The sequence below is a fragment of the Kitasatospora saccharophila genome, assembly GCF_039529925.1.
In the GTDB taxonomy this organism is placed as follows: domain Bacteria; phylum Actinomycetota; class Actinomycetes; order Streptomycetales; family Streptomycetaceae; genus Kitasatospora; species Kitasatospora saccharophila.
Map to the genome: position 1 here is coordinate 1 of NZ_BAAANS010000018.1, position 57671 is coordinate 57671.

General features: G+C 74.3%; 46 protein-coding genes. 12 read left to right on the top strand and 34 right to left on the bottom strand.

Annotation, left to right across the window (positions count from 1 at the left end; genetic code table 11):
* Nucleotides 1-249: 249 nt before the first annotated feature.
* The 3 genes from ABD345_RS15100 to ABD345_RS15110 all read right to left on the bottom strand — a co-directional run bounded on the left by ABD345_RS15100 (nucleotide 250) and on the right by ABD345_RS15110 (nucleotide 2255).
* A complete protein-coding gene (locus ABD345_RS15100) occupies nucleotides 250-1047 on the bottom strand; it encodes a DUF3710 domain-containing protein (RefSeq protein WP_344552586.1) in 798 nt (265 codons plus the stop codon).
* Nucleotides 1048-1206: 159 nt separating this feature from the next.
* Nucleotides 1207-1674: a dUTP diphosphatase gene (gene dut, locus ABD345_RS15105; RefSeq protein ID WP_344552587.1), complete on the bottom strand. Its 468-nt coding sequence runs from the start codon at nucleotides 1672-1674 to the stop codon at nucleotides 1207-1209.
* Nucleotides 1671-2255, bottom strand: coding sequence for a PaaI family thioesterase (locus ABD345_RS15110; RefSeq protein WP_344552588.1), 585 nt, complete (start codon nucleotides 2253-2255; stop codon nucleotides 1671-1673). Before ABD345_RS15110 ends, dut begins: the two co-directional genes overlap by 4 nt.
* Nucleotides 2256-2363: 108 nt before the next feature.
* Here ABD345_RS15110 and ABD345_RS15115 point away from each other — a divergent pair, with 108 nt between their 5' ends.
* Nucleotides 2364-2828 (top strand): DUF3093 domain-containing protein, encoded by a 465-nt coding sequence (locus ABD345_RS15115; protein ID WP_380274802.1) that lies wholly within the window; start codon nucleotides 2364-2366, stop codon nucleotides 2826-2828.
* A gap of 271 nt (nucleotides 2829-3099) precedes the next feature.
* Here the strand turns inward: ABD345_RS15115 and ABD345_RS15120 are convergent, their stop codons facing one another.
* The 4 genes from ABD345_RS15120 to ABD345_RS15135 form a co-directional block, all read right to left on the bottom strand.
* Nucleotides 3100-3399 carry a DUF4193 domain-containing protein gene (locus ABD345_RS15120; protein WP_014138508.1) on the bottom strand — a complete coding sequence of 100 codons (300 nt, stop codon included), beginning with the start codon at nucleotides 3397-3399 and terminating at the stop codon, nucleotides 3100-3102.
* A 559-nt stretch (nucleotides 3400-3958) separates the two neighbouring features.
* Complete coding sequence (locus ABD345_RS15125) at nucleotides 3959-4936, bottom strand: acyl-ACP desaturase (protein WP_344552590.1); 978 nt, start codon at nucleotides 4934-4936, stop codon at nucleotides 3959-3961.
* Nucleotides 4937-5138: 202 nt separating this feature from the next.
* On the bottom strand, nucleotides 5139-6440 hold the full coding sequence (locus ABD345_RS15130; protein ID WP_344552591.1) for a sensor histidine kinase: 1302 nt from the start codon (nucleotides 6438-6440) through the stop codon (nucleotides 5139-5141).
* 43 nt (nucleotides 6441-6483) lie between these two features.
* Nucleotides 6484-7137, bottom strand: a complete 654-nt coding sequence (locus ABD345_RS15135) for a response regulator transcription factor (RefSeq protein WP_030458051.1) — start codon at nucleotides 7135-7137, stop codon at nucleotides 6484-6486.
* A gap of 473 nt (nucleotides 7138-7610) precedes the next feature.
* Here ABD345_RS15135 and ABD345_RS15140 point away from each other — a divergent pair, with 473 nt between their 5' ends.
* Complete coding sequence (locus ABD345_RS15140) at nucleotides 7611-7796, top strand: hypothetical protein (RefSeq protein WP_030458050.1); 186 nt, start codon at nucleotides 7611-7613, stop codon at nucleotides 7794-7796.
* A gap of 103 nt (nucleotides 7797-7899) precedes the next feature.
* Here ABD345_RS15140 and ABD345_RS15145 read toward each other — a convergent pair whose 3' ends face one another.
* Complete coding sequence (locus ABD345_RS15145) at nucleotides 7900-8700, bottom strand: inositol monophosphatase family protein (RefSeq protein ID WP_344552592.1); 801 nt, start codon at nucleotides 8698-8700, stop codon at nucleotides 7900-7902.
* The gene (locus tag ABD345_RS15150; protein WP_344552594.1) at nucleotides 8697-9863 is read right to left on the bottom strand and encodes a ferrochelatase; all 1167 of its coding nucleotides are present in this window, start codon (nucleotides 9861-9863) and stop codon (nucleotides 8697-8699) included. The genes ABD345_RS15145 and ABD345_RS15150 overlap by 4 nt, the downstream gene beginning before the upstream one ends.
* A gap of 237 nt (nucleotides 9864-10100) precedes the next feature.
* On the opposite strand from ABD345_RS15150, the gene ABD345_RS15155 reads away from it, so the two are divergent.
* Both ABD345_RS15155 and ABD345_RS15160 read left to right on the top strand, forming a co-directional pair.
* A complete protein-coding gene (locus ABD345_RS15155; protein ID WP_344552595.1) occupies nucleotides 10101-11345 on the top strand; it encodes an MFS transporter in 1245 nt (414 codons plus the stop codon).
* Nucleotides 11346-11692: 347 nt separating this feature from the next.
* Nucleotides 11693-12994 (top strand): D-arabinono-1,4-lactone oxidase, encoded by a 1302-nt coding sequence (locus ABD345_RS15160; RefSeq protein WP_344552596.1) that lies wholly within the window; start codon nucleotides 11693-11695, stop codon nucleotides 12992-12994.
* Between the two features lie 24 nt (nucleotides 12995-13018).
* Here the strand turns inward: ABD345_RS15160 and ABD345_RS15165 are convergent, their stop codons facing one another.
* Nucleotides 13019-13825 carry a hypothetical protein gene (locus ABD345_RS15165; protein WP_344552597.1) on the bottom strand — a complete coding sequence of 269 codons (807 nt, stop codon included), beginning with the start codon at nucleotides 13823-13825 and terminating at the stop codon, nucleotides 13019-13021.
* A 438-nt stretch (nucleotides 13826-14263) separates the two neighbouring features.
* Here ABD345_RS15165 and sepH point away from each other — a divergent pair, with 438 nt between their 5' ends.
* Nucleotides 14264-15349, top strand: a complete 1086-nt coding sequence (gene sepH, locus ABD345_RS15170) for a septation protein SepH (protein ID WP_344552598.1) — start codon at nucleotides 14264-14266, stop codon at nucleotides 15347-15349.
* 238 nt (nucleotides 15350-15587) lie between these two features.
* On the opposite strand, the gene ABD345_RS15175 is transcribed toward sepH, so the two are convergent.
* The 5 genes from ABD345_RS15175 to ABD345_RS15195 all read right to left on the bottom strand — a co-directional run bounded on the left by ABD345_RS15175 (nucleotide 15588) and on the right by ABD345_RS15195 (nucleotide 21831).
* Entirely contained in the window at nucleotides 15588-16421 is an 834-nt protein-coding gene (locus ABD345_RS15175) for a sulfurtransferase (protein WP_344552599.1), read from the bottom strand.
* A gap of 85 nt (nucleotides 16422-16506) precedes the next feature.
* The gene (locus ABD345_RS15180; protein ID WP_344552601.1) at nucleotides 16507-17154 is read right to left on the bottom strand and encodes a thymidine kinase; all 648 of its coding nucleotides are present in this window, start codon (nucleotides 17152-17154) and stop codon (nucleotides 16507-16509) included.
* Between the two features lie 43 nt (nucleotides 17155-17197).
* Entirely contained in the window at nucleotides 17198-18355 is a 1158-nt protein-coding gene (locus ABD345_RS15185) for an alkaline phosphatase family protein (protein WP_344552602.1), read from the bottom strand.
* A gap of 5 nt (nucleotides 18356-18360) precedes the next feature.
* A complete protein-coding gene (locus ABD345_RS15190) occupies nucleotides 18361-18945 on the bottom strand; it encodes a DUF5998 family protein (protein WP_014138494.1) in 585 nt (194 codons plus the stop codon).
* Between the two features lie 111 nt (nucleotides 18946-19056).
* Nucleotides 19057-21831 (bottom strand): bifunctional acetate--CoA ligase family protein/GNAT family N-acetyltransferase, encoded by a 2775-nt coding sequence (locus ABD345_RS15195; protein WP_344552604.1) that lies wholly within the window; start codon nucleotides 21829-21831, stop codon nucleotides 19057-19059.
* Between the two features lie 163 nt (nucleotides 21832-21994).
* Here ABD345_RS15195 and ABD345_RS15200 point away from each other — a divergent pair, with 163 nt between their 5' ends.
* A complete protein-coding gene (locus ABD345_RS15200; protein WP_344552605.1) occupies nucleotides 21995-22273 on the top strand; it encodes an HPr family phosphocarrier protein in 279 nt (92 codons plus the stop codon).
* A gap of 198 nt (nucleotides 22274-22471) precedes the next feature.
* Here ABD345_RS15200 and ABD345_RS15205 read toward each other — a convergent pair whose 3' ends face one another.
* Nucleotides 22472-23683: an MFS transporter gene (locus tag ABD345_RS15205; protein WP_344552606.1), complete on the bottom strand. Its 1212-nt coding sequence runs from the start codon at nucleotides 23681-23683 to the stop codon at nucleotides 22472-22474.
* Nucleotides 23684-23763: 80 nt separating this feature from the next.
* Here ABD345_RS15205 and ABD345_RS15210 point away from each other — a divergent pair, with 80 nt between their 5' ends.
* On the top strand, nucleotides 23764-24390 hold the full coding sequence (locus ABD345_RS15210) for a TetR/AcrR family transcriptional regulator (RefSeq protein WP_344552607.1): 627 nt from the start codon (nucleotides 23764-23766) through the stop codon (nucleotides 24388-24390).
* A 7-nt stretch (nucleotides 24391-24397) separates the two neighbouring features.
* Here ABD345_RS15210 and ABD345_RS15215 read toward each other — a convergent pair whose 3' ends face one another.
* The 3 genes from ABD345_RS15215 to ABD345_RS15225 form a co-directional block, all read right to left on the bottom strand.
* Entirely contained in the window at nucleotides 24398-25591 is a 1194-nt protein-coding gene (locus tag ABD345_RS15215; protein WP_344552608.1) for an RtcB family protein, read from the bottom strand.
* Nucleotides 25592-25962: 371 nt separating this feature from the next.
* Nucleotides 25963-27327, bottom strand: a complete 1365-nt coding sequence (locus tag ABD345_RS15220; protein WP_344552697.1) for a M16 family metallopeptidase — start codon at nucleotides 27325-27327, stop codon at nucleotides 25963-25965.
* Nucleotides 27328-27344: 17 nt separating this feature from the next.
* On the bottom strand, nucleotides 27345-28679 hold the full coding sequence (locus ABD345_RS15225) for a M16 family metallopeptidase (protein WP_344552610.1): 1335 nt from the start codon (nucleotides 28677-28679) through the stop codon (nucleotides 27345-27347).
* 237 nt (nucleotides 28680-28916) lie between these two features.
* On the opposite strand from ABD345_RS15225, the gene ABD345_RS15230 reads away from it, so the two are divergent.
* Nucleotides 28917-31367 carry a DNA gyrase/topoisomerase IV subunit A gene (locus ABD345_RS15230; RefSeq protein WP_344552612.1) on the top strand — a complete coding sequence of 817 codons (2451 nt, stop codon included), beginning with the start codon at nucleotides 28917-28919 and terminating at the stop codon, nucleotides 31365-31367.
* Nucleotides 31368-31440: 73 nt separating this feature from the next.
* Here the strand turns inward: ABD345_RS15230 and ABD345_RS15235 are convergent, their stop codons facing one another.
* Entirely contained in the window at nucleotides 31441-32220 is a 780-nt protein-coding gene (locus ABD345_RS15235) for a hypothetical protein (protein ID WP_344552613.1), read from the bottom strand.
* 169 nt (nucleotides 32221-32389) lie between these two features.
* On the opposite strand from ABD345_RS15235, the gene ABD345_RS15240 reads away from it, so the two are divergent.
* Nucleotides 32390-33295 (top strand): ferredoxin family protein, encoded by a 906-nt coding sequence (locus ABD345_RS15240; protein ID WP_344552614.1) that lies wholly within the window; start codon nucleotides 32390-32392, stop codon nucleotides 33293-33295.
* Nucleotides 33296-33387: 92 nt separating this feature from the next.
* Here the strand turns inward: ABD345_RS15240 and ABD345_RS15245 are convergent, their stop codons facing one another.
* The 6 genes from ABD345_RS15245 to ABD345_RS15270 all read right to left on the bottom strand — a co-directional run bounded on the left by ABD345_RS15245 (nucleotide 33388) and on the right by ABD345_RS15270 (nucleotide 40168).
* Entirely contained in the window at nucleotides 33388-34992 is a 1605-nt protein-coding gene (locus tag ABD345_RS15245; protein ID WP_344552615.1) for a solute symporter family protein, read from the bottom strand.
* Nucleotides 34989-35405 carry a DUF485 domain-containing protein gene (locus tag ABD345_RS15250; RefSeq protein WP_344552616.1) on the bottom strand — a complete coding sequence of 139 codons (417 nt, stop codon included), beginning with the start codon at nucleotides 35403-35405 and terminating at the stop codon, nucleotides 34989-34991. Before ABD345_RS15250 ends, ABD345_RS15245 begins: the two co-directional genes overlap by 4 nt.
* 113 nt (nucleotides 35406-35518) lie before the next feature.
* A complete protein-coding gene (locus tag ABD345_RS15255; RefSeq protein WP_344552617.1) occupies nucleotides 35519-36211 on the bottom strand; it encodes a response regulator transcription factor in 693 nt (230 codons plus the stop codon).
* Nucleotides 36208-37368 (bottom strand): sensor histidine kinase, encoded by a 1161-nt coding sequence (locus tag ABD345_RS15260; RefSeq protein ID WP_344552618.1) that lies wholly within the window; start codon nucleotides 37366-37368, stop codon nucleotides 36208-36210. Before ABD345_RS15260 ends, ABD345_RS15255 begins: the two co-directional genes overlap by 4 nt.
* A 69-nt stretch (nucleotides 37369-37437) precedes the next feature.
* On the bottom strand, nucleotides 37438-37917 hold the full coding sequence (locus tag ABD345_RS15265) for a DUF1453 domain-containing protein (protein ID WP_344552619.1): 480 nt from the start codon (nucleotides 37915-37917) through the stop codon (nucleotides 37438-37440).
* Nucleotides 37918-38056: 139 nt separating this feature from the next.
* Nucleotides 38057-40168 (bottom strand): DNA gyrase/topoisomerase IV subunit B, encoded by a 2112-nt coding sequence (locus ABD345_RS15270; RefSeq protein ID WP_344552620.1) that lies wholly within the window; start codon nucleotides 40166-40168, stop codon nucleotides 38057-38059.
* Between the two features lie 472 nt (nucleotides 40169-40640).
* Here ABD345_RS15270 and ABD345_RS15275 point away from each other — a divergent pair, with 472 nt between their 5' ends.
* On the top strand, nucleotides 40641-40871 hold the full coding sequence (locus tag ABD345_RS15275; RefSeq protein ID WP_014138480.1) for a DUF7455 domain-containing protein: 231 nt from the start codon (nucleotides 40641-40643) through the stop codon (nucleotides 40869-40871).
* Nucleotides 40872-40999: 128 nt separating this feature from the next.
* Here the strand turns inward: ABD345_RS15275 and ABD345_RS15280 are convergent, their stop codons facing one another.
* The 7 genes from ABD345_RS15280 to ABD345_RS15310 all read right to left on the bottom strand — a co-directional run bounded on the left by ABD345_RS15280 (nucleotide 41000) and on the right by ABD345_RS15310 (nucleotide 51100).
* On the bottom strand, nucleotides 41000-41854 hold the full coding sequence (locus tag ABD345_RS15280; protein ID WP_344552621.1) for a S1 family peptidase: 855 nt from the start codon (nucleotides 41852-41854) through the stop codon (nucleotides 41000-41002).
* 269 nt (nucleotides 41855-42123) lie between these two features.
* Entirely contained in the window at nucleotides 42124-43752 is a 1629-nt protein-coding gene (locus ABD345_RS15285; RefSeq protein ID WP_344552622.1) for an RNA polymerase sigma factor, read from the bottom strand.
* A gap of 470 nt (nucleotides 43753-44222) precedes the next feature.
* Nucleotides 44223-45095 (bottom strand): FadR/GntR family transcriptional regulator, encoded by an 873-nt coding sequence (locus tag ABD345_RS15290; RefSeq protein ID WP_344552623.1) that lies wholly within the window; start codon nucleotides 45093-45095, stop codon nucleotides 44223-44225.
* Nucleotides 45096-45313: 218 nt separating this feature from the next.
* Nucleotides 45314-46114 carry a hypothetical protein gene (locus ABD345_RS15295; protein WP_344552624.1) on the bottom strand — a complete coding sequence of 267 codons (801 nt, stop codon included), beginning with the start codon at nucleotides 46112-46114 and terminating at the stop codon, nucleotides 45314-45316.
* Nucleotides 46115-46125: 11 nt separating this feature from the next.
* Nucleotides 46126-47799, bottom strand: coding sequence for an ATP-binding cassette domain-containing protein (locus ABD345_RS15300; protein ID WP_344552626.1), 1674 nt, complete (start codon nucleotides 47797-47799; stop codon nucleotides 46126-46128).
* Nucleotides 47800-48067: 268 nt separating this feature from the next.
* Complete coding sequence (locus ABD345_RS15305) at nucleotides 48068-48826, bottom strand: NUDIX hydrolase (RefSeq protein WP_344552627.1); 759 nt, start codon at nucleotides 48824-48826, stop codon at nucleotides 48068-48070.
* Between the two features lie 87 nt (nucleotides 48827-48913).
* Nucleotides 48914-51100, bottom strand: a complete 2187-nt coding sequence (locus ABD345_RS15310; protein ID WP_344552629.1) for an amylo-alpha-1,6-glucosidase — start codon at nucleotides 51098-51100, stop codon at nucleotides 48914-48916.
* Between the two features lie 969 nt (nucleotides 51101-52069).
* On the opposite strand from ABD345_RS15310, the gene ABD345_RS15315 reads away from it, so the two are divergent.
* The gene (locus tag ABD345_RS15315) at nucleotides 52070-53383 is read left to right on the top strand and encodes an alpha/beta fold hydrolase (RefSeq protein WP_344552630.1); all 1314 of its coding nucleotides are present in this window, start codon (nucleotides 52070-52072) and stop codon (nucleotides 53381-53383) included.
* Nucleotides 53384-53420: 37 nt separating this feature from the next.
* Here the strand turns inward: ABD345_RS15315 and ABD345_RS15320 are convergent, their stop codons facing one another.
* Nucleotides 53421-54935 carry a DUF4192 domain-containing protein gene (locus ABD345_RS15320; protein ID WP_344552631.1) on the bottom strand — a complete coding sequence of 505 codons (1515 nt, stop codon included), beginning with the start codon at nucleotides 54933-54935 and terminating at the stop codon, nucleotides 53421-53423.
* A 205-nt stretch (nucleotides 54936-55140) separates the two neighbouring features.
* On the opposite strand from ABD345_RS15320, the gene ABD345_RS15325 reads away from it, so the two are divergent.
* The gene (locus ABD345_RS15325) at nucleotides 55141-57336 is read left to right on the top strand and encodes a RecQ family ATP-dependent DNA helicase (protein WP_344552632.1); all 2196 of its coding nucleotides are present in this window, start codon (nucleotides 55141-55143) and stop codon (nucleotides 57334-57336) included.
* Nucleotides 57337-57671: the final 335 nt, after the last annotated feature.

The window sequence follows — 57671 nt, forward strand, 5'->3', positions numbered from 1 at the left end:
TTGAGTTCTCAAGGAACGGATGCTTCCTTCGACCGGCCTTCCGACCGTATCTCCGGGCGCTTCGTTCTTTCGTGTTCCCAGCTTATCAGAGGTTTTCGCCACCGTTTCACCGGTGTTTCCTCGAACTCGCTTTCGTTCGCCCCTCTCGGTGCGACTCCGGAACTGTACGGGGAGCGGCGGCCGTAAAGCAAATCCACCCCCGCGCCGGGTGGCACGGGGGCGGAAGGGGACGCCTGGCGTCCGGAAAGGTCAGTGGACCTCGGTGATCTCGGGGCCGCGCGAGAAGGGGTCGATCGAACCGCCGGCGTACGGCGAGTCGGGCTCGGCGGGGGCGGCGGCGCCGTCCGCGACCATCTGGGCGTCCTCGGGGAGCTTGAGGACGATGGGGTCGCGGGGGGCCATGGGGGCCTCGCCGCGGACCACGACGGTCTGGCGGAAGACCTCCTCCAGGAGTCCGGCCAGCTCGGGCTGGACGGCGGCCTGACCGGAGATCACGCCGCGGAGGAACCAGCGGGGGCCGTCGCAGCCGACGAAGCGGACCAGCTGGACGCCCTGGGTGCCGTCCGGGAGCTGCACGGGGACCTGGGCGCGGAGGTGCCAGCCGAGCGGGCCCTCCTCCTCCTCGACGGCGCCGCCCTGGCCGGTGATGCCGTTGGCGATCTCCTCGCGGACCTCGCCCCAGATGCCCTCCGACTTGGGGGCGGCGAACGCCTGGAGCTGGATGGCGCTGTTGCCCAGGACCAGGGTGGCGGCGACGATCGCGTCACCGGCGACCTCGACCCGCAGTTCCATGCCCTCGACGCCGGGGATCAGCAGGCCCCCGAGGTCGACGCGGCCCTCTTCGGGCTTCTCCAGTTCGGAGATGTCCCACGGCCCGTCCGGGCGCGGGGCCGGCGGGAGGCCGACCCGGTCGGCCGGGTCCGGTTCGACGTCGTTCTCGCTCTCGCTCTCGACGGAACCCTCGACGTCATCGGCCGTCTCGTCGGCGCTGATGGCGTCCTCGGCGAGCTGCTCGACAGCGTCCTCGCTCTTGCGACGACGGAACACGGTCACTGTCCTTCCCGGTCCAAGACCGAATCCAAGACCGAACGCGAATATCTGCTACCTGCTACCCATCGGACCGGCCGAAAACCGCTGCAATCGCCGATCGCACCGCTTCCACCCGCTCGTCGTGCCGGCTCGGCGGAACCGAGACCGCGGCGCATGCTAGACCGCGGCGTGGCCTCCGGTCGACCCGAACCCGCCTTCGGCGCGGACCGAACCCGGGAGTTCACCCACCTCGTGGAAGCGCGCCTTCTCGACCTGCTGGATGACCAGCTGGGCGATCCGGTCGCCCCGCTTGAAGCTGACGGGCTCTCGGGGGTCCAGGTTGACGACGATCACCTTGATCTCACCACGGTACCCGGCATCGACCGTCCCCGGGGCGTTCACCAGTGCAACTCCGCAGCGGACCGCGAGCCCGGAGCGGGGGTGCACGAACGCCGCGTAACCGTCCGGTAGCGCGATGGAGATGCCGGTGGGGAGCAGTGCCCGTTCGCCCGGGGCGAGTTCGGCGTCGACGGTGGTGCGCAGGTCGGCTCCGGCGTCGCCCGGGTGCTCGTAGGCGGGGAGCGGGATCTCCGGGTCGAGCCGGCGGATCAGGATGTCGACGGGCGGGCGGACGGGGTCGGTCACGGGTTCACCTCGAAGGCTCGGGCGCGTTTGATCTGGTCCGGGTCGTCCAGGACCTTCTGCACGTCCTCTGGACGACCGTGCGTGGTGAAGTGTTCCAGCTTCACCTGGATGAAGAGCGCCTGTGCCCGGATGGCGACCGGTCCTCCGGGGCCGCCGATGCGGCCCTCGGCGGCGCTGTAGACCTTGCGGCCCTGCACGCCCGTCACCCGGGCGTGGATGTGCAGCACGGAGTCGACGGGGACGGGGCGGACGAAGTCGGTCTCCAGCCGGCCGGTGACGGCGGGGGCGCCGAGCAGCCAGTTGAGCGTGCCGAGGGTCTCGTCCAGGGCGCTGACCAGGATGCCGCCGTGGGCCAGGCCGGGACCGCCCTGGTGGGCCGCCTTGACGGTGAACTGCGCGGTGACGTCCAGGTGTTCGCCCGCGACGGCGGTGAGCTGGAGGCCCTGGGGGTGCTGCGGGCCGCAGCCGAAGCACTCGTCGTAGTGGGAGCCGATGAGGGTGCCGGGCGCGGGGGCCAGCGGGGAGCGGTCGGGCAGGACGGCGTCCGCGGGCGGGGTGGTGGGGGTGCTGGGTCCGTTCACGGCGCCGACCCTACCTGTCGGTAGGTTTCCGGGACAGGCACGGATCCGGCCCGGGAAACGGGCCCCCGGGGGGCCGCCGCGGTGTGGGGAGCGCCCACAATGGAGGGCATGTACGAGGAACGTCTCACCGTCCCGCGGTCCTGGTGGCTGCTGCCCGTGGCGCTCGGGCTCTCGCTCGCGCTGATCCTGCTCCGGTTCAGCGGGGTGGGCGCACTGGTCGGGCTGGTGGTGGGGGTGGTCGCGGGTGCCGCCGCCCTGAGCAGCTACGGGTCGGCGCGGATCCGGGTGGTGCAGGGCTCGCTGGTGGCCGGACCGGCCCGGATCCCGGTGAGCGCGCTGGGCGCGGCCGAGGTGCTGAACCCGAAGGAGGCGGTGGCCTGGCGCTCGGTGAAGGCCGATCCGCGGGCGTTCATGCTGCTGCGCAGCTACGTGCCGACGGCGCTGAAGGTCGAGGTGACCGACCCGGCCGACCCGACCCCGTACCTGTACCTGTCGACCCGTTCGCCGCAGAAGCTGGCGGACGCGCTGGCCGGGGCCGCCGCGTCCGCGCGGGGCGCCGAGCGGAGCCGCTGAAAGGTACGCGGCCCGGAGCGCCCGGGCGCGCCCCGGGCCCGTGGAGCGGCCGGAGCAGACCGAAAGGGACGGCCCCACCCGAGGGTGGGGCCGTCCCTTTCGGTCTGTCTGCGAGCCCTGCGTGGGCAGGCGCGCGGCTCGCGTCCTGCCGGGTGCGACCGCTCGGGACGGTCGCTACTGCTGCCTCCGGCCCTGCTGCTCAGGGCCGGACGGGGCGGCGTACCGGGCCGGCTGAGGGGTCTCGCCCGCCCGGGCCAGTGCCGCTCCGTTTTCAGGCGCCGCAGTCCCGGCAGATCGGCTGGCCGTTCTTCTCGCTGTAGAGCTGGCTCCGGTGGTGCACCAGGAAGCAGCTCATGCAGGTGAACTCGTCGGCCTGGCGGGGCAGCACTCGAACCGAGAGTTCCTCGTTCGAGAGATCGGCGCCCGGAAGCTCCAGTCCCTCGTTGGCGTCGTACTCGTCGACGTCGACGGAGCTGGACGCCTTCTCGTTCCGACGGGCCTTGAGTTCCTCGATGCTGTCCTCGTTGAGGTCGTCATCGGTCTTGCGTGGGGTGTCGTAGTCCGTTGCCATAGTTTCGCTCTCCCCCTTTGGGTGTGTGCGGGTGTCTCCAGCGCACGTAACGCCTGGGGGGCCGGTCTTGTGCCCGACCCGAGGCCGAGATTGTGCCTTACTTCAAGCCCCGTTACTCAATCGACATCCGGACAAGGGCCCGTTGGAATGATCGAACAGGGGCCGAACACCGTCCACCGTACGGGTGAAGCGGTTCGAACCGGAACTCGTAGATCATCACGGTCCGTGGCCGACCGGCAGCACCGGGGGCGGCAACTCGGCGGCGGCAGAGGGCCCTTGGCGATCCGCCGGGGGCCCGGGGCCCGGACCCGTTGATCACCGAGCGCGACGGCCTCGCCCGAACGAGTGATCACCCGATCGAGGGAGGAGGGGAAGCCTTCCGGACAGGTGTGAGGTTCGTCACATTGGGCGCGACACTGGGCTTTTGCCGCCAAAGCGGGCCTTTCGGCGCCGGCCCGCGCCGTCGAATTGTCCGCATACCCTCCGGTACGTCCGAGCGCCCCGGCCGCCTGTCGGCGGCCGGGGTCGGGGGCGGAGGATCGGGGTCCGGGTCCGGCGGTCAGCCCCTGGCGGCGGCCGCGGCGGCGCGGCGGGCGAGCAGGGCGGCCTGGCGCTCGTCGAAGCGGGTCGCCTGGGCGTCCAGACCGGCCAGGAAGGCCCCCAGCTCGTCCTGGGCGTGCTGGCCGACCGGGCCGAGGCCGGAGACCTCCATGACCTTCAGGTGGCGCAGCACGGGCTGCAGCACGTCGTCGTGGTGGATCCGCAGGTTGTAGATGCCGCCGATGGCGATCTGGGCGGCCGAGCGCTCGAAGCCGGGCATGCCGTGGCCGGGCATCCGGAAGTTGATCACCACGTCGGCGATGGCGCGCATGGCCTGGTCGGGGGCGAGTTCAAGGGCGGCCTTGAGCAGGTTCCGGTAGAAGACCATGTGCAGGTTCTCGTCGTTGGCGATCTTGGCCAGCAGCTGGTCGCAGAGCGGGTCGCCGGAGTGGTGGCCGGTGTTGCGGTGGGCGATCCGGGTGGCCAGCTCCTGGAAGGCGACGTAGGCGACGGACTGCAGCATGCTGTGCGCGTTGTCCGACTCGAAGCCCTCGGACATGTGCGCCATCCGGGCCCGCTCCAGCTCGACCGGGTCGACGGCGCGGGTGGCCAGCAGGTAGTCGCGGATCGCTATCCCGTGCCGGCCCTCCTCGGCGGTCCAGCGGTGCACCCAGGTGCCCCAGGCGCCCTCGCGGCCGAACATGCTGGCGATCTCGTGGTGGTAGCTCGGGAGGTTGTCCTCGGTGAGCAGGTTGACCACCAGGGAGATCCGGCCCAGCGGGGTGACCTTGGACTGCTCCAGCGACCACGCCTCGCCGCCGAGCACGCCGTCGAAGTCCCGCCCCTGGCTCCACGGCACGAACTCGTGCGGCATCCACTCCTTGGCCACCTTGAGGTGGCGGTTCAGCTCGGTCTCCACGACCTCCTCCAGCGCGAGGATCAGCCTGGCGTCGGTCCAGGCGGTCGTGGCGGGTCGCTGCACGGGGGCGATGGTCACGGCGTTGCTCCTGCGAGTGGGACGGGCTGACCTACGGCTGCGTAGGTTACGACACCGTAAGTTGTCGCGGCCGCAAAAGACAAGCCGCCCCTGTCCAGCGCTTATGTCGTTCCGACACGGCTGGGCAGGGGCGGCCGGGGGAAGTCCCACGGGGCCGGATCGCCTGGACGGGGGCACCGCAGGGCCGGGGGCGGCCCGGGGGCTACGGGATGCGCACCCGCACCCGCAGGCCGCCTCCGGGGCGGGCAGTGGCCTCGATGGTGCCCCCGTGGGCGCGCACCACGGAGCGGACGATGGACAGGCCGAGCCCGACGCCCTTGTCGCTGCGGGTGCGGTCGGTGCTCTTGAGCCGCCGGAACGGCTCGAAGATGTGCTCCAGCTCGTAGCCGGGGACGACCGGGCCGGTGTTGCTCACCACCAGCTCGCCGCCACCGCCGCGGACCGCCGAGGTGGTGATCTCCACCCAGCCGCCGGGGCCGTTGTAGCGGGTGCCGTTCTGCAGCAGGTTGAGCGCGATCCGCTCCAGCAGCACGCCGTTGCCGTTCGCGGGGGCGGGCGCCAGCTCGGCGCGCAGCTCGACCTCGCGGTTGGCGGCCTCCGGCCGGGTCTGCTCCATGGCGCGCTGGGCGACCTCGGCGAGGTCGACCGGGCGGCGCTCGGTGAGCTCGTTCTCGCTCCGGGCCAGCAGCAGCAGGCCCTCGACCAGCTGCTCGCTGCGCTCGTTGGTGGCCAGCAGGGTCTTGCCGAGCTGCTGCAGGTCGGGCGAGACCTCCGGGTCGGCCAGCTGGACCTCCAGCAGGGTCCGGTTGATCGCCAGCGGGGTGCGCAGTTCGTGCGAGGCGTTGGCGACGAAGCGGCGCTGCGAGTCGAAGGCGCGGTCCAGCCGCTCCAGCATCTCGTCGAAGGTGTCGGCGAGTTCCTTGAGCTCGTCGTCCGGGCCGTCCAGGTCGATCCGGCGGTGCAGGTCGCTGCCGGCCACCTCGCGGGCGGTGCGGGTGATCCGGCCGAGCGGGTGGAGCACCCGGCCGGCCATCGCGTAGCCCACCGCGAAGGCGATCACGGCCAGGAAGACCAGGGCGGTCAGGGCGCGGCGCAGCAGGGTGGACAGGGCCTGGTTGCTGTTGCCCTCCTGGAGGGCGTTCATCGCCTGGTCCAGCGAGCTCTGGTCGCTGATCGTCTCGCCGTTGACGGTGATCGCCACGCCGCGACCCAGGGTGAGGTGCGGCAGCTGGGCCTGGTCGAAGGCGGAGCGGACGAAGTAGTACATCAGCAGCAGCAGGACCACGCCCGCCATCAGGAACATCCCGCCGTAGAGCAGGGTGAGCCGGATCCGGATGGTGGGGCGCAGCGACAGCCAGGCGAACAGGCCGTCGCCGGGGTGGTAGGTGTCGTCGGCGCGGTCGCGGTCGGAGCGGCGCGGGGGGTGCGTCGGTCGCGGGGGCACCTGGTCCGGGCCCGAGGCGGGCGTGCCGGGGGCCCCGCCGGGGAGTGGCGGGGTGGTCATGGCCGGAAGTCCTCTCAGCTGGCGGGTGTTTCGGGGGGGCGGGTCACACCCGGTAGCCGGAGCCGGGCACGGTGACGATCACCGGCGGGTCCCCGAGCTTGCGGCGCAGGGTCATCACGGTGACCCGGACCACGTTGGTGAACGGGTCGGTGTGCTCGTCCCAGGCCTTCTCCAGCAGTTGCTCGGCGGAGACCACGGCGCCGCCGGCCCGCATCAGGACCTCCAGGACGGCGAACTCCTTGGGGGCGAGCTGGACGGGCTTGCCGTCCCGGATGACCTCGCGGCGGCCGGGGTCCAGGCTGATCCCGGCGCGCTCCAGCACGGGGGGCAGCGGGACGGTGGCGCGGCGGCCCAGGGCGCGGACCCGGGCGACGAGTTCGCTGAAGGCGAACGGCTTGGGGAGGTAGTCGTCGGCGCCGATCTCCAGGCCCTCGACCCGGTCGCTGATGTCGCCGGAGGCGGTCAGCATGATCACCCGGGTGGCGAGGCCCTGCTCGACCACCCGGCGGCAGACGTCGTCGCCGTGGACGAGGGGGAGGTCCCGGTCGAGCACCACCACGTCGTAGTCGTTCACGGCGATCCGCTGCAGCGCGGCCTCCCCGTCGTAGACCACGTCGACCGCCATGGCCTCCCGGCGCAGTCCGGTGGCGACGGCCTCGGCGAGCAGCTGCTCGTCCTCCACGACGAGTACCCGCACGGTGGTTGTCCCTTCTGCTGGAGCGGCCCTGGCCGTGCTCGCCCGTGCGGGCCGTTGGTGCGCCGGGCGCGGATCCGGGCAGGCGGATCCGACGGTGCCTCCATCCTGCCTGGTCGCGCGGTAAAGCAGTCGTAAGTCCGGTGCGCCGTCCGCGAAAACGGAGCGCCCGCTACCTGTTTGGACTGTGACTCGGGCAACTTTTCCGCGAGTTGGAGGTTTCCATGGAGTGGGGGTGGGGAGGACACCTGCACACCGTGATGCCGTCGCCCCGTGACGCGTCGCGGCCACCACCACCCGCCGAGTGCCCCATCCGCACCGGCCTGGGACGGAAAGCCACCGGGTCGCGGCTCCAGTGCCGCACGAGCGCCCGACCGGAACCTGCATCCGGTCCGAGGTGCCCGCCGGGGTTTGTCGGGTCCCGAGCCGGGGGGCTGCTCGGACCGAGCCCGTCCGACACAGCAAAGGGGGCCCGTATGGACGCCTTCACCGCCGGAATCCTTCAGCGGATCAAGAACGCCGAGCAGGATCTGCACCGCGCGATCGAGTCCGGGGACGAGTTCCTGGCCGAGGTCGAGCAGTCCGAGCTGGAGGACCTCCAGCGCCTCGCCACCGAACACGGCGTGGACCCGGTCCTCGGCACGCACCGTTCCGCCGCCTGACCGCTCCCCGTCACGCACCGCCCGAGAGCCCCGGCCCGGTTCCCACCGGTCCGGGGCTCCTCACTGTCCGGGGCTCCCCACTGCCAGGGCTGGCCGCGGGCGGTCAGTCGTGCCAGGCGCCGAGCTCCTCCAGCCGGGCCTGCAGCGGCTCGAACACGCCGGGCGGGGCGGCGATCGTCAGCTCGCCGTCGGCGGGCAGGCCGGGCCGGGAGCCGGTGAGCGCGCCGGCCTCGGCGGCGATCAGCAGGCCCGCGGCGCGGTCCCAGGGGGCCAGGCCGCGCTCGTAGTAGCCGTCGAACCGGCCGGCCGCCAGGTCGCACAGGTCGACGGCGGCCGCGCCGCCGCGCCGCACGTCGCGCACCTCGCCCATCAGCGCGTGCAGCACCTCGGCCTGGCGCACCCGCCGCTCGCGCAGGTAGCCGAAGCCGGTGGCCACCAGCGCCCGCCCCCAGTCCGGGGCCGGCCGGACCGCCAGCGGGCGGTCGTCCAGGTACGCGCCGCCGCCGCGCACGGCCCGGAACAGCTCGTTCCGGGCGGGCACGAAGACCACGCCCACGACCGCCTCGCCGTCCAGCTCGGCGGCCACGCTGACCGCCCAGGAGGGCAGCCCGTACAGGTAGTTGACGGTGCCGTCGAGCGGGTCGACCACCCAGCGCACCCCGCTGGTGCCGGGGCGGTCGGCGCCCTCCTCACCGAGGTAGCCGTCGTCCGGGCGGCGGGCGGAGATCAGCTCCAGCACCAGCTTCTCGGAGGCCAGGTCCATCTCGGTCACCACGTCCACCGGGCTGCTCTTGGTGGCGGCCACCCCGAGGTCCGCGGGCCGGCCGTCGCGGAGCAGCGCACCGGCCCGGGTGGCGGCCTCGACGGCGGTGGCGAGGAGTTCCTGCAGCAGGTCGTCGGTCACTGGTCTCGGTCCTTCGGGTCTCGGGCTTGGGCGGCGGCGGGGCGGGGGGCGCGCGGGTTGGGGCAGCAGGCGGCGGGGCACAGGTCGTGGCTGGGGCCGAGGGCGCCCAGGGCGCACCGGGTGACCGGCTCGCCGCGCCGGGCGGCGGCCCGCTCCAGCACCAACTCCCGGACGGCGGCGGCGAACCGCGGGTCGGCGCCGACGGTGGCGGCCCGGGCGACCGGCAGGCCGAGTTCGGCGGCCCTGGCCACCGCCTCGGTGTCCAGGTCGTACTTGACCTCCATGTGGTCGGAGACGAAGCCGATCGGCACCATGACCACGGCCGCGGCGCCGTCCGCGTGCTGCGCCGCCAGGTGGTCGCAGACGTCCGGTTCCAGCCACGGGACGTGCGGGGCGCCGGAGCGGCTCTGGTAGACCAGCTCCCAGGGCCGGTCGGCGACTCCGGTGCGCTCGGCCACCGCGGCGGCGACCAGCCGGGCCACCTCCAGGTGCTGGGCGACGTACGCGCCGCCGGGGGTGCCGCGGGCCGGGTCGTCGGGGGCGCCGGAGGTCTCGGCCATCGCGGTCGGGATCGAGTGCGTGGTGAACGCCAGCCGGGCGGCGTCCCGCACCCCGTCCGGGAGTCCGGCGAGCGCGGTGAGGGTGGCGTCGACCATCGGCTCGACGAAGCCGGGGTGGTTGTAGAAGTGCCGCAGCTTGTCCACGGTCAGTTCCGGGCGCCCCTCGGCGGCCAGCTGCGCCAGCGCGTCGGCCAGGTTCTCCCGGTACTGCCGGCAGCCCGAGTACCCGGCGTAGGCGCTGGTGGCCAGCACCAGCACCCGGCGGTGCCCGTGGTCGGCGATCTCCCGCAGGGCGTCCACCAGGTACGGGGCCCAGTTCCGGTTGCCCCAGTACACCGGCAGGTCCAGGCCCGCGTCGGCGAAGTCCTTGCGCAGCGCGGCCAGCAGTTCGCGGTTCTGCTCGTTGATCGGGCTGACCCCGCCGAACAGGAAGTAGTGCTTGCCGACCTCGGTCAGCCGCTCCTTCGGGATGCCCCGCCCCCGGGTGACGTTCTCCAGGAAGGGCACCACGTCCTCGGGGCCCTCCGGCCCGCCGAAGGACAGCAGCAGCAGCGCGTCGTACGGCGCGGGGTCGGTCGGGCTGGGGGTGCGCGTGTCGGACATGGCTCCGATCCTGCCACCCGGAACGGGCCGTCCGGTGCACGGGCGGCCCGGTGCGGCGCCCGCCCGGCGCCCGGCTTGTCCGCGAACAACCCGGATGCGGACGATCGACCCCACTTCGTAAGCTGTGTGCACCGTGGTCGCGCATTACCGATGGTTGTGTCCCCCACCCATCGGACTCCCCGTCCACCCGCCGCCCGCCCCACCCGACCCCCACGACGTCCGACGGAGCCACCCCCCGTGCTGTCCAGCTACCGCCAGGTATTCGCCGCCCCCGGCTCCCTGGCCTTCTCCTTCACCGGGCTGATCGCCCGCCTGCCGATCTCGATGACCGGGATCGGCATCGTCACGATGCTCGGCGAGATCAAGGACTCCTTCTGGCTCGGCGGGCTGCTCTCCGCCTTCCTCGCCGTCTCCGCCGCGCTGCTCGGCCCCCGGATCTCCCGCCTGGTCGACCGGTACGGGCAGCGCCGGATCGCCCTCCCCGCCACCGCCGTCACCGTGCTCTCCGCCGCCGGACTGCTGCTCGGCGCCCACTACGGCCTGCCCGACTGGACGCTGTTCGTCTTCGCCGCCGGCATGGGCACGATGCCGAGCACCGGCTCGATGGTCCGGGCCCGCTGGGCCCACCTCTACCGGGACGAGCCGCCCAAGCTGCACACCGCGTACTCCTTCGAGGCCGTCGCGGACGAGATCTGCTTCATCGTCGGCCCGATCCTGGCCGCCACCCTGGCCACCTCGCTGTTCCCCGAGTCCGGCCTGCTGCTCGCCGGGGTCTTCCTGGTCGTCGGCGTCCTGCTGTTCACCGCCCAGCGCCGCACCGAGCCGCCCGCCCATCCGGTCGAGCACCGGGCCGACGGCTCCGTGGTGCGCGACAAGGGCCTCCAGACCCTGATCCTGACGCTCGGCGCGATCGGCGTGGTCTTCGGCTCCGTCGAGGTGGTCACCGTCGCCTTCGCCAAGGCCCAGGGGCACCCCGCCGCCTCCGGCTACGTCCTGGCCGTGTACGCGCTCGGCTCCTGCCTGGCCGGGGCGGTGTTCGGCGCGCTGAAGTTCACCGGCACGATGGACCGCCGCTTCCTGGCCGGCGTCGGCGTGATGGCCCTCGGGATGGCCCCGCTCGTGGTCGCCGCGCAACTGCTGCACGGCACCGCGGCCCTGGTGGGCGTCGGCGCCGCGCTCTTCCTCTCCGGCCTGGCCATCTCCCCCACCCTGATCACCGCCATGGCCCTGGTCGAACGGCTGGTCCCCGCCGCCCGGCTCACCGAGGGCATGACCTGGACCACCACCGGCCTCGCCCTCGGCGTCGCCGTCGGCTCCTCCGCCGCCGGCATCGTCGTCGACGCCGCCGGCAGCCCCCACGGCTACTGGGTCCCGCTCGCGGCCGCCCTCCTCGCCGCGACCGCCGCCTACGCGGGGCGCCCCCGCCTGCGCGAGCAGCTCGCGGCCGTGCGGGCACCCGCGGTGCCGGCAGCGGCCCGCTGAGAACGGCGGAAGCGAAATCAGGGACTCGGGCAAGAACGGCGGGAGGCGAAATCAGGGGCTCGGGGAACGGCGAGTCGATGCTGCTGACGGCCGGAGCCCATCGAAGTGTCCGTGCTGCTGCGTGTAGTGAACAGAACCGGAAGCCGATGCGCGCTCCGGCAGTGAACCGCTCGCAGACCGGGCCTCGCCGTTCCCCGAGCCCCTGGCGGGGGCTCTCGCCGTTCCCCGAGCCCCTGGTGGCGTCCTCCCGAGTCCGGGCGTAGACCTGCGCGTTCGTTGTGACTACGCTCCCCGTACCCACCGGTAGAACCGGAAGGTAGGACGCGCACGAGCGGGAGGCTCTGGAGATGACCGAGGTCTGGCGGAACTGGGCGGGGAACCAGAGCGCGCGGCCCGCGCGGGTGGTGGCGCCGGGCTCGGTGGAGGAGCTCTCGGCGGCGGTGGTCGCCGCCGGCCGGGCCGGGCTGCCGGTGAAGGCGGTCGGATCGGGGCACTCGTTCACGGCGATCGCGGCCGCCGGGGACGCGGTGCTGGTGCGTCCGGACCACCTGACCGCCGTCCGCTCGATCGACCGCGCCGCCGGAACGGTCACCGTCGAGTCGGGCCTGCCGCTGCACAAGCTGAACCGCCTGCTCGCGGCCGCCGGCCTCTCGCTGACGAACATGGGCGACATCGAGGTGCAGACCGTCGCGGGCGCGACCAGCACCGGCACGCACGGCACCGGCCGGGACTCCGGCTCGCTCGCGGCGCAGATCGAGGCGGTCGAGATCGTCCTCGCGGACGGCTCGGTGCGGACCTGCTCGGCGACCGAGGACCCGGAGCTGTTCCAGGGCGCGCGGCTGGGCCTGGGCGCGCTGGGCGTGGTGAGCGCGCTGACCTTCGCGGTGGAGCCGATGTTCCTGCTGAGCGCGCACGAGAAGCCGATGGGCTTCGACGAGGTGCTGCACTCCTTCGACGACCTGACGGCCGTCAACGAGCACTTCGAGTTCTACTGGTTCCCGCACACCGACCGCTGCTCGACCAAGCGGAACAACCGCAGCCAGGGCCCGGCCGAGCCGCTGCCGAAGTTCAAGGCGTGGCTGGACGACGACTTCCTGTCCAACACGGTGTGGGAGGGCGCCTGCCGGGTGGGCCGCGCGCTCCCCGGCACGATCCCGGCCATCGCCAAGGTCGCCAGCCGGGCCTGGTCGGAGCGCCGGTTCACCGACCAGGCGTACAAGGTCTACACCAGCCCGCGCAAGGTGCGCTTCATAGAGATGGAGTACGCGGTGCCGCGCGAGGCGGCGACCGAGGTGCTGCGCGAACTGAAGGCGCTGGTCGAGCGCTCGGACTGGCGGATCAGCTTCCCGGTGGAGGTGCGGGTGGCCCCGGCGGACGACCTGTGGCTGTCCACCGCGAGCGGGCGGGACAGCGCGTACATCGCCGTCCACCTGTACCGGGGCACCCGCGAACTGTCCTACTTCACCGAGGTGGAGAAGCTGATGGCCGCCCACCGGGGGCGCCCGCACTGGGGCAAGCTGCACACCCGGGACTCCGAGTACCTCTCCTCGGTCTACCCGCACTTCGCCGACTTCACGGCGCTGCGCGACAAGGTCGACCCGGAGCGCCGGTTCGCCAACGACTACCTGCGCCGGGTGCTGGGCGCCTGACCCTCCCGGCCCGCCGCCGCCCCGTCAGCCGGACGGCTGGGCCGACCCGGGCTGCGCGTCCTGCGCGTCCGGGGTGGCGGACGGCGCGGGCGCCCCGCTCGCCGGGGCCTGCCCGGACGGCTGGGCCGGGCCGCTCGGCGAGGGCCGCGCGGACGCCGCCCCGGACGGCTCGGCCGAACCGCCCGGCACCGCCGGGGGGACGGCGGACGGCGAGGCCGGGTCGCCGGACGGGGACGGCCCGGCGGACGGCTCGGCGGACGGCTCGGCGGACGGCGTGCCGTCCCGGTGCCCGTCCTCCGGCTGCCGGTCGCCGGACGGCCGCGAGGGGTTGAACGAGGTGCCGCCGCCGTCCTGTCCGGTGGTGATGTCGTGCATCGGCTTCCCGGCCGCGAGTTCCACCGCGACGATCGGCACCATCGCGAGCACGAACACCAGCCCGGAGACCGCCGCGTACGACTTCCACGTCCAGCGGCGTTTCGCGCGCAGCACCCGGGGGGCGTTCCAGTCCCGGCTGATTCCGTTCGCCGGAGCGGGCTTCGGGCGCGCGGCGGGAGTGGATTCGGTGCCGCGTTCCACCGCGTTGCGCAGTTGTTCCCCGGTGCGTTTGAAGAGGTGCTGGAAGAGCGCGCTTCCGATGGTCGCCCCCACCGAGACGACGGCCGCACCGAGTATCGTTCCGTACACTCCGAGTTCCGAAGCGAGTACCGCACCGGCCACCGCCGCCATGGCGCTCGCCGCCACCTGAGCGGCCGTCAGGTCGAGCCGTCTGCGTCCGGTCTCCTGCTCGGCCCGATCCGGTCCGTGCGCGAACTGCTGGCTCCGCTGCGGCATCCCTGTCCCTCGGTCGGTGTGTCGGAATTTCGAACAAGTCTCTCCATCTTGCCCAAAGAAGGACACAAGGGTCGAAAATCCGGTTCTCGCCGGTCGATATATGTGAAGATGATCACCGTCCGTTGATCGTCGGCGGGTCAATGGGGTGCACGGTCTTGAGATTCCGGTGATTCGCGGGAGACTTGAGCGGCGAGCCGCCCCTCCGGATGCCACGAATGGAGTACTGTTCGTGGAGCCTGAGCCTTCGGACTCGTTGTCGACGAACCGTCAGACGACTGGACCGGGCGCCCGGGAGCGATGTCGACCGTCGACGTGGCAAACAGGCAACCGTGCCACAGCGGCGCGCCCGGGTGAAAGCCCGACACGCCGGGTAACTCTGCAAGGTTGTGGCCACTCGCCAGCGGGCAGGCCACACTCAGTACGGGAGCAGCGACGCAGGTGACGTCGGCAGGCACCACCCGGGAGGTAACCGTGCCCGAACTGCGCGTCGTGGCCGTCAGCAACGACGGCACACGGCTGGTGCTCAAGGCTGCCGACAGCACGGAGTACACCCTGCCGATCGACGAGCGGCTGCGCGCCGCCGTCCGGGGTGACCGCCCGCGGCTCGGCCAGATCGAGATCGAGGTGGAGAGCCACCTCCGCCCCCGTGACATCCAGGCGCGGATACGAGCCGGTGCCTCCGCTGAGGAGGTCGCCCAGGCCGCCGGCATCTCGGTGGAACGCGTCCGCCGCTTCGAGGGCCCGGTGCTCGCCGAGCGCGCCTTCATGGCCGAGCGGGCCCGCAAGACGGCGATCCGCCGGCACGGCGAGTCCACCGGCCCGCAGCTCGGCGAGGCCGTCGCCGAGCGCCTCGCGCTGCGCGGCGCCGAGAAGGACACCGAGCGCTGGGACTCCTGGCGTCGCGACGACGGCACCTGGGAGGTCGTCCTCTGGTACCGCGCGGAGGGCGAGCACCGGCGGGCCGCCTGGTCCTACGACCCGCCGCGGCGGCTGGTCCAGCCCAACGACGACGAGGCCCGCGCGCTGATCGGCGAGAACGTCGAGCGCGAGGAGGACTCGGTCTTCCCGTTCATCCCGCGGATCGCCCGGCTCCCCCACGAGCGCCCGGCCCGCCCGATGATCGAGCGCCCCTCCGCCGACCGGATCATGCAGGTCCGCGAGGCGCGCGAGGCCACGGCCGCGGCCGCCACGGCGGCCGTCCCCGAGCGGGACTCCCTCACCAGCCTGCTGGACGTGGTCCCCTCCTACCGCGGCGACCTGACCCCGGTCGGTCCGAGCGTGGAGACCGCGGTCACCGAGGAGCCCGAGGAGGTCGAGGAGACGGCGGCCCCCGCCGCGAGCGTCGGCGCGGGCTCCGCGTACGCGGACATCCTGATGCCGCGCTCGGTGGCCCCGCACCGGGACCGCCTGGTCGGCACCACCGACCGCCAGGCCGAGGCGGACGGCGTCCGCCCGGGGCGCCGGGCGACGGTGCCGAGCTGGGACGAGATCGTCTTCGGGTCGCGGCGCAAGAAGCCCGAGTAGGGCCTCCCGCCAGAGGGTTCGCGTTCAGGGGCTCGGGGAACGGCGAGCACGGGTCTGCGCGAGGTTCACTGCCGTTGCGCGCATCTGCTTCCGGTTCCGTTGAAGACACGCAGCAGCACGGACACTTCGATGGGCTCCGGCCGTCAGCAGCATCGACCCGCCGTTCCCCGGGCCCCTGGTGGTGCATGCCCGTCTGCCGACAGTTCCCCGGGCCCCTGGTTTGGCCTGCCGCCGTTCCCTACTTCCCGGTCTCCACGGGGTTGTCCGGGTTCGCGGACCACTCGCTCCAGGAGCCCGGGTAGAGCGCGACGCCCTCGTGGCCGGCCAGGGCGAGGGCGAGGAGCTGGTGGGCGGCGGTGACGCCGGAGCCGCAGTAGACGGCGGTGCGGGCCGGGTCGGTGAGGTGGAGCGCGGCGAACCTCTCGACGAGCGCCGCCGGGGGCAGGAAGCGGCCGTCGGCGGCCAGGTTCTCGGTGGTGGGGGCGGAGGCGGCGCCGGGAACGTGGCCGGCCCGGGGGTCGATCGGTTCGGTCTCGCCGCGGTAGCGCTCGCCGGCCCGGGCGTCGAGCAGCAGGCCGGTGCGGGCGAGTTCGGCCGCGCCGCTCGCGTCGACGGTGGGCAGGTGGCCGGGCTCGACCTTGAAGTCGCCGTCGCCGGGGGCCGGGGTCTCGGTGCTGAGCGGGTGCCCGGCGGCGGTCCAGGCGGCGAGTCCGCCGTCGAGGACGCGGACGTCGCCGTGGCCGGCCCAGCGCAGCAGCCACCAGGCGCGGGCGGCGGAGAGCGCGGGACCCGCGTCGTAGGCGACGACGGGACGGTCGGCGGTGACGCCGGCCCGGCGCAGGGCGGTGGCCAGGCGCTCGGGGTCGGGCAGCGGGTGGCGGCCGGCCGGGCCGGGCGGGTCGGCGAGTTCGCGGTCGAGGTCGACGTAGTGCGCGCCGGGCAGGTGGCCCTTGGCGTACTCCTCGGCTCCGGGCGGGCCGCCGAGCGCCCAGCGGATGTCGAGCAGGACGGGCGGGCGCTCGGTGCCGAGCGCGTCGGCGAGTTCGGCGACGGTGATCAGGGGCGAGGTCATGCCGCCATTGTGGCGTGCGGGGGCGGCCGTCGGGGCGGGCCCGGCGATCGCGTCACCCGGTGAAACGTTCTCCTCCGCAGGGCGCTCAGCCCTCGAAGGGGAGGACGTCCGGGGAGAGGACCGCGGCGCGGGAGGTGGCGGCGGTGAGGCGGCGGCGGTGGTGCCGGCGGCAGAGCACCTCGTAGCCGATCTCGTCCTCGTTGACGGCGACGTCCCCGACCACGACCTGCGCGCCCTCGACCACCATGACGCCGCCGACGGTGCGGGCGTTGTGGGTGGCCCGGGCGCCGCACCAGCAGAGCGCCTCGACCTGGAGGACCTCGACCCGGTCGGCGAGCTCGATCAGCCGCTGGGAGCCGGGGAAGAGCTTGGTGCGGAAGTCGGTGGTGATCCCGAAGGTGAACACGTCGATGCCCAACTCGTCGACGATCCGGGCGAGTTGGTCGATCTGTGCGGCGGAGAAGAACTGTGCCTCGTCGCAGATCAGGTAGTCGACCTTGCCGCCGGCCGAGAGCAGGTGGACGACGTACGCCTGGAACTCGAAGTCGTCGCCGACCTCGACGGCGTCGGCGCGCAGGCCGAGGCGGCTGGAGATGGTGGCGGTGCCGGCCCGGTCGTGGCGGGTGAAGATGATGCCCTGGCGGCCGCGGGCCGCGTGGTTGTGGTCCATCTGGAGGGCGAGCGTCGACTTGCCGCAGTCCATCGTGCCCGAGAAGAACACCAGTTCAGCCATGGGTGGGCAGCAGCCTTTCGGGCGAGGGGGTCAACGGGCGGGCTCAGCCGCGGACTTCGAGCAGCGGCACGAGCTGTTCGACGGGGGTCATCGAGCCGTGCAGGCCGACCATCTGGGACTCGCCGGGCTCGCTACGGGTCGCGACGATCGCGATGTCGTCGCGGGCGGCGGCGACCACGTCGCCGATCCGGGGCAGCACCCGCTCGTCCACCGAGGGGCCGAACCAGCCCGCGGCGACGGCCTGTTCGCGGGTGGCGACCCACATCTGCTCGCCGAGCACCTCGCTCCACACGGCGTGCACGTCGGCGGCCGCGCCGGGGTGGGCGTAGACGTGGCGGGCCCGGCCCTCGCCGCCGAGCAGGGCGACGCCGGCCGACAGCTCCCAGTCCTCGTCGAAGTCGATCCGGTCCTCCGGGGCGACGTCGATCATGCCGTGGTCGGCGGTGACGTACAGCGCGGAGCGCGGCGGGAGCTGCTCGGCGAGGCGGCGGGCGAGGCGGTCGACCGTGAAGAGGGTGAGCCGCCACTCGTCGGAGGCGACGCCGAACCGGTGCCCGGCGGCGTCGAGTTCGCTCAGGTACGTGTAGACCAGGGCGCGGTCGTGCTCGGCCAGCCAGGCGGCGGCCCGGTCGATGCGCTCCTCGCCGGTGGTGCGGCCGAGGAAGGTGCCGCCGGAGAGCGCGACCTGGGTCAGCGGGGTGGAGGCGAACAGCGGGGAGGAGACCTGGGCGGTGGCCACCCCGGCCTGGTGGGCCCGTTCGAAGACGGTGGGGTACGGCTGCCAGGCGTGCGGGTCGACCGGCGGGTTCCAGCGCAGCTGGTTCATCAGCCGGCCGCTCTCCGGGATCATCACCGTGTACCCGGCCAGGCCGTGCTGCCCGGGCGGCAGGCCGGTGCCGACCGAGGCCAGCGAGGTGGCGGTGGTGGACGGGAAGCCGGCGGTGATCGGGGCGCGCCCGGCGGTCAGCGAGTTGAGGAAGGGCGCCCAGTCGGGGTTGGCCCGGATCAGCTCCCAGCCGAGGCCGTCGACCAGGAACACGCAGACCCGGTCGGCGGGTTCGAGCGGCAGCACGGGGCGGTAGCCGGGCACGCCGAGGCCCGCCGCGAGGGTGGGCAGCAGGTCGGAGAGCGAGGCGCAGCCGTAGCGCGGGGCGGGGGCGTCGGCCGGGTCGAGCGGGTCGAAATGGTCCTCGTGGTGCATGCCGGTCAGCCGTTGGCCACGGTCGCCTCGGACAGCGCCCGGGCGAACACCAGCGCCTGGGCGACCGTCTCCGGTCCGTCCCCGGCCTCGCTGACCCGCAGCGACAGGTCGTCGGCGGTGGCGGAGCCGGTGTAGCCGTGGTCGGCGTCGCAGTTCGGGTCGGAGCAGCCGGCCGGCTCCAGGTCGAGGCGCTGCACGGCGCCCCAGCCGATGGTGAGGACGACCTCGCGCGGCGGGGTGCCGGGGGTGTACGTCTCGGGGTTGGCGACCATCCGGCTGACCACGACGGAGGTGATCCGGTCGAGGCGGACCGTCTCGGTGGAGGTGGTGGCGTACGGGACGGGGGTGGCCGCGTCGCCGTTCTGCTCGTCGGTGTGGCTGACCACGAAGCGGGACGCGGTGAGCACCAGCACGGTGACGTGCCGGCGGACCTCGTTGGCGTCGAAGGTGGTCTCCTGGTGCACCAGGTACGAGGTGATCGGCTCGGGGCCCACCGCGGACTCCACCGCCTCGGAGACCAGCGCCGGGTAGTAGCCGCTGCGCTCGATCGCGGACCGCAGGTCCTGCGTGGTGGTACCGGTCTTCGCCATATCTCCATCCTGGCATGTCCCGCCGCTGCGGCGGGTGGCACTGCGCCGGGTCGCCCGGCCTTCACCGCTCCGGGGGCCGCCCGGTCCTGCCGAGCGGGCAACCACGCAAGATTACAGCGTGCTCATGGCGCGCGGCCCCAGATCGGTGCGGACCGGCAGCGGGGCGATCCGGACCCGGGCGCCGAGCACCGCCAGGCCGTGCGGGGCCACCACGACGGGCTCCAGGTCGACCGAGGCGACCTCGGGCAGGTCGTCGACGAGGCTGGAGACCCGCAGCAGCACCTCCTCCAGCGCGTCGGTGTCCACCGCCTCGGCGCCGCGCCAGCCGAACAGCAGCGGGGCGGCCCGCACTTCGCGGATCAGCTCGGCCACGTCCCGGTCGGTGGCCGGGACGAGGCGGTGGGAGACGTCGCCGAGCAGTTCGGCGGGGGCGCCGGAGAGGCCGAAGGACAGGATGGTGCCGACGGCCGGGTCGACGGCCGCGCCGATCACGGTGTCCACGCCGCGCGGGGCGAGCCGCTGGACCACCAGTTCGGCCTGCCCGGCGCCGCCCAGCAGCGCGTCCAGTTCGCGGTGGGCGCGGCGCAGTTCGGCCTCGCCGGTCAGGTCGAGCCGGACGCTGCCCAGGTCGGGGCGGTGCCGCAGGTGCTCGGCGGTGGCCTTCAGGGCGACCGGGTAGCCGAGGGCGGCGGCGGCCTTGACGGCGCTCGCCTCGTCGGGGGCGGGCAGCGTCGGGCTGACCGGGATGCCGTAGTGGCCGAGCAGTTCGGCGGCCTCGGCGTCGGGCAGGGTGACCCGGGCGCCGCCGGCCTGCAGCCGGGCGGCGACCGCCTCCCGGCTGCTCAGCGCCCGCTCGACCAGGGCGCGGGCAGCGTGCTCGTCGACGCCGTCCAGTTCGGGGACCCGGGCGGTCTCCTCGGCCTCGGCGCTGCGGCGGCGCCACTTCGCGTAGCGGACGGCGTCGGCCAGCGCGTGCACGGCGCGCTCGGGGGCCGGGTAGGCGGGCACTCCCCCGGCGCGCAGCCGGGCGACCAGCGCGGGCAGCGCGAGGTGGGCGAGCAGCAGCGGCTTGCCGAGTTCCCGGCCGCGGGCGGCCGCGTCCAGCAGGGCCCGGGCGATCTCCGGCTCGTCCTCGACGAGTTCGGGGGCGGCGCCGGCGCCCTGTACGCCGATCGGCGGGATGGCGACGGCGATCACCGCGTCGGTGCCCGGGTCGGCGAGCGCGGTGTCCAGGGCGATCCGGAAGTTCTCGCCGGTGGCGCCGGTGGTCAGGTCGACGGGGGTGCGGGGGCGCAGTCCGGCGCTCAGGCAGGTGTCGTAGGTGAGCAGGCCGAGCGAGTCGGAGTTCCCGACGACGGCGATCCGGTTGCCCCGCGGCAGCGGTTGTCCGGCGAGCAGTTCACCGGTGTCGAAGAGTTCGGTGATGGTGTCGACCCGGATCACGCCGGCCTGCTGGAACAGGGCGTCCACGGTGGCGTCGCGCAGCCGGGTCGCGGCCGGCTGGACGGCGTGGCCGGGCGGCAGGCTGCCGGTGTGCCGGGCGCCCTTGAGCACCACCACCGGCTTGGCGGCGGCCAGCCGGCGGGCGATCCGGGTGAACTTGCGCGGGTTGCCGAAGGACTCCAGGTAGAGCAGCACCACCTCGGTGGCGTCGTCCTCCTCCCAGTACTGCAGCAGGTCGTTGCCGGAGACGTCGGCCCGGTTGCCGACCGAGGCGAACGAGGAGACGCCCATCCCGCGCCGGTGCGCGGCCTCCAGCAGGGCCACCCCGATCGCCCCGGACTGGCAGAACACGCCGAACGGGCCGCGCTCGGGCAGCACGGGGGCCAGCGAGGCGTTCAGCCGGTGCCCGGGGTCGGTGTTGAGCAGGCCGAACGCGTTCGGGCCGATCACCCGCATGCCGGCCGCCCGGGCCTGCCGCACCAGCGCGCGCTGCTTGTCCCGCCCGTCCGGCCCGGTCTCCGCGTACCCGGCGCTCACCACCACCAGGCCCTGCACGCCGTGCGCCCCGCACTCGGCGACCGTGCCGGGGACGGACGGCTCGGGCACCGCGATCACCGCGAGGTCCACCGGCCCGGGGACGTCCAGCACCGAGCGGTGGGTCGGCACGCCCTCCAGCACGGTGCCCGGCTCGGCGCCCCGGTTCACCGCGTACACCGGGCCGTCGAAGCCGGAGCGGACGTCGCGCAGCAGCGCCCGGCCGACCGACTGCGGGTTGCGCGAGACGCCGACCACGGCGATCGAACGGGGCGTCAGCAGCCGCTGCACGGAACGGGCTTCGGCCCGGTGCTCGCGGGCGCGCATCACCGCCAGCGAGGCGGCGGTCGGCTCCAGGTCGAACTCCAGGTGCACCACGCCGTCGGCGAAGCTGCGCCGCTGGGTGTACCCGGCGTCGGTGAAGACCTTCACCATCTTCCGGTTCTCCGGCAGCACCTCGGCGGTGAACCGGCGGATGCCGCGCTCCTGCGCGACGGCGGCGATGTGCTCCAGCAGCGCGGAGGCGATGCCCCGGCCCTGGTGCGCGTCCTGCACCAGGAAGGCGACCTCGGCGTCGGTGCCGGTGGTGGACGGCATCCCGTCCTTGTCGGTCCGGTCGTAGCGGACGGTGGCGACGAACCTGTCCCGCACCACCAGCGCCAGGCCGACCCGGTTCACGTAGTCGTGCCGGGTGAAGCGGCGGACGTCCTTGTCGGACAGCTGCGGGTAGGGGGCGAAGAAGCGGAAGTACTTCGACCGGTCCGAGACCTGCTCGTAGAACTCCACCAGGCGGTCGGCGTCGTCCGCCGTGATCGGCCGGATCCGGGCCGTCCCGCCGTCCCGCAGCAGGACGTCCGCCTCCCAGTGCTGCGGGTACCCGTTGTCCGCCTGCTCGCGCTCGTGCTCCACGCCCGCCAGCGTAGTCGTCGGCGAGCCTGGTGGCGCCAGGCGTGCCGGGCACGGCACGCTGGCCCTGCGGCCGCTCCCGCGCCACCGAGCCCGCGGTGCGACGGCGTGCAACACTGGTCTAGACAACCCTGCACCACCCTGCACCACCTGAAAGGCACCTCTCATGGCTGAGCGCCGCGTCACCATCGGTTGGGCCGAGGGCCTGCACGCCCGTCCCGCCTCCATCTTCGTCAAGGCCGTCACCTCTACCGGCGTCCCGATGACCATCGCCAAGGAGGGCGGCACCCCCGTCAACGCCGGCTCCATGCTCGGCCTGCTCGCCCTCGGCGCGGGCGGCGGCGACACCGTCGTCCTGGCCGCCGACGCGGACGGCGCCGACGCCGCGCTCGACCGCGTCGCCAAGCTCGTCCAGGAGGGCCTGGACGAACTGCCCGCGGCGTAGAAGAGCACGGGCCGGCGGGAGAGCCCCGACAGGGGCTCGGGGAACGGCGAGGCCGTGGCTGCTGGCGGTTCACTGCCGTTGCGCGCATCTGCTTCCGGCTCCGTTTACTACACGCAGCAGCACGAACCTCCGATGGGCTCCGGCCGTCAGCAGCACGGGCTCGCCGTTCCCCGAGCCCCTGAATACGCGACTCCTTGCTCAGCTGCCCGCGAGCGCCCACCCCGCCGCCTCGCGGCGGGCTCCCGGGAGGAGCAGCGGGACGCCCAGGAGCAGCGCGGCGCCGACGAAGTAGGGGGCGCGGGGGCCCCACTGCTGGGCGAGGACGCCGGCGAGGGCGGCGCCCGCCGCGCCGGCGGCGCTGAAGACGAGCTGGTAGGCCATGGCGACCCGGCCCAGTAGGCGGGAGGGGACCTGGGCCTGCCGGAGGGTCAGTCCGCCGATCATCCAGGCGAATTCGGTGAGGCCGTAGGCGGCGACGCCGAGGCCCGCGACCGCGGGGGCGGGGGCGAGCGCCACCAGCAGCGCGCAGGCCGCCGAGCCGAGCGCTCCGGCGACCATGGTGGTGCGGACGCCCCAGTGCCGCAGCAGTCGCGGGGTGAGGGCGCTGCCGAGCAGGCCGCCGACGGCGAAGGCGGCGATCAGTAGGGCGAAGCCGGTGGGGCCGAGGTGCTGGACGCGGCCGGTGTAGAGGACCAGGACGGCGATCAGTCCGGAGGAGACCGCGCCCGAGAGGCCGCCGGCCAGGCAGAGCCGGAATAGGACGGGGCGGTCGCGCAGCCAGCGCAGCGCCTCGGTGACCTGCCGCCCCATCGGGGCCGGCCCGGCGGCGTCCGGTGCCGGGCCGGGGCGGAAGTCTCCGCGCAGCAGCAGGACCAGGGCGGCCGCGCCGGCGAAGGAGAGGCTGTCGACGGCGAACGGGAGCGCCGCGGCCAGGGCGAACAGCACCGCGCCGAGCGGGGTGCCCAGCAGGGTGTCGCTGATCAGGGCGCCGGCCTGCATCCGGGCGTTGGCCCGGGCCCGTCCCTCGGGCGGGACCAGGGTGGGGACCATGCCGGCCCAGCCGGCGCTGTAGAGGACCTCGCCGGTGCCGAGCAGCAGTGCGGCCAGGACCAGCCAGCCGATCCGGGCCGTCCCGGTGGCGACCGCGACGGCGAGCGCGCCGACCACGAGGGCGCGGGCGGCGTCGGCCCGGAAGAGCATGCGGCGGCGGTCGAACCGGTCGGCCCAGGCCCCGGCGGGGAGGGCGAGCAGCAGCGAGGGCAGCTGGCCGGCCAGGGCGACCAGGGCGATCAGCCGGGCGTCGTCGGTGAGGCGGACGGCGAGCAGCGGGAGGGCGACGAAGCGCATGCCGCTGCCGAGGCTGGATATGGTGACGGACGCCCAGAGGACGGGGAAGCCGCGGGAGAACATGAACAAAAATATCGTTCACGTTTTCCCGTCGCGTCAAGACACCCGCCCGCCCGGCACCGTACGAGGAGAGTGAGCCCGCCGTGTCCCCCCTGGTCCGCGAGCCCCAGCAGCAGCGCAGCCGCGAGAAGTTCGCCCGCATCCTGGCCACCGCCGCCCGGCTGCTGGACACCGTGCCGTTCGACCAGCTCAGCACCAAGCAGATCGCGGCCGAGGCCGGGATGTCCGTCGGGGCGCTGTACCGGTTCTTCCCGGACAAGGAGGCGGTGCTGGAGACGCTGGAGCGCAGCTGGATGGAGGGCGACCTGCGGTTGCTGGCCGCCGTCACCGACCCGGCGGCGGTGGCCGCCTGCGCGTCGTCCGAGCGGTTCCTCGCCCGGGTGGTCGAGGCGTACGCGGACCGGTTCCGGACCCTGCCCGGCTACCGGCACGTGTGGTTCCACGTGGCGAAGGTCCCCGCGCTGGCGAGCGAGGGGGACGAGGTGGACCGGCGGATCGTCGAGCGCCTGCACGAGGTGCTGGTGGCCTCGTACCGGCTGGCCGACACGGCCGAGACCCGCCGTCGGACGGGCCTGGCCGTGTCGGTGGCCGTGCGGATGCTCGGCATGGCGTTCCAGGAGGACCCGCAGGGCGACCCGGAGATCCTGGCGGACACCGCGCTGATGATGGACCGGTACCTCTTCGCGCCGGCCCGCCCCGCCGCCGGCTGACGCCGCGTCAGCCCTTCACGCAGATCACCTGCTTGAGGTGCGCGACCACCTCGACCAGGTCCCGCTGCTGCTCGATGACCTTCTCGATCGACTTGTAGGCGCCGGGGATCTCGTCGACCACGCCGGAGTCCTTGCGGCACTCGACGCCCGCCGTCTGCGCGACCAGGTCCTCCGTGGTGAAGCGCTTCTTGGCGGCGTTGCGGCTCATCTTCCGGCCCGCGCCGTGCGAGGCCGAGTTGAACGAGTCCGCGTTGCCCAGGCCCTTCACGATGTACGAGCCGGTGCCCATCGAGCCCGGGATGATGCCGTACTCGCCGGAGCCGGCCCGGATCGCGCCCTTGCGGGTGACCAGCAGGTCGACGCCGTCGTAGCGCTCCTCCGCCACGTAGTTGTGGTGGCAGGAGATCATCTCGCCGAACACGGCCTTGGCCTTGGGCAGTTCGCGGCGGACCGCGTCCTGGAACAGGGCCATCATCAGCGCCCGGTTGTGCTTGGCGTACTCCTGCGCCCAGAACAGGTCCGAGCGGTAGGCGGCCATCTGCGGGGTGTCCGAGATGAAGACCGCCAGGTCCCGGTCGATCAGGCCCTGGTTGTGCGGCAGCGCCTGGGCGATCGACATGTGGTGCTCGGCGAGCTCCTTGCCGATGTTGCGCGAACCGGAGTGCAGCATCAGCCAGACCGCGCCCTCGTCGTCCAGGCAGAGCTCGATGAAGTGGTTGCCGCCGCCGAGCGTCGCCATCTGCTGGGCGGCCCGCTCGCGCCGCCAGCGCACGTCGGGCGCGATGCCGTCGAAGCGCTGCCAGAAGTCGCCCCAGCCGGCGGTGGGCAGGCCGTGCAGCTTGCCCGGGTCGACCGGGTCGGCGTGCAGGCCGCGGCCGACCGGGATGGCCCGCTCGATCCGGTGGCGCAGGTGCGACAGGTCGTCGGGCAGGTCCTTCGCGGTGAGCGAGGACTTCACGGCCGTCATCCCGCAGCCGATGTCGACGCCGACCGCGGCCGGGCAGACCGCGCCCTTCATCGCGATGACGGAGCCGACCGTCGCGCCCTTGCCCAGGTGGACGTCCGGCATCACGGCGAGGCCGTGCAGCCAGGGCAGCGTGCTGATGTTGCGCAGCTGCTGCATCGCCTGGCCCTCGACGGTGGCCGGGTCGGTCCACATCCGGATCGGGACGCGGACGCCGGGTACCTCGGTGTACGACATGGGGGTTCGACCTCCTGGGTCGGGTGGGTTCGCGGTGCCGCGCGAAGGGGCCCGGGGCGGCGGCGGGGAAGATCGGGGGCGGCCCGGCGTGCCGGGACCGCGGGCAGCGGACGGGCGCTGCGCCGGAGACTGCTCAGGCGGTGCGGAGGGGACGACGGAAGGGCAGCCTCGGGGAGCGTCGTCGTGGCTCGACCCGCATGGTGACCGCCTCCTTCCGCGTGCGTCCGACCGCGCGTCCGTCGCCCGGTCGGGGATATCTACCCACGCCGCACCGGCGGCGCGCAAGGCATTAAAGCGGCCCGGGAACACGGCCCGGAAACGCCGAGGGCCCGGCGGGGCTGACGCCCCGTCGGACCCTCGCGCGGGAGCGGTCAGGCGATGACCGTGACGTCCCCGATGCCGAGCGCCTTCACCGGCTCGGCGATCACCGAGGCGTCGCCGACCAGCACGGTGACCAGCCGGTCCGGCGGGAAGGCGGCGACCACGGCGCGGGTGGCGGCCGCGGTGTCCAGCTCGGCCAACTGCCGGTAGAAGTCCGCCTGGTAGGTGTCCGGGAGGTACTGCTCGACCTGGTCCGCCAGGGTCGCGGCGACCGAGCCGGCCGTCTCGAACTTCAGCGGGGCGACGCCGACCAGGAACTGCACGGCCTCCTCCCGCTCGGCGTCGGTCAGGCCGCCCTCGGCCAGCGTGCGCAGGATGGTCCAGGTGTCCTGCAGCGCGGGCGCGGTGGACCCGGTGTCCACCGAACCGCTGATCGCCAGCAGCCCGCGGCCGGAGCCGTCGGCGGCCGAGCGCAGCGCCTGGGCGAACGCCCGCACGCCGTAGGTGTAGCCCTTCTCCTCGCGCAGCACCCGGTCGAGCCGGGAGGTGAGGGTGCCGCCGAGGCAGTAGGTGCCGAGCACCTGCGCGGCCCACGCCGGGTCGTGCCGGTCCGGGCCGATCCGGCCGATCAGCAGCTGGGTCTGGACCGAGCCGGGCCGGTCCACGATGATCACCCGGCCGGTGTCGTCCCCGGCCACCGGGCCGTGCACGGCCGGCGCCTTGCCGTCCGCGCTCCACCGGCCCAGGGTCGACTCCAGCAGCGCGGCCAGGTCGACGCCGGTGAGGTCGCCGACCACCACGGCGGTGGCGGTGGACGGGCGCAGGTGGGCCTCGTAGAACGCCTCGACCGCGTCCCGGTCGATCCGCTTGACGGTGTCGTTGGAGCCCGCGCGCGGCCGCGACAGCCGGTCGTCGGCCGGGAACAGCGCCGCGTACAGCGCCTTGGCGGCCCGGCGGGCCGGGTTGGCCTGCTCGTGGACGATCTCGTCGAGGCGGTTGGCGACCAGCCGCTCGATCTCGTCGGCGGGCAGCGCGGGGGCCCGCAGCGCGTCGCCGAGCAGGGTCAGGCCGCGCTCCAGGCGGGAGGCCGGGACCTCCAGCGAGACCCGGATCGCCGGGTGGTCGGCGTGCGCGTCCAGGGTGGCGCCGGCTCGCTCCAGCTCGCCCGCGAACTCCTCGGCGCTGAGCGTGTCGGTGCCCTCGGACAGCGCCCGGGCCAGGATCGAGGCGACGCCGTCCAGGCCCTCGGGCTCGGCGGCCAGCGGCGCGTCCAGCACCACGTCGACGGCGACCAGCTGCTGGCCGGGGCGGTGGCAGTGCAGCACCGTCAGGCCGTTGGCCAGGGTGAGCCGCTCGGGGGCCGGGAACGCCCACGGGGTGGGGGTGCCGGGCCGGGGCTGCGGGTGGAACTCCATCGCGGGGGTGTAGTCGCTCACGCCGCCGCCTCCTCGTCGCTGTCGTTGCTGTCGGTGCTCTCGTCGTCACCGGTCGGCTCGTACACCAGCACGGCCCGGTTGTCGGGGCGCAGCCGCGCGGCGGCGACGGCCCGGACCTCCTCGGCGGTGACGTCGAGGACCTTCGGCAGGGCGCTGTTGACCAGCTTCGGGTCGCCGAACAGGACGGCGTAGCGGCACAGTTCGTCGGCCCGGCCGGCCACCGTGGTGAGCCGGTCCAGCCACTCGCGCTCGATCTGCGCCTGGGCGCGCTCCAGTTCCTCGACGGTGGGGCCCTCGGCGGCGAAGCGGGACAGCTCCTCGTCGACGGCGGCCTCGATCTGCTCCAGGGTGGCCTCGCCGCCGGCCTTGACGTCCAGCCAGCCGAGCGAGGGCGCGCCGGCCAGCCGCAGCAGGCCGAAGCCGGCCGCGACGGCGGTGCGGTCGCGGCGCACCAGCCGGTTGTACAGGCGGGAGGACTCGCCGCTGCCGAGGATGGTGAGCGCCAGGTCGGCGGCGTCGGCCTCGCGGGTGCCGTCGTGCGGGAGCCGGTAGGCGGCCATCAGCGCGCGGGAGGGGACGTCCTCGCGGACCAGTTCGCGGACCTCGGCGCCGATGGTCTCCGGCAGGGCGCCGTCGCGCGGCGGCTGCTTGCCGTCGTGGGCCGGGATCGAGCCGAAGTACTTCTCCACCCAGGCGACGGTCTGCTCCGGGTCGACGTCGCCGACGATCGCCAGCACCGCGTTGTTGGGCGCGTAGTAGGTGCGGAAGAACGTCCGGGCGTCCTCCAGCGTGGCGGCGTCCAGGTCGGCCATCGAGCCGATCGGGGTGTGGTGGTAGGGGTGGCCGTCGGGGAAGGACAGCGCGGTGAGCTTCTCGAACGCGGTGCCGTAGGGCACGTTGTCGTAGCGCTGGCGGCGCTCGTTCTTCACCACGTCGCGCTGGTTCTCCATGGACGTCTCGTCCAGCGCGGCCAGCAGCGAGCCCATCCGGTCGGCCTCCAACCAGAGCGCGAGCTCCAGTTGGTGGGCGGGCATGGTCTCGAAGTAGTTGGTGCGCTCGAAGCTGGTGGTGCCGTTGAGCGAACCGCCGGCGCCCTGGACCAGTTCGAAGTGCCCGTTGTTGGAGACGTTGGCCGAGCCCTGGAACATCAGGTGCTCGAAGAGGTGGGCGAGGCCGGTGCGCCCCTTGACCTCGTGCCGGGAGCCCACGTCGTACCAGAGGCAGACGGCGGCGACCGGGGTGAGGTGGTCCTCGGAGAGCACCACCCGCAGGCCGTTGGCCAGGCGGTGTTCGGTGATGGCGAGGCCGCTTGCGGGCACGGGGTTGGCCATGCGGGGTCCTTCCCGTCGTCGGTTCCGGAGTGTCCGGGCCGGGGGCGTGTGACGTCCCCCATTGTGGTGCAACGCCCGGCGCCGCCGTCAGGTGTCCGGCCGCGGGGCGCGTTCGCCAGCGGCGGAAGCGGCCCGGGTGACGGGTGGTGTCCCACCGAGGGTCCACAATGGGGGGCGTTCGTGCCCGCGTCCGACCACCCCCATGTCCCGCATGTACCGCAAGGGAGCCCCGCAGCGATGGCCCGCCGCAGTTCGCCCACCCCGCCGCCCGGTGACTTCGAGGAGCGGATCCTCGACGTCGATGTCGTGGACGAGATGCAGGGCTCGTTCCTGGAGTACGCCTACTCGGTGATCTACTCCCGGGCCCTGCCGGACGCCCGGGACGGCCTCAAGCCGGTGCACCGCCGGATCCTCTACCAGGCCAACGAGATGGGCCTGCGCCCGGAGCGCGGCCACGTCAAGTGCGCGCGCCTGGTCGGCGAGGTGATGGGCCGGCTGCACCCGCACGGCGACGCCTCGATCTACGACGCCGTGGTGCGCCTGGCGCAGCCGTTCTCGATGCGGCTGCCGCTGATCGACGGCCACGGCAACTTCGGTTCGCTCGGCAACGACGACCCGCCGGCCGCGATGCGCTACACCGAGTCCCGGCTGACCGCCGCCGCGATGTCGCTGGTGGAGTCCATCCACGAGGACACCGTCGACTTCGGCCCGAACTACGACGGCTCCGAGCAGGAGCCCCAGGTGCTCCCCTCGGCGTTCCCGAACCTGCTGGTCAACGGCGCCACCGGGATCGCGGTCGGCATGGCCACCAACATGCCGCCGCACAACCTGGCCGAGGTGGTGGCCGCCGCCCGGCACCTGATCAAGCACCCGGCGGCGGACCTGGACACCCTGATGCGGTTCGTCCCCGGCCCCGACCTGCCCACCGGCGGCCGGATCGTCGGCCTCTCCGGCATCCGGGACGCCTACCAGTCCGGCCGCGGCACCTTCAAGATCCGCGCGACCACCTCGATCGAGAACGTCACCGCCCGCCGCAAGGGCATCGTGGTCACCGAACTGCCGTACACGGTCGGCCCCGAGAAGGTGATCGGCAAGATCAAGGACCTGGTCAACGCGAAGAAGCTCCAGGGCATCGCCGACGTCAAGGACCTCACCGACCGCGAGCACGGCCTGCGCCTGGTCATCGAGGTGAAGAACGGCTTCGTCCCCGAGGCGCTGCTGGAGCAGCTGTACAAGCTGACGCCGATGGAGGAGACCTTCGGCATCAACAACGTCGCGCTGGTCGACGGGCAGCCGCTGACGCTGGGCCTCAAGGAGCTGCTGGAGGTCTACGTCGACCACCGCTTCACGGTGGTCAAGCGGCGCAGCGACTTCCGCCGCCGCAAGCGCCAGGACCGGCTGCACCTGGTCGAGGGCCTGCTGGTCGCGCTCGTCGACATCGACGAGGTGATCGCGATCATCCGCAGCAGCGACGACGCCGGCCAAGCCAAGGACCGGCTGATGGAGCGCTTCGGCATCTCCGAGATCCAGACCGCGTACATCCTGGACACCCCGCTGCGCCGACTCACCCGCTTCGACCGGGTCGAACTGGAGGCCGAGCAGGCCAAGCTGCTCAAGGAGATCGCCGAACTGACCGAGATCCTGGAGTCGGACACCAAGCTGCGCTCCGTGGTCTCCTCCGAACTCGGCGCCGTCGCCAAGCAGTTCGGCACCGAGCGGCGCACCGTGCTGCTGGAGGCCGGCTCGGTGCCGTCCGCCGCGCTGGCGGTGCCGCTGGAGGTCGCCGACGACCCGTGCCGGGTGCTGCTGTCCTCCACCGGGCTGCTGGCCCGCACCTTCGACCTGGAGCCGGTCACCGAGGAGTCGGCGGCCCGCGCCAAGCACGACGTGCTGGCCTCCGCCGTCCCGGCCACCGCCCGCGGCGACGTCGGCCTGGTCACCACGGCCGGCCGGGTGCTGCGGCTGCCGGTGATCGACCTGCCCGCGCTGCCCCCGGGCACCACGGCGCTGTCCGGCGGCGCGGCGGTCTCCGAGTTCCTCCGGCTGGAGGCCGACGAGCGGCCGATCGCGCTGACCACGCTGGACGAGTCCTCGCCCGGCCTGGCGCTCGGCACCGTGCAGGGCGTGGTCAAGCGGGTGGTGCCCGAATGGCCCGCCAACAAGGACGAGTTCGAGGTGATCGCGCTCAAGGACGGGGACGCCGTGGTCGGCGCGGTCGAACTGCGCACCGGCGAGGAGGACCTGGTCTTCATCGCCTCCGACGCCCAGCTGCTGCGCTACCCGGCGAACCAGGTCCGCCCGCAGGGCCGCCCGGCCGGCGGCATGGCGGGCATCAAGCTGTCCGACGGCGCGAAGGTGCTCTCCTTCACCGCGGTCGACCCGGCGCAGGACGCGGTGGTGCTGTCGGTCGCGACCGCCTCCGGCACGCTGGCCGGCGAGGAGCAGACCAGCTGGAAGCTCACCCCGTTCGACCAGTACCCGCGCAAGGGCCGGGCCACCGGCGGCGTCCGCTGCCAGCGCTTCCTGCGCGGCGAGGACGGCCTGGCCTTCGCCTGGGCCGGCCCGCTGCCCGCCCTCGGCACCAGCAGCACCGGCCAGCCCGTCGCCCTCCCCGAGCGCGACCCGCGCCGGGACGGCTCCGGCACCCCGGTGCCGTCCCCGGTCGCCGCGGTCGGCAGCCGGATGTAGCACGGCGGCGGAGCGCCGACGCGTGAGGGGCGGGCACCCGGTGGGTGCCCGCCCCTCACGCGTCGATGCGGACTCAGCGGTACGTCGCCGGGTACTGCCCCGGCGGCTGCGCGCCGGGCGGGTACGGGCCGGGGGCCTGCTGACCGGACGGCTGCGCGCCGGGCGGGTACGGGCCGGGGGCCTGCTGACCGGACGGGTACGGGCCGGGCGAGTACGGGCCGGGGGCCTGCTGACCGGACGGGTACGGGCCGGGCGAGTACGGGCCGGGGGCCTGCTGGCCCGCCGGGTACTGCCCCGGTACCTGCTGCCCCTCCGCCTGCTGCCCGGGGCGTTCTATCCGCTTCGTCGACAGCACGAAATCGCTGCTGCCGTCGTAAAAGAAGACGTGCAGGCCGTACTGGGCGGCGATCCCGACGGCCGGCTCCGGCAGGGCGCCCCGGTAGTCCTTCCCGAGCACCTGGAAGTTCTGGGTGCCCACCCCCCAACGCAGGTAGGCCCAGCCGCGGAAGGCGTACCAGCGACCCGGGCCACGGGCGAACGCCCCGGCCGCGGTGCGGCAGATCTCCGCCAGCCTGGCCTCCCAGCGCCGCTGGTCGTTGGTCCACTCCCGGACGAACCGGGTCGGGCCGACGAAGCGGCGCAGCGGGCGCACCAGCAACTGCACCCAGCCGAGCAGGAACCAGCCGCGTCCCTCGCCGATCTCGTTGAGTTCGTAGAAGACCGTCCGGAACGGGATCCACACCACCAGCGTGATCGCCAGCTCCGCCGGGATCAGCACCCACTGCAGGACGGACCACAGCAGCAGCCCGAAGCGCGAGCGCCGCTTCATCTGCCGGGGCGTTGTCGACGTCACCTGCGGCACACCGTTCATCAGCCACCCCCACCAGGCAGGCAGAACCTCAAGACTCCCCCAAAAGAACGTCAACTGCCAGCAATTGGGCTCAGCATAGCCCGGCCGCGACCGGCTCTCCGTGGGCGTACCACCGCGCCCGGGAGGGCCGTCCGGACGTAGGGTGGGCCGGGTGAGCACCTGTACGACGCTGTCGCGCGAACTGACCGAACCGCTGAGCGCCACCGCGGCCACCGCCACCACCTGGCTGCTGCTCGAACAGTCCGGCCCCTGGGGCGCGCAGGCGCTGACCGGGAGCCACCTCGACGCCGGGCTCGGCGCCGCGCTGGACCGGGCCGCCGCGGGCACCGGCGTCCGGATCGCCCTGGTCCGCCGCCCCGGGCGGCACGCCGACACCGACACCACCGCCCGGCACGAGGTGCTGCTCGCCCACACCTCCCCCGCCGACCCGTGGGTCCGCCGCGGGCACGTCGGCTCCCCCGCCGAACTGCTCGGCCTGGACTTCGCCGCCCTCGGCGCGGGCGACCACGGCTCCTTCGGCGCCCCGCACGTCGGCGGCCCGATCGCCCTGGTGTGCACCAACGGCCGCCGGGACCGCTGCTGCGCGCTGCTCGGCCGCCCGCTGGCCGCCGAGATCGCCGCGGCCGGGCACAGCGAGGTCTGGGAGGTCACCCACCTCGGCGGGCACCGCTTCTCCCCCACCATGCTGGTGCTGCCGCACGGCTACGCGTACGGGCGGCTCACCCCCGAGTCGGCGAAGGAGGTGCTGGCGGCGACGGCCGCCGGCCACACCGTCCCCGCACACTCCCGCGGCCGCTCCTACTGGCCGCGCCCGGCGCAGGCCGCCGAGCAGGCCGTCCGCGAGCTGACCGGCGAGTGCGCCGCCGACGCCCTGACGCTGCACCAGCACCCCGGCGGCTCGCCCTGGACGGTCGACGTCCGGCACGCCGACGGCCGCCGCTGGCGGGCCGTCGTCGCCGAGTCCGCGAGCGAGCCGCCGCGCCCCGAGAGCTGCGGCAAGGCCCCGGGCACCCCGTCCCGGATGGACGTGGTGGAATTCTCGCCGCGGACCCGCTGAGCGGTCCGGACGGCCCCGGACGCGCCGGAGGGCCGCGACGGGGGCGGTGACCCACCCGCCCGTCGCGGCCCTCCGGCGGGTCTGCCCCCGTGCTAGGCCGCGCCCGCGCCCGTCAGGGCCCGCACCTCCAGCTCGGCGAAGCCGTCCTCGTCCGGCCGTTCCCGGTCGGTGACGGTGCCCAGCCACCCGGCCAGGAAGCCGAGCGGGATGGAGACCAGCCCCGGGTTCTCCAGCGGGAACCAGTGGAAGTCGACGCCGGGCAGCACCGAGGTCCTCGCGCCGGAGACGACCGGCGAGAACAGCACCAGCACCACCGCCGGGACGAGGCCGCCGTACACCGACCAGACCGCGCCGCGGGTGGTGAACCGCTTCCAGAACAGCGAGTACAGCAGGGTCGGCAGGTTCGCCGAGGCGGCCACCGCGAAGGCCAGGCCGACCAGGAACGCGACGTTGAGCTTCTGCGCGAACAGGCTGAGCACGATCGCCAGCCCGCCGATCACCACGGCGGAGATCCGGGCCGCGATGACCTCCTCGCGCTCGGAGACCTGCCGTTCCTCGGGCCGCCGCCAGGCCCGCGCGTACAGGTCGTGGGCGAAGGCCGCGGAGGAGGCCAGGGTGAGGCCCGCGACCACGGCGAGGATGGTGGCGAAGGCGATCGCCGAGATCACCGCGAACAACAGCAGGCCCCAGGTCGAGCCCGCCCCGCCGCCGAGGTCCAGGGCGAGCAGCGGGACGGCCGTGTTGCCCGCGGGGTTCGCCGCCCTGACCGACTTCGCGCCGACCACCGCGCCGGCCCCGAGGCCGAGCACGATCGCCATCAGGTAGAAGCAGCCGATCAGGCCGATCGCCCACATCGTGGAGCGCCGCGCGGCCCGCGCGGTGGGCACGGTGTAGAAGCGGCTGAGGATGTGCGGCAGGCCCGCGGTGCCGAGCACCAGCGCCAGGCCGAGGCTGAAGAAGTCGAGCCGACTGGTCAGGCTGGAGCCGTACTTCAGGCCGGGCTGCAGGTACCGGTCGCCGACGCCGCTGTGCTGCGCGGCGGTGCGCATCAGCGCGCCGAGGTCGCCGTGGAAGCGGGCCAGCACCAGCACCGTGAGCAGCACCGAGCCGGCGATCAGCAGGAACGCCTTGACGATCTGGATCCAGGTGGTGGCGCGCATCCCGCCGACCGTCACGTAGACGATCATCAGGCCGCCGACGCCGACGATGGTCCAGCCCTTGGCGGCGCCGCTGTCGGTGCCGAGCAGCAGCGCGACCAGGCTGCCCGCGCCGACCATCTGCGCGATCAGGTACATCAGGGTGACGACCATCGACGCCAGGCCGGCCGCGGCGCGCACCGGGCGCTGGCGCATCCGCAGCGCCAGCACGTCGGCCAGGGTGTAGCGGCCGGCGTTGCGGACGAGTTCGGAGACCAGCATCAGCACGACCAGCCAGGCGACCAGGAAGCCGATGCTGTAGAGCACGCCGTCGTAGCCGTAGAGCGCGATCAGGCCGGTGACGCCGAGGAAGGAGGCGGCCGAGAGGTAGTCGCCGGAGAGGGCGAAGCCGTTCTGCAGCGGCGAGAAGTCGCGGCCGCCGGCGTAGAAGTCCTCCGCGGCGTGGCCGCGGCGGCCGACCCAGACGGTGATGGTCAGGGTGACGGCGACGACGACGGCGAACAGCGCGATCGCGAGGCCGTGGCTGGGGTGTGGGGTCATCGCAGTTGGTCCTGGGTGTCCCAGCGCAGTTCGAGGGCTGCTCGGTCGCGCTTGGTGCGGGCGTTGCGGGCGTAGAGCCAGGTGAGGACGAAGGTCGAGGCGAACTGGCCGAGGCCGAGCAGCCAGGCCAGGTTGAGCGGCCCGGCGATCCGTCGGCACATCAGGTCCGGCACGAACGCCTGGGCCGCGACGAACAGCAGGTACCAGGACAGGAACCCGGCGCTGGCCGGGAACACGAACGAGCGGTAGCCGCTCCTGATCTCCTGGAAGGCGTCACTGTCCTGGACGCTCCGGTAGACCTCCCGCCCGGCCCGTTCCTCCGGCGGCGCCGGCTCCGCGGTCCGCCGCTGCGCCACCACCCGGGGACGGGAGGCGGCCGCGGCCCACCAGTCGACTCTCTCCTGCTGTGCCACAGCCGACACCTCATCATTTCGGTCACTACGACCGAACCATGATGGACCGTCATAAACCACACGGCGCAACCCGCGAAGATACGTTCACCCGAACCAGCTACGGGAAGGTAGGTTCACGAACCGTCGGAAATTCCATGCCTGAAGGCGTACGCCACGGCCTGCGCGCGGTCCCGTACCGCTGTCTTGGCGAAAAGGTTGTTGATATGCGTTTTCACCGTCGCGGGGCTGACGAACAACCTTTCCGCGATCTCCGCGTTGGACAGTCCGGCGGCGATCAGCGCCAGCACCTCGGCCTCCCGCTGGGTCAACCCGTCGGGCAGCGCAGGGCGTTGGGCGGCCTTCGGCCCGATCCCCGGGCCGGGGGCGGCGGGCGCCGGGCCCGACAGCCGTTCCAGCAGCCGCAGTTGGACCTGCGGGGAGAGCCCGGCCGCGCCCGAGCGGACGTCGGCGACGGCCCGGGCGATCTCCTCCGCGCCGGCGTCCTTGGTCAGGAAGCCGCGCGCCCCGGCCTGCAGCGCGGAGAACAGCGAGTCGTCGTCGGCGTAGGTGGTGAGCACCACCACCTCGGTGCCGGGGTGCCCGGCGCGGATCCGGCGGGTGGCCTCCACCCCGTCGCAGCGCGGCATCCGCAGGTCCATCAGCACCACGTCGGGGGCGTGTTCGGCGACCAGCCGCAGCGCCTCCTCGCCGTCCGGCGCGGAGCCGACCACGGTGATGCCCGGCAGCAGGCCGAGCAGCATCACGATCCCCTCCCGCACCACGGTCTGGTCGTCGGCGACCACCACCCGGATCGGTCCGTCCGTCACGCCGGCACCCGCAGCAGCACGCGCCACCCTCCCTCGTCGGGGCCCGCCAGCAGTTCGCCGCCGAGCAGTTCCGCGCGCTCGCGCATCCCGAGCAGACCGTACCCGCTCCCGCTGTCCCCCAGCACGGGGTGCGCCCCGCGCGGGGCCGCGGAGTTGCGCACCCGCAGCTCCACCTCCTGCTCCCGGTAGGCGAGCCGGACGTCCACCCGGCCGCCGGGGGCGTGCTTGCGGGCGTTGGTCAGCGCCTCCTGGGCGACCCGGCGCACCGCCAGCCCGGCCTCGGCGGGCAGCGGCCGCGGGACGCCGTCGACGGTCAGTTCGGCCCCGGCCCCGGCGGTCAGCTCGGCCACGAACTCGGCGACGGGGGTGAACTCGCCGCGCAGCGCGGACAGCGCCTGCCGGGTCTCGGCCAGGCCGTCCTGCGCCATCCGCCGGGCGGCGACCACCCGTTCGCGGACCTCGGCCCGCTCGGCCCCGGCGTCCAGCATCAGCCGGGCCGCCTCCAGGTGCACCAGTTGCGCGGACAGGCTGTGCGCGAGCACGTCGTGGATCTCCCGGGCGATCCTGGCCCGTTCGGCGAGCGCCGCGCTCTCCGCCCGCGCGGCCTGCGCGGCCCGTTCCTGGGCGAGCAGGGCGCGCTGCGCGGAGCGGGCCTGGCCGTCCAGCCGCAGCAGGTAGCCGAGCAGGCCCATGCCGCCCGCGACGGCCAGCATGGCCAGCAGCGAGTCGTGCGAACCGAGGCCGTAACTCGCGATCGCCGCACCGGCGGTGGCCAGTCCGGCGGCCAGCGGCAGCCGGATCACCGCGAGCACCGCGAGCCCGCACCAGATCACCGAGGCCAGGGTGTCGGCCCCGCCCCCGTGGGCCAGTCCGGCGGTCGCCAGCAGTCCGGCGGCGCAGCCCAGCGCGGGCCACAGCCGCCGGGCCCTGCAGGCGAGGTACCAGCCGGTGAACAGGCCGGCCGCGGCCGTGATCCAGCCGATCGGCGGCAGCAACCGCCAGCCGGAGTACCGGTGTTCGGCGAAGGTGCCGAACACCACGGCGCCCAGCATCGCGGTCCGGCCGAAGAGGGCCAGCGTGATCCGGGCCCGCGAGCTGCGTTCCCTGATCGGGACGTCCCCGGCGGGCCACCGGGTCCAGCGTTCCAGTGTGCTCACCGGACGATCCTCTCAACAGCGGTGCCGCCGGACTCGGTCGGAGTCCGGCGGCGCCTTCGTGACGTACCGTCAGGCGGCCAGGGCGTGCCCGCCGTCCAGCTGCCGGGCCCGCCACTGGACGGCCACCGAGCGGACCAGCAGCAGCAGGCCGAGCGAGAGCAGCAGCACGCTGCCGGACTGGTGGACGTGCAGCGCGGCGCCCACGCCGAACCAGGCGGCCCGGACCAGGAGCGCGCCGACCCAGGCGAACGCGGTGGCGGTGGTGCCCCGGCTCCACAGCGAGCCGTCGGCCTCGCGCCAGATCCGCACCGTCCAGCCCCAGACGCAGCCCATCCCGGCGGTGGTGAGCAGCGAGCCCGCCACCAGCAGGACGGAGGCGGCCCGGTGGTCCGGGTCGATCAGCACCGGGTCGCGGAGCGCGACGGCGGCGAGCACCAGCGGGATCAGCCAGAAGCGGCGCTCGGTGTCCAGCCGGCGGGCCCGCAACTGCCGGCCCACCACCAGGACGATCACGGCGACGGCGATCAGGACATCGGACAGGGCGGTCATCTCAGTGCCTCCAGGCGGGGTGTTCTCGACACCCGGAACGCTACGGAGGACGGGCCGCCGGGTCCTCGGAGCGCGGGTTGATCCCGCACGCGGAAGGGCTCTCCACCCCAGGGTGGAGAGCCCTTCCGCACCGGCTCGCTCAGGCGTCGATCCGGGACCGGTCCAGGGTGGCCGCCGAGTCGACGATGAACTCGCGCCGCGGCGCGACGTCGTTGCCCATCAGCAGGTCGAAGGTCTTCTCCGCGGACTCCAGGTCGCCCAGGTTGATCCGGCGCAGGATCCGGAACCGCGGGTCCATGGTGGTCTCGGCCAGCTGGTCGGCGTCCATCTCGCCGAGGCCCTTGTAGCGCTGGATCGGGTCCTTCCAGCGCAGTCCCTTGCCCTGGAACTGCAGCAGCGTGCGCCGCAGTTCGGCGTCGGAGTAGGTGTAGTGGTACTTCTCCTGGCCGCGCTTGGGGTTGGTCAGCTCGATCCGGTGCAGCGGCGGCACCGCGGCGAACACCCGGCCCTGCTCGACCATCGGCCGCATGTAGCGGTGGAACAGCGTCAGCAGCAGGGTGCGGATGTGCGAGCCGTCGACGTCGGCGTCGGCCATGAAGATGACCTTGCCGTAGCGGGCCTGGTCGATGTCGAACGTCCGGCCCGAGCCCGCTCCTATCACCTGGATGATCGAGGCGCACTCGGCGTTCTTGAGCATGTCGCTCACGGACGCCTTCTGGACGTTCAGGATCTTGCCGCGGATCGGCAGCAGCGCCTGGAACTCCGAGTTGCGGGCCAGCTTGGCGGTGCCGAGCGCGGAGTCGCCCTCGACGATGAACAGCTCGCTGCGGTCCACGTCGTCGCTGCGGCAGTCGGCCAGCTTGGCGGGCAGCGAGGAGGTCTCCAGCGCGGTCTTGCGGCGCTGCGCCTCCTTGTGCTGCCGGGCCGCGACCCGGGTCCGGGCGGCCGCGACGACCTTCTCCAGCACCGCCCGGGCCTGCAGCTTCTCGTCCTTCTTGGCGGAGGTCAGGAACGCCTTCAGCTCCTTGGCGACCACCGCCGCGACGATCCGGTTGGCCGCCGAGGTGCCGAGCACCTCCTTGGTCTGCCCCTCGAACTGCGGCTCGGCCAGCCGGACGGTGATGACCGCGGTCAGGCCCTCCTGGGCGTCGTCCTTGGTGATGTCGTCCTCGGCGACCCGGAGCAGCTTGGCGGCCCGCAGCGCCTCGTTGACGGTCTTGGCGAGCTGTCGCTCGAAGCCGGTGACGTGGGTGCCGCCCTTGGGGGTGGAGATGATGTTGACGAAGGAGCGCTGGGTGGTGTCGTAGCCGGCGCCCCAGCGCAGCGCGATGTCCACCCCGAGCTCGCGGGTGACCTCGGTGGGGGTCATGTGCCCGAGCTCGTCGAGCACCGGGACGGTCTCCTTGAAGGTGCCCTCGCCGCGCAGCCGCAGCACGTCGGAGATCGGGCGGTCGGGGGCCAGGAACTCGCAGAACTCGCTGATCCCGCCGTCGTACCGGAAGGTCTCCTCGGCGACCTGCTCGCTCTCGGTGAGCCGCTCGTCGCGCACCACGATGGTCAGGCCGGGGACCAGGAAGGCGGTCTGCCGGGCCCGGCTGTGCAGCGACTCCAGCGAGAGCCGGGCGTCCTTGAGGAAGATCTGCCGGTCCGCCCAGTAGCGGATCCGGGTGCCGGTGCGGGTCTTGGCGAACTTGCCCCGCTTGGTCATCCCGCTGCCGGGCTCGAACTTCGCGTCCGGCCCCTCCCCCGCGTAGGCGCCGGGGGTGCCGCGCCGGAAGCTGATCGCGTGGGTGGCGCCGGAGCGGTCCACCTCCACGTCCAGCCGGGCGGACAGCGCGTTGACCACCGAGGCGCCGACGCCGTGCAGACCGCCGGAGGCCGCGTACGAGCCGCCGCCGAACTTGCCGCCCGCGTGCAGCTTGGTCATCACCACCTCGACGCCGGACAGCCCGGTCTTGGGCTCCACGTCCACCGGGATGCCGCGGCCGTTGTCGCGCACCTCGACCGAGCCGTCCTGGTGCAGCAGCACCTCGATCCGGTCGCAGAACCCGCCCAGCGCCTCGTCGACCGAGTTGTCGATGATCTCCCACAGGCAGTGCATCAGGCCGCGGCTGTCGGTCGACCCGATGTACATGCCCGGCCGCTTGCGGACCGCCTCCAGGCCCTCCAGGACGAGCAGATGCCGCGCGGTGTAGTCGGACCCGCCCTCACCGGTCACCAGAGAGGACGGGCCGGTCTTTTCTCCACTCACGCTCTGCACTCCTCCATGACGTTGACGGACACCCCCGCATGCTCTCAGCAACTGAGATCCGGGTCGCTGAGGTCCGCGCTCCTTGTACGCGCTGCGCGAACAAGGTTCCCGCCCCGGGGGCGGTCCCCAGCCTGCCATCCCCTGCCGACACCACGGGTCCTGGCGGATCCGGGCGGCCGGGGAGGGCTGCGGAGCTGCTGCGATGCGGTTCAACGGGTTCCGGGCCGGGGCTTATGCTCCAACCCAGCGGAGGATTATGCTACGCGGACCTCGCACCCCGGCCCGATCGGGCGTTCGAGGTGATCTGCCGGTCACGGGAATCGGCACGCATGAACCGCCGTTGTCCGGGGCACGTCCTCAACAACAAGACGACGGCAGAATCCTCAAAGAGAAAAGCCACGAGCGGGAACGAATTCGACCTGGTTGGATGTTGATCCTGGTACACAGCTCGTCGAGCTAGAGAAGAGGCGACGTGACTACTGTTCTGACCCCTGCGAGCCCGCTCACTGCGGCAGACCGCTGCGACCGTTGCGGCGCTCAGGCTTACCTGCGCGTCGTCCTCTCCAGCGGCGGAGAGCTGCTGTTCTGCGCCCACCACGGGCGCAAGTTCGAGCCCGAGCTCAAGAAGATCGCCGTGGAGATACACGACGAGAGCGACCGCCTCTCCGGCACGCCGGCGGTCGCGGAGGAGGGGGAGCGCTGACGCTCCCGCTGCTCTCCCGAGCTGCCCGGCTGCTCCTCGGAGCTGCCTGAACGGCCGGGTGGCCCACCCCTCCCAGGGGCGGGCCACCCGGCCGTGGCGTTTCCGCCCGGCCGCCGGTGCCCGGGCGCTCACAGCACGTCGTGCACGGCCTCCGAGACCGCCGCGATCCGGGTGTACACCCCGGGGTGGTCGGCCTCCGCGCAGCCCGCGCCCCAGGAGACCAGCCCGGCCAGCCGCCCCGCCACCAGCAGCGGCCCGCCGCTGTCGCCCTGGCAGGCGTCCCGGCCGCCCTGCGCCTCGCCCGCGCACACCATGGTGCGGGCGTCGTAGGCGCTGTCCGAGCCGCCCGGGTAGGCGTGCCCGCAGGTCTCGTCCGAGATGACCGGCACGGTGACCTGGCGCAGCGTGTTCGAGTAGCTGCCGTTGCCCCGGGTGTCCCCCCAGCCGAACACGGTGGCCGGGGTGCCCGGCGCGTACGGCTCGGTCTCGCCCGGGTTCACCAGTCCCAGCACCGGCCGGTCGTCCTGCGGCTCGGTCAGGGTGATCACCGCCACGTCCCGGGTGTTCGCGGTGAAGCTGTAGCCGGGGTCGATCCACACCCCGCGCACCGCCACCTCCCGCCCCGCGGTGCCCCGCAGGTCGTCCCGCCCGACGATCACCCGCAGCCCGGGCCGGTCGGTCGGACGGGCCGTGGTCTCGTCGTAGAAGCAGTGCGCCGCCGTGATCACCTTGGTCGGGCTGATCAGCGCCCCGCCGCAGAACTGCCCGGAGCGGGCCGAGCCGAACTGCTGCCGGCTGGCCAGCGCCACCATCCACGGGTGGTCGCCGGTGCTGGCCCCCGTCCCGCCGATGATCCGCCGCTGCGCGGCGGCCGGCCCGGCCGCGCCCAGCGCGATCAGCGGGGCGGGCAGGGCGGCCAGGGCGACGAGCGCGACCGCCCGGCGGCGGAGCAGCCGAGGCGCGAACGTGTCCAGGAAGGGCACCGGTTCTCCAGGGGTTCGGCGGGGTTCGGGGCACGGGAGCGGGCGCCGCGCGGACCCGGGCCCGGCCGCCGTGCGGACGGGCCGCCGCTCCGTGCCGCGACAACCGGCCCAGCGTAGTCGCCCAATCACCCCCCGTGCTCGCCCCACGGCCCCCCGCCACCCCATCGGGCGACCCCCGGACACGCGAACGGGCCCCTCCGCCGGGGGGGAGGGGCCCGTTCGCGTAACGTCTCGCGTGGCGTCCGGACCGGATCGGTCCGGGTGCCGGATTAGTCCAGGTAGTCGCGCAGCACCTGGGAGCGCGACGGGTGGCGCAGCTTCGACATGGTCTTCGACTCGATCTGGCGGATCCGCTCGCGGGTCACGCCGTAGACCTTGCCGATCTCGTCCAGCGTCTTCGGCTGGCCGTCGGTCAGGCCGAAGCGCATCGAGACCACGCCCGCCTCGCGCTCGGACAGGGTGTCCAGCACCGAGTGCAGCTGCTCCTGGAGCAGGGTGAAGGAGACCGCGTCGGCCGGGACGACCGCCTCGGAGTCCTCGATCAGGTCACCGAACTCGCTGTCGCCGTCCTCGCCGAGCGGGGTGTGCAGCGAGATCGGCTCGCGGCCGTACTTCTGGACCTCGATGACCTTCTCGGGGGTCATGTCGAGTTCCTTGGCCAGCTCCTCCGGGGTGGGCTCGCGGCCCAGGTCCTGGAGCATCTGGCGCTGCACGCGGGCGAGCTTGTTGATGACCTCGACCATGTGCACCGGGATGCGGATGGTGCGGGCCTGGTCGGCCATGGCGCGGGTGATCGCCTGCCGGATCCACCAGGTCGCGTAGGTGGAGAACTTGTAGCCCTTGGTGTAGTCGAACTTCTCGACCGCGCGGATCAGACCGAGGTTGCCCTCCTGGATCAGGTCCAGGAAGAGCATGCCGCGGCCGGTGTAGCGCTTGGCCAGCGAGACCACCAGGCGGAGGTTGGCCTCCAGCAGGTGGTTCTTGGCGCGGCGGCCGTCCTCGGCGATGATCTCCAGCTCGCGCTTGAGCTTCGGGGCGAGCTTGTCGGCCTGGCTCAGCTTGTCCTCGGCGAACAGGCCGGCCTCGATCCGCTTGGCGAGCTCGACCTCCTGCTCGGCGTTGAGCAGCGGGACCTTGCCGATCTGCTTGAGGTAGTCCTTGACCGGGTCGGCGGTGGCACCGGCCACGGCGACCTGCTGGGCCGGGGCGTCGTCCTCGTCGTCGTCCGAGAGCACGAAGCCCTGGTCGGTCTCCTCCTCGGCCTCGCCCTCCTTGCCGTCGCCGGGCAGGGCCACGTCCTCGAGGAGCTCCTCCTCGCCGATGACCTCCTCGTCGCCCTTGGCGCCGGCCTTGCCGGCCGCGGCGGTCTTCTTGGCGGCGGTCTTCTTGGCGGGGGCGGCGGCCTTCTTGGCCACCGCCTTCTTCGCCGGGGCGGCGGCCTTCTTGACGGCGGCCTTGGCCTCGGCGACGTCGATGGTCTCGACGACGGTGACCTCGGTGCTGGTCACCGAAGCGGACACGGAGACGGGCGGGGCGATGTTCGCCGCGGGGGCGATCCGCACCGGGGGCTTGGTCTGGGCGACCGGCGTGCGGGTGGTGACCGCCTTGGTCGCGGTGCGCTTGGTGGTGCTCTTGGCCGCGACGCTCTTGCGCTTGGCGCCGGCCGGCTCCGCCGCGCTGACCATCAGCTCCACCCCCTCCTCAATCAGCACCTGGTTGAGGCTGCGCATGACGTTCTTCCACTTGGTGACCGGGATCTGGTCCGCCTCGAACGCGTGGCGCACGTCGTCACCGGCGATCTGCCCCTGGGCCTTGCCCCGCTCGATGAGCGCCAGCAGTGCCGCGGACTCGGCGATCTCGGGGGGAAGCGAACGGGATGTGCTGGCCGACACGAACAACCTCTCGGACGATGAGTGGACACGAACCCGCACCGACCGGCCCGACTGCTCGGGCTCGGGCGGGGAGGACGGTGACCGGGGTCTGCAGGACGGCAGCAGCGCCGCGGACCAACACAGCCAGCTGGCTTGTGGTGATATTCCGGAGCTGCTTCCGCTCCGTACACATCGCTGCCGCCACTCAAGTGTTACGCATGCCCGTCGTGGCGCCCGTCACACCACCCGGCGGCCGGTACGGGCTGCCCCGAGCGGCCTATCCGCGGGGCGCCTCCGGTCCCCCGCCCGGCCCCTTCCGAACCCTTCCCGACCCTTCCGCCTCTTCCGGCCCTTCCGGCCCTTTCGGCCCTTCCGGCTCTGCGGCGGGGGCGGGAGGCCGGGGGTCGGGGCGGGCCCGGAGCGCCGATGGCCCCCCGGCTGCGCGGGTGGGGCAGCAGAAGGGCCATCCGGTCGGAGCGGCGGTCGGGGTGGACCGCTCAGTGCTCGCGCGGTGCGGGGACGGAGTGCTCGACCTCCGGGTGGACGGTGAGCAGCGCCCGGACGGCGGCCTCGGCGGCGGTGCCGTCACCGGTGCCGAGCGCGTCCACCAGCCGGGCGTGCAGGCTGACCGCCGACTCGGACGGGCGCTCGCAGGTGGTGCCGGAGCCGCCGGAGACCTGGAGCGCGCCGGCCACGATCCCGGACAGGTGCTCCAGCATCCGGTTCCCGGCCATCTGCAGCAGCAGCCCGTGCAGCTCGGCGTCGGCCCGGGAGTAGCTGACCAGGTCGCCCTGGCTGCCGGCCTGGCCCATGATCTCGGCCAGCTCGACCAGCCGGTGCTGGACGTCCTCCCGGCCGTGCCCGGCGGCCAGCCGGGCGGCCAGCGGCTCGATCGCCCAGCGCAGCTCGAACAACTCGCGGCGCTGCTCGTCGCGCTGCGGGCCGAAGGCGCGCCACTCGATGATGTCGGGGTCCAGCAGGTTCCAGTCGCTCACCGGGCGGACCCGGGTGCCGACGTTCGGCCGGGCCGAGACCAGGCCCTTGGCCTCCAGCACCCGGAGCGACTCGCGCACCACGGTGCGGGAGACCTCGAAGCGCTGGCCGATCTCCTCCGGCACCAGCGGGCGGTCGGCGCCCAGGTCGCCGGAGACGATCATCTGGCCGAGCTGCTGGACCAGCTGGCCGTGCAGGCCGCGGCCGCGGCTGCTGGTGGTCTTCCGGCCGACCCGGGCGAGGTCGTTCTCCGCCCCCTCCCAGCGGGGGGCGGGCGGGGTGGGACGGTCGGCGTACGGGAAGCGGTCCAGCTCGGAGGCGGAGATCGACTCGGCCTGGCGAGCGGCGGTCACGGTGGGGTGCGCAAGGGTACTCACGCCATCCTTTGTCGGCGATCGGCGGAGCCGCCTTGAGCATTCTCCTGAAAAGCACACGAAAGGGTGATCGACCGTGTCTGGATAATTGACTTCTTATCAGTCGTAAATGCTCATACCGGTCATCCCTTGCCGTTTCCCCCGGCCGTTCCTCCCGCCCCCGCTGTCACACCGTCAGGGCCCTTCCGGGTGCCCCTTCCCCGGCCCTCCGCCCGCCGGGGTCACAGGCTCCGGCGGCGCAACTGGGCCAGCACCGCGGCCAGCACCAGCAGGGCGGCGGGAGCGAGCAGCGCGGCCAGCACCACGCCGTCCAGCGCGCCCGCAGTCCGGTCGGCGGCGTCGCGGACCCAGTCCAGGCCGTACTGGAAGGGCAGCAACTCCCTTACCCAGACTGGCCAGTTGCGTCCCGCGCGATGCAGCAGCAGACCGGCGGTGGGCTCCAGCAGGGCGGGCAGCGCGCCGGTCAGCAGGATGCCGACGACGGCGCTGCGCACCAGCGAGGTGATCAGCAGGCCCGCCCAGCCCCCCGCCACCGCCAGCGCCAGGAACGCCGCCAGCGGACGGCCGATCCCGCCCGTCGCGAACGGGGCGGCGGGCAGGCCGGGCGGGTCGAGCAGGGCCGAGGCGTCCACCCCGGCGGGCAGCGCGAGCCGCACCGCGAGGGCGTTCACCACGAGGGTGAGCGCGGCCAGCAGGAGCGCCGCCGCGCCCACCACCAGCGACTTCGCCAGCAGCGCGGTCAACCGGCGGCCCACGGTCACCCGCGAGGCGGGCAGGCCGGGCCAGCGGGTCTCGTTGCCGTAGGCCAGCGCGCCGAGCACCGCCGCGGCGAGCGCGGTCAGCGGCAGCGGCAGGACCGGCACCACCGCCGCGAGCGACCGCACCGCGTCCGGCACCGCCAACTCCCCGGCCGGCAGCCGGGTCGCGGTGAACACCGCCGCCGCCGCGTTCAGCACCAGCGCGCCCGCGACCACCACCCACGTGGTGCGCACCCCGCGCAGCCGACGCACCTCACTCGCCACCACCCGCACGGTCACTCACTCCCGTTCTCGTCGTCGGCGGCGCCGCTGTGCACCGCTCCTCGCGGATCCGCCGCGCCCGCACCGGCGGGCGGCTCCCCACCCGGCTCCCGTGAGCGGCCCGCCGGTGCGGCCGGGCGCAGGCCGGTGGATCCCGCCGACCAGGGGCGCCCCGGGAAGGGGTGCACGGGAGCGGGGTGCTGCCCGACTCCCCTGATCCGGGCGGGCGTCAGCAGTTCCGCGTCGGTCGGGTTGGCCGCCAGGTGCTCGGCGTCGACCACCCCCGGCCCGGGCTCCGGCCCGGCCGCCCCCGACCCCGTCGGACGGGCCGTCGGGCGCACCGTCGAACGGGCAGCCGCCGGACGGGCCGCCGGGCCGCCGAGCGCGGACGCCCCGCGGGGCGTCCGCCTGGTCAGGTCGACGGCGGGTGCCGGGAGCACCGGGGGCTGGGCGGCGGTGCGTGCGGGGGGTGCCGGGGCGGGCACGGCCGGGGCGGGGGCCTGAGCCGCGACCGGAGCCGGGGCCGCGACCTGGGCCTGGGCCGGGGATTGCGCCTGGGCGGGCGGGTGCGGTGCGAGCGCGGCGGCGGCCCAGCGGCCGGCCTGCAGGCCCCGGTGGTCGAACTGGCGCTCCGGTTCCGGCCCGGCCGGGCGTCCGACGGTCGCGGCGACCGGCTGCCCGTCCGGGGCCCGGTCGTCCGCCCCCTCCGCCCCCGGCGCCTCCCGCTCGGGGGTCTCCCGCTCGGGGGTCTCCTGGCGGACCGTCCGGATCGACACCCGGCCGGAGCGTCCCGAGCCGGTGGGCAGGGCGGACGGGTAGGAGACCGGGCGCTGCACCACCCGGTCGGCCAGTTCGTGCAGCAGGATGCCGTTGCGGTAGGCGAGTTCGCCGATCTCGGTGCGGTCGATGCCGCTCACCGCGAGGCCGGCGCCGCCGTCCCGCCGGACCTGGCCGCCCTGGGCGGCCAGCAGGTCGGCGAGGCGGGCCATCTGCGGCCCCCGGACCCGTACTTCGGGGTGCAGCCTGGTGCGGCGGAACTCGACCACCGGCTGGTCGGCGGCCAGCCGGCCGGCGTCCAGGGTGACCACCCGGTCGGCGAGCGCGGCGGCCTCCTCGGGGGCGCGGGTGGTCGCCAGCACGGTGCCGCCCGAGAGCGCGAAGGAGCGCAGGAAGGCCCCGAACCACTCCTCGTTGCTCGGGGACAGGCCCTCGGTGGGGGCGTCCAGCAGCAGCGTGGAGGGGGTGCCGAGCAGGGCGGCGGCCAGCGCGAGGCGGCGGTGCATGCCGGGCGAGAAGGTGCCGATCCGGTGGTCGGCGACGGCGGCGAGCCGGGTCTGCTCCAGCAGGTCGTCGGCCCGGCGGGCCGGGACGCCGACCGTTCCGGCCAGCATCCGCAGGTGGGCCCGGGCCCGCTGGCCGGGGTGCCCGGCCTCCGGGCGGCCGGTGGGGAGCAGGACGCCGATCTCCCGCTCCGGGCGCCGGATCCGCCGGTACGTCCGGCCGTCGAACAGGGTGAGGCCGTGGCCCCGCTCCAGTTCCACCATCAGCCGGAGCGCGGTCGACTTGCCCGCCCCCTCGTCCCCGAGCAGCACGGTGACCATCCCCGGGCGGGCGTCGAAGGTCAGGTCCAGCAGCGCGGGGGGCCGTCCCCGCCGGTACGCCTTGGTCAGTCCGGTGATCTGGATCATCGCTGTCCGCTCCCTCGCCCGCCGACAGACCGGGGGTGTCCTTCTGGCCTGAGCCTGCACAGTAGGACGCGGAAGCGGTGAAACCAGGCATTACGGATGGGTCGTGGACGGCGTGGGGACCGACCTCACCCGTACAGGGGACAGCCCCGGCGCCGCGCTGACGCCTTCCTCACGAACCGTCACCACCCGTTGGCGGCAACGGACCCGGCCGCCCCGACCGGAGCGGGTCCGGACTCGGAAGTCGGGCTCAGGAGTCCGGGCCCAGGACTCAGGGCTCGGGGCGCAGCATCGGGGGGTTGAGGAGGGTGGCGCCGCCGGCGGTGAACAGCTGGGCGGGGCGGCCGCCCTGACGGGTCGTGGTGCCGCCGGAGGGCAGCAGGAAGCCCGGGGTGCCGGTCACCTTGCGGTGGAAGTTGCGCGGGTCGAGCACCACGCCCCACACCGCTTCGTAGACCCGGCGCAGCTCCCCGACGGTGAACTCGGGCGGACAGAAGGCCGTGGCCAGCGAGGAGTACTCGATCTTGGACCTGGCGCGCTCCACCCCGTCCGCCAGGATCCGGCCGTGGTCGAACGCGAGCGGCACCCCGTCGCACTGTTCCTCGCCGAGCAGTTCGCTCACCGGCGCCCACCGGGCGCTGCTGGCGTCGCCGCCCGCGCGGGGCGACGGCAGGTCCGGGGCGAGGACCAGGTGGGCGACGCTCACCACCCGCATCCGCGGGTCCCGCTGCGGGTGCCCGTAGGTGGCGAGCTGCTCCAGGTGGACCCCGGCGGGGGTCTGCCCGACCGGGAGGCTGCCCGGGAACGACTGCGCGCGCAGCCCGGTCTCCTCCGCCAACTCCCGGGAGGCCGCCTCGGCCAAGCCCTCGTCCAGCCGCACGAAGCCGCCCGGCAGCGCCCAGTACCCCTGGAACGGGGCCTCGCCGCGCTTCACCAGCAGGGCGCACAGCTCGTGGTCGCGCACCGTCAGCACCACGAGGTCAACCGTGACTGCGAACGGGGGGAAGGCCGACGGGTCATAACGCGACATGCGGCCGATCTTAGTCGTCTCTCTGACGATAATCACAGACCACAGCGCCTTTTCCCCTCCCGGCGGCCCGCGCTGCAGCGGGGGGGCTCAGCCGGCGGCGAGCTGCAGGAACGACGGCGCCTCCTCCACGACCGCGACGCCGATCCGGCTGACCCGGACCGAGAAGGGCTCGCCGGCCACCCGCAGGCCGGTCAGTTCCAGTGCGCCCAGGGGAGCGGTGCTCGCCGGGCGGGTGGCCACCCGCCCGGACGGGACGTCGGGGCGGACGCCCGCCAGCGAGAGCACCAGGTGGACGGCGGCGGCGGCGGAGACCGCGGCCGGGCGGCAGGCCGCCGGGTGCGGGACGGGCGGGCAGTCGGCGACCTTCTGCTCGCCGGCGTACATCTCCGGCAGCCGGCCCTCGAAGTGCACGGACGCCTCCAGCAGGCCCTCCAGCAGTATTTCGGCCTCGCGCTCGAAGCCCGCGTCCACCAGGCCGCCGACCGCGAGCGCGGTCTCCTGGACCCGGACCGCGCCGCTGCGGTGGCCGAGCGGGTTGAAGCGGGGGGACTTCGCGCTCAGCGTGCGCAGGCCCCAGCCGCAGTCGAACTCCGGGGTGACCAGGCGCTGGGCCAGCAGCCTGGTCTGCTCGCGGTCGAGCAGGCCCTCGTGCAGTTCGCCCTCGGCGGCCAGGCCCGGGTCGAAGAGGTGGACCAGGGTGGAGGCGACGGCCGGCACCGGACGGTCCGGGGCCAGCAGGGCGGCGGCCGGGCGGCCGCCGGACAGGTCGTCGATCCAGAACTGCTCGCGGAAGCGTTCCCGCAGTTCGGCCGCCCAGGCGCGCCACTGCGCGGCTCCGGGCCGGTCGAAGGCGTCCAGTAGGTCGGCGCCCTGGAGGGCGGCCCGGTGGGCCTGGGCCTGGACCTCGCACCGGGCCGAACCGGGGCGCGCGGCGCGCTCCTCCGCCGGGCGGCCGAAGTCGGTGACGAACCCGACCGGGCCGTCCGACCCCTCCGCCACCACCGCCGCCCGCAGTGCGCCGAGCGCCCGCTCGACCGCCGGGAGCAGTTCGGCGACCTCGGCCCGGGGCATGCCCCAGCGCCACGCCTCCGCCAGCACCGTGACGAACAGCAGGGTCGCCTCCGTCGCGGTGCAGCTGGCCGGCAGCTCGGGGCCGCCGTGCCGCAGCGGGCCGGGGACCACGCCGTCCATCGCCTGGGCCGCCGTCCCGGCCTCGCCGCCGGACGGGTTAGCCCCGCCCGGCGCACCGGGCGCCGCCCCGGCCGGGCCGCTGCCCTCCGGAGCCGACGGGGCGTCACCCGGGGCCGCGGCGGCGGCCGGTGGGCCTGCCTGGTGCTGGCGGCGGGCGACCGCCCGCAGGGTGCCGGCGGCGAGCCGGGTGCCGAGCGGCAGGGTCATCCGGGCCGCCCACAGCGCGTCGGCGGCGGTGAGGCCGAAGCGCCAGGGGGCGCCGGAGGCGGTGTAGAGGTCGGTCGGGCGGTCCGGGTCGGCGAGCAGCAGCCCGCCGAGCGAGTCCAGGGCGCGGGCGACCAGCCGGGCGGCCCGGGGGTCGTCGGCCCGGATCTCGGGCTCGGACCAGGGCAGCGGCACGCCGGGGCCGCGTCCGGTCGGCGGCCGACCCGTCGAGGGCGTCTCCAGTTCGGCGCGCAGGTCGACCGACCAGCGGGCACCGGGCTGGATCTCCAGGTCCCAGCGCAGCACGCCCGCGCCGGCCAGCACGGCGTGCGGCGAGGGCCGCGCGCTGACGGTCGCCGCCCGGCCCTGGCCGACCCAGCGCAGGCCGGAGGACTGCACCTGGCCCGGCAGGTCGGCCGAGCGGCGGCCCGCGGCGATGTCGGTGAGCAGGCCGAGGTCGGTGCCGAGCGCGATCTCCAGCGGCAGCCGGGCCGGACGGGCGCCCGTGTTGCGGACCGTGACCGTCTCCGCGCCGTCGGCGTGCCGCAGCCGCTCGACGGTCAGCGCCGGGTCCGGATCGAGGTCGCCCGGCACCCGGACCGAGCCGACGAACCGGGCCGCCGCCGCGGACGTCAGGGTGCCCTGCAGCGGGAGCGGTTCCACCCCGCCCAGCCGCAGCTCCATCCGGGCCAGGGCGCGCACGCCGTGCCGGAAGAAGCCGTGCAGGCCCTGGCCCCGCAGCTGGCCGTCCGGCCCGGAGGCCGCCATGCCGGGGGCGTTGACGCACAGGACGTCGTGCGCGGCGGAGGGCTGCGGCCGCGGTGGCTGCGGCGCCTGACCGGCGGGCCGGGCCGGGCCGGCCCCGGGTGCGCCCGCCACCTGCTCCGACCTGGCCCCCGGCGCGCCGCCGGGAGCCGGCGGGTGGTCGGCCCGCGGGGCCGGACCGCCGCGCCCCGCTGCCGGGTGGCCCGGGGCGGCCCGCACCGCAGTGCCGTACGGCGGGGTGCCGCCCGGCCCGTACGGGGCGCCGCCGGCGGGCGTGCCGTAGGGCGGCGTGCCGGGTGCCGGGGTGCCGTACGGGGGCGTGCCGTACGGCGGGGCGCCGGGAACCGCCGGGCCCGCCCCGGGCGTCCCGGGGACGGGACCCGCGGGCGTGCCGTACGGGGGCGTGGCCTGGCGGGGCGGTGGAGGGCCGGCCGGGCGGGCGGGCGGCGCGGGGGTGTCCCCCTGGGCCCGCGGGCCGGTGGGCGGCGGCGGTTGGGGCGCTGCGTGGGGTGGCCTTGGGTCGGTCACCGGGCTCTCCTCCCCCCGACCGGCCGAGGGCTGCGGGCTCGGTCGGCCGCGAGCGTGCTCGATCGCGGACTGTGCTGCTCTGCCGCCGGAACACGCGGCTCTGACTCTGGTCGGACCGGACCTCCGGGGCCCCGCCCCGGCCGGGGCGGTGTCCCGGTCCGGGCTCCGGGGCCGACCGGGGGCCGGCCGCACCGGGTCGAGCGACGCGTGGCCGGTGCCCCACGCGGTCGGCCCGGCCGTGGTCGGACCGGGAGTGCCGGTTCGGGTGGCGGCGTTCTGCAGAGTGAACGCCCCACACCTGCCCCAGGTCACGCCCGTGCGGCGGACGTCCGGTCGGAGGCGGCCGCGAGCCGATGGACGTTCGGTGCTCCGCGACCGACACCCGGGGCGCCCGCTGTGTCGTGGTGCCGTTCGGGGTTCTCCGCACGCGGCGGACGCCCCCCGGCGGCTCCTGTCCGACGCCAGGATACGGTGCGAGGACGGCGACGGACGCACCGGCGACCCCGGTGTCCGGCGTCGCGACCAGCCTGTGACCAGCTCGCACCTAGGAGTTGCATGTCCTCCCTCAGCCGCCTCCCCGGGATCGTCACCACCGACCACGTCTTCCGGGTGCCGCTGGACCACGGCGCCCCCGGCGGCGAGACGATCGAGGTCTACGCCCGCGAGGTGGTGGCCGCCGGACGCGAGCACGACGAACTGCCGTGGCTGGTGTACCTGCAGGGCGGCCCCGGCGGGAAGGCCAACCGGCCGACGGGCCGGGACGGCTGGCTGGACCGGGCGCTGGACGACTACCGGGTGCTGCTGCTGGACCAGCGGGGCACCGGCCGCTCCACCCCCGCCAACCGCCAGACCCTGGCCCGGCGCGGCGACGCCCGGCAGCAGGCCGAGTACCTGGCGCACTTCCGGGCCGACTCGATCGTCCGGGACGCCGAACTGATCCGCCGTCAGCTGCTCGGCGCCGACGGCCGGTGGAGCCTGCTGGGGCAGAGCTTCGGCGGCTTCTGCACCCTGACCTACCTCTCGCTGGCCCCGGAGCACCTGCGCGAGGCGTTCGTCACCGGCGGGCTGGCCGGGCTGCGCCGCTCGGCGGACGAGGTCTACCGGGCGGCCTACCCGCGCGTCGCCCGCAAGAACGCCGGGCACTACGCGCGCTTCCCCCAGGACGTGGCGGCGGTACGGCGAATCGCGGCGCACCTGGTCGAGGAGCCCGCGACCCTCCCCGACGGCGGGACGCTGACCGTGCGGGCGTTCCAGGCGCTGGGCATCCTGCTGGGCGGCGGTTCCGGTTCCGGCGTCCTGCACTACCTGCTGGAGGAAGCCTGGGTGGAGGGGGCGGACGGGCCGGAGCTGTCCGACACCTTCCTGGCCGGGGCGCAGTCGCACCTGTCCTTCGCGCAGAACCCGCTCTACGCCGTCCTGCACGAGTCGATCTACGGGCAGCGCTCGGTCGACCCCGGGGCCACCGACTGGTCCGCGGAGCGGGTGCGCGCGGAGTTCCCCGAGTTCGACGCCGCGGCGGCGCTGGCCGGGGACGGACCGGTGCTGCTCACCGGCGAGATGATCCACCCCTGGATGTTCGAGACCGACCCGGCGCTGCGCCCGCTGCGCGGGGCGGCGCAACTGCTGGCGGAGCGCACCGACTGGCCCGACCTGTACGACCTGTCGCGCCTGGTGGCGAACGAGGTGCCGGTGTACGCGGCGGTGTACCACGACGACATGTACGTGGACACGGCGCACTCGCTGGAGACCGCGGACGCGGTGGCCCGGACCCGGGTCTGGGTCACCAACGAGTGGGAGCACGACGGGGTGCGGACCAGCGGCCGGACGGTGCTGGACCGGCTGATCCGGATGGCGCGCGGCGAGGTCTAGCCGGACGCCGCGCCACCACTGCACGGGGGTGCGCATGTCAGTCTCCGATCGCGTGTCGGCTTCGGCGCGTCCGGACCTGCCGGACGCGGGGGACCGCCGGGAGGGCCCGCTGGGGGCGCGGGCGGTACCCCCGCTCGGGCAGGCCTGCCGCGGCCGACGGGCCGTCAGCCGGCCCGGCCTGCGCGGTCTGCGCGGGCGGATCGGGCGGGGCGGGCCTCCGGTCGTCACCCGGGGCGGGCCCGTCCGGAGCGGACTCCGGAGCGGGTTCCGAACCGGCTGCGGGGCGGTCGGCCGGGGCGGGGCCGCCGTCGGCGGCCGCTCCCCCGTTCCTCCCTCCGCCGCCGTCTCCCCCGGTGGGAGTCGCGGGGCGCGCCGGGTCCGCGGGGGTGGTGGTCGGGGGCGGGGGTTCCGGCAGGGCCGGGGGCTGCCCGGCCCGCAGCCTGGCGGCGCGCTCGCGGCGGATCACCTGGAGCAGGGCGTCCGGGGAGATGCCGCAGTTCAGTGATTCGTAGAAGAGCTGGGCCAGGGTGTAGTCCGGCTCCAGTTCGAGCGCCCTGGCCAGCACGACCCGGGCCGTCGCGGAGTCGTCGGCCAGCCAGGACGTCCAGGCCAGCAGGGTCATCGGCGGGGCGGCGAGGTGTTCGAACGGGTCGACGCAGCGTTGGATCAGGAACCGCCACAGCCGTTGGGCGGCGGCGAGTTCGTCCGGTTCGGCGTACTCGGCGGCGCGGTCGCGGCCGAGCTTGTCCTGCATGCCGATCAGCAGTCTGGCGGTGCGGGCGGCGTCCAACTCGCGGGCCCCGGCGCGGAACTCCGCCATCGCCCCGGCGAGCAGTTCCGCGGTGCGCTCGACCGACGCGGCCCGGCCGCCGGGACCGGCCAGCTCGCGGACGAAGGGCGGCCCGGCGTCCTCCAGGGCCCGGCGCTGCGTCTCGGAGCCCGGCGGGCCGATCGGGGCCAGCCCGGCCACGATCGCCTTGCGGCTGCCCCGCGGGGCGAGCCCGGCGAAGGTGGCCGCGGCGGCGAGCGGGCTCGGCTGGTGGGCCGCCCGGACCGGGGTGCCGTCCGGCGGACAGCAGTCGGCCCCGGTGCACAGGAAGGACCACCAGCGGCCGGCCGAGACGCACAGCGACTCCTTGACGGCCACCTGCTCGTTGCGGAAGGCCCGGGCGAGCGCGGCGGCCAGCGGGCGCAGGCCCGTCAGCACGCCGTGCCCGCCCCCGGGCGTGCGGGCCGGGCCGGCCGGGTCCCGGCACAGGTAGAGCAGGACTTGGACGGGGCGGCGGTCCCGCTGTTCGGACAGCTCGATCAGCAGCCGGGCGGACTCCTCCGCGGTGCGCTCCCACTCGGCCGGGTCCTCCGGGATGTCGATCCGGATCACGCCGCCCTGGTCGAGCGCGGTGCCCTGCAGGCCCACCGCGACGATGCTGTCGTCGGGGAAGAAGCCCAGCAGGTAGGGGAGCATCTCCGCCATGTCGGCGGGGCCGCGCAGCCGGACCGGGAGGTGGCCGGGGTGCGGGGCGGGGGTGGTGGTGCGGTCGTCTGCGGTCATGGCGGAAGCTTGGACCGGATCGCGCCCGGCTGCGGAGAATTCGTCCGACCCTGTGGATAAATCGGGGGGTTCAGCATCTCCTCCCCCGAATGGCCCAGTTTTCGCCGCCCCCATGACGATTCGGCGGTATATCAAATGATGAACGCCACTCTGTCCACAGGTCGCCATTCGCGGTCCGTCCGTGCCGCACGGTATCCATGACCCCATGCAGACGCGCGAGCCCCACCCGACCACCCCCGCCGACCGCGACGCCGTCCGGACCGCCGCGGAAGCCGTGCTGCGCGACCTCGCCGGCCCCGGCGCGGTCCTGCGCGAGGACCAGTGGAAGGCCATCGAGGCCCTGGTGGTGGACGGCCGCCGGGCCCTGGTCGTCCAACGGACCGGCTGGGGCAAGTCCGCGGTCTACTTCATCGCCACGGCGCTGCTGCGCGGCCGCGGCGCCGGGCCGACGGTGATCGTCTCCCCGCTGCTCGCCCTGATGCGCAACCAGGTCGACTCGGCCGCCCGGGCTGGCATCCGCGCCCGGACGATCAACTCGGCCAACCCCGAGGAGTGGTCGGAGATCCAGCAGGAGGTCGCCGACGGCCTGGTCGACGTCCTGCTGGTCAGCCCGGAGCGGCTGAACAACCCGGACTTCCGCGACCACGTGCTGCCCAAGCTCGCCGCCTCCACCGGCCTGCTGGTGGTGGACGAGGCGCACTGCATCTCCGACTGGGGGCACGACTTCCGGCCCGACTACCGGCGGCTGCGCACCATGCTCGCCGAACTCTCCCCCGGCGTCCCGGTGCTGGCCACCACGGCGACCGCCAACGCCCGGGTCACCGCGGACGTCGCGGAGCAGCTCGGCACCGGCGCGGGCGACGAACAGGCCCTGGTGCTGCGCGGGCCGCTGGACCGGGAGAGCCTCAGCCTGGCCGTGCTGCCGCTGCCCGACCCGGCGCACCGGCTGGCCTGGCTCGCCGACCACCTGCCCGACCTGCCCGGCTCCGGCATCGTGTACACCCTCACGGTGGCCGCCGCCGAGGAGGTCACCGAGTTCCTGCGCGGGCGCGGGTACCCGGTCGCCTCCTACTCGGGGCGGACCGAGGACGCGGAGCGCCGCGAGGCCGAGTCCGCGCTGCTGGAGAACCGGGTCAAGGCGCTGGTCGCCACCTCCGCGCTCGGCATGGGCTTCGACAAGCCGGACCTCGGCTTCGTGGTGCACCTCGGCTCGCCCAGCTCGCCGATCGCCTACTACCAGCAGGTCGGCCGGGCCGGCCGCGGCGTGGACCGGGCCGAGGTCCTGCTGCTGCCGGGCCGGGAGGACGAGGCGATCTGGCGGTACTTCGCCTCGGTCGGCTTCCCCGCCGAGGAGCAGGTCCGCCGCACGCTGGACGCGCTGTCCGGGGCGGGCCGCCCGCTCTCCACCGCGGCCCTGGAGACCTCGGTGGACCTGCGCCGCACCCGGCTGGAGACCATGCTCAAGGTGCTCGACGTGGACGGCGCGGTCCGCCGGGTGCGCGGCGGCTGGGAGGCCACCGGCGAGCCGTGGCTGTACGACGCCGCCCGGTACGCCAAGGTCGCCCGGGCCCGGGAGGCCGAGCAGCAGGCGATGCGGGACTACGTGGCCACCGAGGGCTGCCGGATGGAGTTCCTGCGCCGCCAGCTCGACGACCCCGAGGCGGCCCCGTGCGGCCGCTGCGACCGCTGCTCCCCGCCCCGGCACAACGCCGGGGTCTCCGCCGGGGCGCTGGACGCGGCCCGGGCCGCGCTCGGCCGCCCCGGCGTCTCCTTCGAGACCAGGCGGATGTGGCCCACCGGCATGGAGTCCCTGGGCGTCCCGCTCAAGGGCCGGATCCCCGCCGCCCAGCAGGCCGAACCCGGGCGCGCGCTGGGCCGGCTGTCCGACATCGGCTGGGGCAGCCGCCTGCGCTCGCTGCTGGACGAACGCTCCCCGGACGGGCCGCTGCCGCGCGAGGTGCTGGACGCGATGGTCGGGGTGGTCGCGGACTGGGCCAAGGGCCCCGGCGGCTGGGCCGGTCCGGCCGACCAGGACGGGCAGCGGCTCGCCCGCCCGGTCGGGGTGGTCGCGCTCGACTCCTCCACCCGGCCCCGACTGGTGTCCGACCTGGCCGGCGGCCTGGCCTCGATCGGCCGGATGCCGCTGCTCGGACGGATCGAGTACGCCACCGGGGAGCCGCCGCACGGCCCGCGCAGCAACAGCGCCCAACGGCTGCGCTCGGTCGCCGGGGCGCTCGCCCTCCCGCCCGACCTGGCCGGGGCACTGGCCGCCGCGCCCGGCCCGGTCCTCCTGGTCGACGACCTGGTGGACTCGGGCTGGACGCTGACGGTCGCCGCCCGCCTGCTCCGCCAGGCCGGGGCCACCGCCGTGCTCCCGCTCGTCCTCGCCGTCCGGGGATGAGACCGGCCCCTGAACGTCCCGGCCGCTGAACGTCCGGCTCCGAACGTCCGGCTCCCAGCGCGCGGCGGACGGCGGCGGCAGGCGGCAGGCGGCAGGCGGCGGCCGACGGGCGGTGGCCGGAAACCCGTGCTGCGTCGGCGGCCCGGCCGGGCGGCGCGCACGGGCACGGGGCGGGCGTACACCGGAACGTTTCAGGCCGTACACCCTGTGCTCACCGCCCGGTCAGCCGAATGGCCGCACCGAGAGTGTGGAACATATCCGGCAGAGGCGGGGATTTCGGGCCGCGTTCGTCATTTCATCATTGCCGCTCGGACTGCTCTCCACCGAGAATTGGA

Excerpts from the sequence above, each read along its gene's own strand:
- ABD345_RS15115 (WP_380274802.1), top strand. The coding sequence starts at position 2,364 with ATGTACGAGGAACGTCTCACCGTCCCGCGGTCCTGGTGGCTGCTGCCC.
- ABD345_RS15120 (WP_014138508.1), bottom strand. The coding sequence starts at position 3,399 with ATGGCAACGGACTACGACACCCCACGCAAGACCGATGACGACCTCAAC.
- ABD345_RS15130 (WP_344552591.1), bottom strand. The coding sequence starts at position 6,440 with ATGACCACCCCGCCACTCCCCGGCGGGGCCCCCGGCACGCCCGCCTCG.
- ABD345_RS15140 (WP_030458050.1), top strand. The coding sequence starts at position 7,611 with ATGGACGCCTTCACCGCCGGAATCCTTCAGCGGATCAAGAACGCCGAG.
- ABD345_RS15150 (WP_344552594.1), bottom strand. The coding sequence starts at position 9,863 with ATGTCCGACACGCGCACCCCCAGCCCGACCGACCCCGCGCCGTACGAC.
- ABD345_RS15160 (WP_344552596.1), top strand. The coding sequence starts at position 11,693 with ATGACCGAGGTCTGGCGGAACTGGGCGGGGAACCAGAGCGCGCGGCCC.
- ABD345_RS15165 (WP_344552597.1), bottom strand. The coding sequence starts at position 13,825 with ATGCCGCAGCGGAGCCAGCAGTTCGCGCACGGACCGGATCGGGCCGAG.
- ABD345_RS15175 (WP_344552599.1), bottom strand. The coding sequence starts at position 16,421 with ATGACCTCGCCCCTGATCACCGTCGCCGAACTCGCCGACGCGCTCGGC.
- ABD345_RS15180 (WP_344552601.1), bottom strand. The coding sequence starts at position 17,154 with ATGGCTGAACTGGTGTTCTTCTCGGGCACGATGGACTGCGGCAAGTCG.
- ABD345_RS15185 (WP_344552602.1), bottom strand. The coding sequence starts at position 18,355 with ATGCACCACGAGGACCATTTCGACCCGCTCGACCCGGCCGACGCCCCC.
- ABD345_RS15190 (WP_014138494.1), bottom strand. The coding sequence starts at position 18,945 with ATGGCGAAGACCGGTACCACCACGCAGGACCTGCGGTCCGCGATCGAG.
- ABD345_RS15200 (WP_344552605.1), top strand. The coding sequence starts at position 21,995 with ATGGCTGAGCGCCGCGTCACCATCGGTTGGGCCGAGGGCCTGCACGCC.
- ABD345_RS15205 (WP_344552606.1), bottom strand. The coding sequence starts at position 23,683 with ATGTTCTCCCGCGGCTTCCCCGTCCTCTGGGCGTCCGTCACCATATCC.
- ABD345_RS15215 (WP_344552608.1), bottom strand. The coding sequence starts at position 25,591 with ATGTCGTACACCGAGGTACCCGGCGTCCGCGTCCCGATCCGGATGTGG.
- ABD345_RS15220 (WP_344552697.1), bottom strand. The coding sequence starts at position 27,327 with ATGGAGTTCCACCCGCAGCCCCGGCCCGGCACCCCCACCCCGTGGGCG.
- ABD345_RS15225 (WP_344552610.1), bottom strand. The coding sequence starts at position 28,679 with ATGGCCAACCCCGTGCCCGCAAGCGGCCTCGCCATCACCGAACACCGC.
- ABD345_RS15230 (WP_344552612.1), top strand. The coding sequence starts at position 28,917 with ATGGCCCGCCGCAGTTCGCCCACCCCGCCGCCCGGTGACTTCGAGGAG.
- ABD345_RS15245 (WP_344552615.1), bottom strand. The coding sequence starts at position 34,992 with ATGACCCCACACCCCAGCCACGGCCTCGCGATCGCGCTGTTCGCCGTC.
- ABD345_RS15265 (WP_344552619.1), bottom strand. The coding sequence starts at position 37,917 with ATGACCGCCCTGTCCGATGTCCTGATCGCCGTCGCCGTGATCGTCCTG.
- ABD345_RS15300 (WP_344552626.1), bottom strand. The coding sequence starts at position 47,799 with ATGATCCAGATCACCGGACTGACCAAGGCGTACCGGCGGGGACGGCCC.
- ABD345_RS15305 (WP_344552627.1), bottom strand. The coding sequence starts at position 48,826 with ATGTCGCGTTATGACCCGTCGGCCTTCCCCCCGTTCGCAGTCACGGTT.
- ABD345_RS15315 (WP_344552630.1), top strand. The coding sequence starts at position 52,070 with ATGTCCTCCCTCAGCCGCCTCCCCGGGATCGTCACCACCGACCACGTC.
- ABD345_RS15320 (WP_344552631.1), bottom strand. The coding sequence starts at position 54,935 with ATGACCGCAGACGACCGCACCACCACCCCCGCCCCGCACCCCGGCCAC.
- ABD345_RS15325 (WP_344552632.1), top strand. The coding sequence starts at position 55,141 with ATGCAGACGCGCGAGCCCCACCCGACCACCCCCGCCGACCGCGACGCC.